The 57,472-nt window shown below is 62.3% G+C and carries 52 protein-coding genes, 1 tRNA gene and 1 riboswitch (2 of these 54 only partly in view); of the genes, 33 read left to right on the top strand and 20 right to left on the bottom strand.

The features are described from left to right. Positions 1-92: the end of a DUF4760 domain-containing protein gene (locus FEV16_RS10410; protein ID WP_138167560.1), read on the top strand. The gene continues 424 nt to the left of window position 1, outside the view; 92 of the gene's 516 nt are visible here — the last part of the coding sequence; its start codon lies beyond the left edge, outside the window; its stop codon occupies positions 90-92. A gap of 287 nt (positions 93-379) precedes the next feature. Here FEV16_RS10410 and FEV16_RS10405 read toward each other — a convergent pair whose 3' ends face one another. Continuing rightward, complete coding sequence (locus FEV16_RS10405) at positions 380-2,194, bottom strand: extracellular solute-binding protein (protein ID WP_138167682.1); 1,815 nt, start codon at positions 2,192-2,194, stop codon at positions 380-382. Between the two features lie 407 nt (positions 2,195-2,601). Here FEV16_RS10405 and FEV16_RS10400 point away from each other — a divergent pair, with 407 nt between their 5' ends. The 6 genes from FEV16_RS10400 to FEV16_RS10375 all read left to right on the top strand — a co-directional run bounded on the left by FEV16_RS10400 (position 2,602) and on the right by FEV16_RS10375 (position 8,111). Next, positions 2,602-3,318, top strand: a complete 717-nt coding sequence (locus FEV16_RS10400; RefSeq protein ID WP_138167559.1) for an invasion associated locus B family protein — start codon at positions 2,602-2,604, stop codon at positions 3,316-3,318. 236 nt (positions 3,319-3,554) lie between these two features. Beyond that, on the top strand, positions 3,555-4,382 hold the full coding sequence (locus FEV16_RS10395) for a cytochrome c oxidase subunit II (RefSeq protein ID WP_171015195.1): 828 nt from the start codon (positions 3,555-3,557) through the stop codon (positions 4,380-4,382). A gap of 115 nt (positions 4,383-4,497) precedes the next feature. Next, positions 4,498-6,264 (top strand): cbb3-type cytochrome c oxidase subunit I, encoded by a 1,767-nt coding sequence (locus tag FEV16_RS10390; RefSeq protein WP_138167558.1) that lies wholly within the window; start codon positions 4,498-4,500, stop codon positions 6,262-6,264. Beyond that, a complete protein-coding gene (locus FEV16_RS10385) occupies positions 6,261-6,971 on the top strand; it encodes a cytochrome c oxidase subunit 3 (RefSeq protein WP_138167557.1) in 711 nt (236 codons plus the stop codon). Before FEV16_RS10390 ends, FEV16_RS10385 begins: the two co-directional genes overlap by 4 nt. Before the next feature lie 13 nt (positions 6,972-6,984). After that, a complete protein-coding gene (locus FEV16_RS10380; RefSeq protein ID WP_246657269.1) occupies positions 6,985-7,713 on the top strand; it encodes a heme-copper oxidase subunit III family protein in 729 nt (242 codons plus the stop codon). A 41-nt stretch (positions 7,714-7,754) separates the two neighbouring features. Then, on the top strand, positions 7,755-8,111 hold the full coding sequence (locus FEV16_RS10375; protein ID WP_138167680.1) for a cytochrome C oxidase subunit IV family protein: 357 nt from the start codon (positions 7,755-7,757) through the stop codon (positions 8,109-8,111). 277 nt (positions 8,112-8,388) lie between these two features. Here the strand turns inward: FEV16_RS10375 and FEV16_RS10370 are convergent, their stop codons facing one another. From FEV16_RS10370 to dgcA, 6 genes are all read right to left on the bottom strand, one after another. Further along, positions 8,389-9,816, bottom strand: coding sequence for an MFS transporter (locus FEV16_RS10370; RefSeq protein WP_138167556.1), 1,428 nt, complete (start codon positions 9,814-9,816; stop codon positions 8,389-8,391). Then, entirely contained in the window at positions 9,813-10,661 is an 849-nt protein-coding gene (locus tag FEV16_RS10365) for a polyphosphate kinase 2 family protein (RefSeq protein ID WP_138167555.1), read from the bottom strand. Before FEV16_RS10365 ends, FEV16_RS10370 begins: the two co-directional genes overlap by 4 nt. A gap of 32 nt (positions 10,662-10,693) precedes the next feature. Next, positions 10,694-13,249, bottom strand: coding sequence for a plasma-membrane proton-efflux P-type ATPase (locus FEV16_RS10360; RefSeq protein ID WP_138167554.1), 2,556 nt, complete (start codon positions 13,247-13,249; stop codon positions 10,694-10,696). Between the two features lie 109 nt (positions 13,250-13,358). Then, on the bottom strand, positions 13,359-14,546 hold the full coding sequence (locus FEV16_RS10355) for an HlyD family efflux transporter periplasmic adaptor subunit (RefSeq protein ID WP_138167553.1): 1,188 nt from the start codon (positions 14,544-14,546) through the stop codon (positions 13,359-13,361). A 37-nt stretch (positions 14,547-14,583) separates the two neighbouring features. Then, positions 14,584-16,095: an efflux transporter outer membrane subunit gene (locus FEV16_RS10350; RefSeq protein WP_281404852.1), complete on the bottom strand. Its 1,512-nt coding sequence runs from the start codon at positions 16,093-16,095 to the stop codon at positions 14,584-14,586. Between the two features lie 158 nt (positions 16,096-16,253). After that, a riboswitch (Fluoride riboswitch) is annotated at positions 16,254-16,315 on the bottom strand. Positions 16,316-16,368: 53 nt separating this feature from the next. Continuing rightward, complete coding sequence (gene dgcA / locus FEV16_RS10345; RefSeq protein WP_138167552.1) at positions 16,369-17,352, bottom strand: N-acetyl-D-Glu racemase DgcA; 984 nt, start codon at positions 17,350-17,352, stop codon at positions 16,369-16,371. Between the two features lie 197 nt (positions 17,353-17,549). Between dgcA and FEV16_RS10340 the strand changes: the two genes are divergently transcribed. The 9 genes from FEV16_RS10340 (at position 17,550) to FEV16_RS10300 (ending at position 25,230) form a co-directional block, all read left to right on the top strand. Continuing rightward, complete coding sequence (locus FEV16_RS10340; protein ID WP_138167551.1) at positions 17,550-18,698, top strand: ABC transporter permease; 1,149 nt, start codon at positions 17,550-17,552, stop codon at positions 18,696-18,698. Positions 18,699-18,705: 7 nt separating this feature from the next. After that, positions 18,706-19,563 carry an ATP-binding cassette domain-containing protein gene (locus FEV16_RS10335; protein ID WP_138167550.1) on the top strand — a complete coding sequence of 286 codons (858 nt, stop codon included), beginning with the start codon at positions 18,706-18,708 and terminating at the stop codon, positions 19,561-19,563. After that, complete coding sequence (locus FEV16_RS10330; RefSeq protein ID WP_138167549.1) at positions 19,536-20,441, top strand: MlaD family protein; 906 nt, start codon at positions 19,536-19,538, stop codon at positions 20,439-20,441. Before FEV16_RS10335 ends, FEV16_RS10330 begins: the two co-directional genes overlap by 28 nt. Before the next feature lie 96 nt (positions 20,442-20,537). Beyond that, positions 20,538-21,134: an ABC-type transport auxiliary lipoprotein family protein gene (locus tag FEV16_RS10325; protein ID WP_138167548.1), complete on the top strand. Its 597-nt coding sequence runs from the start codon at positions 20,538-20,540 to the stop codon at positions 21,132-21,134. A 276-nt stretch (positions 21,135-21,410) separates the two neighbouring features. Next, positions 21,411-21,800: a 2Fe-2S iron-sulfur cluster-binding protein gene (locus FEV16_RS10320; RefSeq protein WP_246657281.1), complete on the top strand. Its 390-nt coding sequence runs from the start codon at positions 21,411-21,413 to the stop codon at positions 21,798-21,800. A 182-nt stretch (positions 21,801-21,982) separates the two neighbouring features. Next, positions 21,983-23,032, top strand: coding sequence for an NAD(P)/FAD-dependent oxidoreductase (locus FEV16_RS10315; RefSeq protein WP_138167547.1), 1,050 nt, complete (start codon positions 21,983-21,985; stop codon positions 23,030-23,032). A gap of 122 nt (positions 23,033-23,154) precedes the next feature. Beyond that, the gene (locus FEV16_RS10310; RefSeq protein WP_246657268.1) at positions 23,155-23,754 is read left to right on the top strand and encodes a 4'-phosphopantetheinyl transferase superfamily protein; all 600 of its coding nucleotides are present in this window, start codon (positions 23,155-23,157) and stop codon (positions 23,752-23,754) included. A gap of 64 nt (positions 23,755-23,818) precedes the next feature. After that, positions 23,819-24,406 carry an SRPBCC family protein gene (locus FEV16_RS10305; RefSeq protein WP_138167545.1) on the top strand — a complete coding sequence of 196 codons (588 nt, stop codon included), beginning with the start codon at positions 23,819-23,821 and terminating at the stop codon, positions 24,404-24,406. Positions 24,407-24,525: 119 nt separating this feature from the next. Next, complete coding sequence (locus FEV16_RS10300; RefSeq protein WP_138167544.1) at positions 24,526-25,230, top strand: sulfate transporter family protein; 705 nt, start codon at positions 24,526-24,528, stop codon at positions 25,228-25,230. 7 nt (positions 25,231-25,237) lie between these two features. On the opposite strand, the gene FEV16_RS10295 is transcribed toward FEV16_RS10300, so the two are convergent. After that, positions 25,238-26,263, bottom strand: a complete 1,026-nt coding sequence (locus FEV16_RS10295) for a complex I NDUFA9 subunit family protein (protein WP_138167676.1) — start codon at positions 26,261-26,263, stop codon at positions 25,238-25,240. Between the two features lie 185 nt (positions 26,264-26,448). Here FEV16_RS10295 and FEV16_RS10290 point away from each other — a divergent pair. Beyond that, a tRNA-Leu gene (locus FEV16_RS10290) sits at positions 26,449-26,533 on the top strand. A gap of 176 nt (positions 26,534-26,709) precedes the next feature. Here FEV16_RS10290 and FEV16_RS10285 read toward each other — a convergent pair. Beyond that, a complete protein-coding gene (locus FEV16_RS10285) occupies positions 26,710-26,940 on the bottom strand; it encodes a hypothetical protein (protein ID WP_138167543.1) in 231 nt (76 codons plus the stop codon). A 257-nt stretch (positions 26,941-27,197) separates the two neighbouring features. Between FEV16_RS10285 and FEV16_RS10280 the strand changes: the two genes are divergently transcribed. Then, entirely contained in the window at positions 27,198-27,833 is a 636-nt protein-coding gene (locus FEV16_RS10280) for a recombinase family protein (protein ID WP_138167542.1), read from the top strand. Between the two features lie 79 nt (positions 27,834-27,912). Here the strand turns inward: FEV16_RS10280 and FEV16_RS10275 are convergent, their stop codons facing one another. Next, positions 27,913-28,416: a Spy/CpxP family protein refolding chaperone gene (locus FEV16_RS10275; RefSeq protein WP_246657267.1), complete on the bottom strand. Its 504-nt coding sequence runs from the start codon at positions 28,414-28,416 to the stop codon at positions 27,913-27,915. Positions 28,417-28,580: 164 nt separating this feature from the next. On the opposite strand from FEV16_RS10275, the gene FEV16_RS10270 reads away from it, so the two are divergent. After that, the gene (locus tag FEV16_RS10270) at positions 28,581-29,399 is read left to right on the top strand and encodes a hypothetical protein (RefSeq protein ID WP_138167541.1); all 819 of its coding nucleotides are present in this window, start codon (positions 28,581-28,583) and stop codon (positions 29,397-29,399) included. Positions 29,400-29,418: 19 nt separating this feature from the next. On the opposite strand, the gene FEV16_RS10265 is transcribed toward FEV16_RS10270, so the two are convergent. From FEV16_RS10265 to kdpF, 6 genes are read right to left on the bottom strand one after another with little or no spacing between them, the layout of a single operon-like run. Further along, positions 29,419-30,108 carry a response regulator transcription factor gene (locus FEV16_RS10265; RefSeq protein ID WP_138167540.1) on the bottom strand — a complete coding sequence of 230 codons (690 nt, stop codon included), beginning with the start codon at positions 30,106-30,108 and terminating at the stop codon, positions 29,419-29,421. Then, on the bottom strand, positions 30,105-32,804 hold the full coding sequence (locus tag FEV16_RS10260; RefSeq protein ID WP_138167539.1) for a sensor histidine kinase KdpD: 2,700 nt from the start codon (positions 32,802-32,804) through the stop codon (positions 30,105-30,107). The genes FEV16_RS10265 and FEV16_RS10260 overlap by 4 nt, the downstream gene beginning before the upstream one ends. Before the next feature lie 26 nt (positions 32,805-32,830). Then, entirely contained in the window at positions 32,831-33,430 is a 600-nt protein-coding gene (gene kdpC / locus FEV16_RS10255; RefSeq protein ID WP_138167538.1) for a potassium-transporting ATPase subunit KdpC, read from the bottom strand. 11 nt (positions 33,431-33,441) lie between these two features. Then, positions 33,442-35,490, bottom strand: coding sequence for a potassium-transporting ATPase subunit KdpB (kdpB, locus tag FEV16_RS10250; protein ID WP_138167537.1), 2,049 nt, complete (start codon positions 35,488-35,490; stop codon positions 33,442-33,444). Positions 35,491-35,501: 11 nt separating this feature from the next. Beyond that, a complete protein-coding gene (gene kdpA, locus FEV16_RS10245) occupies positions 35,502-37,211 on the bottom strand; it encodes a potassium-transporting ATPase subunit KdpA (RefSeq protein ID WP_138167536.1) in 1,710 nt (569 codons plus the stop codon). A gap of 33 nt (positions 37,212-37,244) precedes the next feature. Further along, positions 37,245-37,367, bottom strand: coding sequence for a K(+)-transporting ATPase subunit F (gene kdpF / locus FEV16_RS10240; protein WP_210234877.1), 123 nt, complete (start codon positions 37,365-37,367; stop codon positions 37,245-37,247). Positions 37,368-37,835: 468 nt separating this feature from the next. Between kdpF and FEV16_RS17450 the strand changes: the two genes are divergently transcribed. From FEV16_RS17450 to FEV16_RS10230, 3 genes are all read left to right on the top strand, one after another. After that, positions 37,836-37,964: a hypothetical protein gene (locus FEV16_RS17450; RefSeq protein ID WP_281404850.1), complete on the top strand. Its 129-nt coding sequence runs from the start codon at positions 37,836-37,838 to the stop codon at positions 37,962-37,964. Positions 37,965-38,033: 69 nt separating this feature from the next. Continuing rightward, on the top strand, positions 38,034-39,557 hold the full coding sequence (locus FEV16_RS10235; protein WP_246657266.1) for an FAD-binding oxidoreductase: 1,524 nt from the start codon (positions 38,034-38,036) through the stop codon (positions 39,555-39,557). A gap of 96 nt (positions 39,558-39,653) precedes the next feature. Continuing rightward, positions 39,654-40,412: a nucleoside deaminase gene (locus tag FEV16_RS10230; protein ID WP_246657265.1), complete on the top strand. Its 759-nt coding sequence runs from the start codon at positions 39,654-39,656 to the stop codon at positions 40,410-40,412. Between the two features lie 17 nt (positions 40,413-40,429). Here the strand turns inward: FEV16_RS10230 and FEV16_RS16905 are convergent, their stop codons facing one another. Beyond that, positions 40,430-42,445, bottom strand: coding sequence for a hypothetical protein (locus FEV16_RS16905; protein WP_171015193.1), 2,016 nt, complete (start codon positions 42,443-42,445; stop codon positions 40,430-40,432). Between the two features lie 219 nt (positions 42,446-42,664). Between FEV16_RS16905 and rfbD the strand changes: the two genes are divergently transcribed. From rfbD to truB, 7 genes are all read left to right on the top strand, one after another. Next, complete coding sequence (gene rfbD, locus FEV16_RS10220) at positions 42,665-43,549, top strand: dTDP-4-dehydrorhamnose reductase (protein WP_138167671.1); 885 nt, start codon at positions 42,665-42,667, stop codon at positions 43,547-43,549. Between the two features lie 239 nt (positions 43,550-43,788). Then, positions 43,789-44,541, top strand: a complete 753-nt coding sequence (gene rimP, locus FEV16_RS10215; RefSeq protein ID WP_138167535.1) for a ribosome maturation factor RimP — start codon at positions 43,789-43,791, stop codon at positions 44,539-44,541. A gap of 2 nt (positions 44,542-44,543) precedes the next feature. Further along, complete coding sequence (gene nusA, locus FEV16_RS10210; protein ID WP_138167534.1) at positions 44,544-46,160, top strand: transcription termination factor NusA; 1,617 nt, start codon at positions 44,544-44,546, stop codon at positions 46,158-46,160. Positions 46,161-46,207: 47 nt separating this feature from the next. After that, the gene (locus tag FEV16_RS10205) at positions 46,208-46,831 is read left to right on the top strand and encodes an RNA-binding protein (RefSeq protein WP_348639983.1); all 624 of its coding nucleotides are present in this window, start codon (positions 46,208-46,210) and stop codon (positions 46,829-46,831) included. 31 nt (positions 46,832-46,862) lie between these two features. Continuing rightward, positions 46,863-49,478, top strand: a complete 2,616-nt coding sequence (gene infB, locus FEV16_RS10200) for a translation initiation factor IF-2 (RefSeq protein WP_138167532.1) — start codon at positions 46,863-46,865, stop codon at positions 49,476-49,478. Between the two features lie 107 nt (positions 49,479-49,585). Further along, positions 49,586-50,014, top strand: coding sequence for a 30S ribosome-binding factor RbfA (gene rbfA / locus FEV16_RS10195; RefSeq protein ID WP_138167531.1), 429 nt, complete (start codon positions 49,586-49,588; stop codon positions 50,012-50,014). Continuing rightward, positions 50,011-50,913 carry a tRNA pseudouridine(55) synthase TruB gene (truB, locus tag FEV16_RS10190; protein WP_138167530.1) on the top strand — a complete coding sequence of 301 codons (903 nt, stop codon included), beginning with the start codon at positions 50,011-50,013 and terminating at the stop codon, positions 50,911-50,913. The genes rbfA and truB overlap by 4 nt, the downstream gene beginning before the upstream one ends. Positions 50,914-51,010: 97 nt before the next feature. Here the strand turns inward: truB and FEV16_RS10185 are convergent, their stop codons facing one another. After that, positions 51,011-51,256, bottom strand: a complete 246-nt coding sequence (locus FEV16_RS10185) for a type II toxin-antitoxin system prevent-host-death family antitoxin (protein WP_138167529.1) — start codon at positions 51,254-51,256, stop codon at positions 51,011-51,013. A 104-nt stretch (positions 51,257-51,360) separates the two neighbouring features. Between FEV16_RS10185 and murI the strand changes: the two genes are divergently transcribed. Continuing rightward, positions 51,361-52,194 carry a glutamate racemase gene (murI, locus tag FEV16_RS10180; protein WP_138167528.1) on the top strand — a complete coding sequence of 278 codons (834 nt, stop codon included), beginning with the start codon at positions 51,361-51,363 and terminating at the stop codon, positions 52,192-52,194. A gap of 97 nt (positions 52,195-52,291) precedes the next feature. Here murI and FEV16_RS10175 read toward each other — a convergent pair whose 3' ends face one another. Further along, positions 52,292-53,572, bottom strand: a complete 1,281-nt coding sequence (locus tag FEV16_RS10175; RefSeq protein ID WP_138167527.1) for a cytochrome c peroxidase — start codon at positions 53,570-53,572, stop codon at positions 52,292-52,294. Positions 53,573-53,920: 348 nt separating this feature from the next. On the opposite strand from FEV16_RS10175, the gene FEV16_RS10170 reads away from it, so the two are divergent. Then, positions 53,921-54,988, top strand: coding sequence for a hypothetical protein (locus tag FEV16_RS10170; RefSeq protein WP_246657264.1), 1,068 nt, complete (start codon positions 53,921-53,923; stop codon positions 54,986-54,988). Positions 54,989-55,147: 159 nt separating this feature from the next. Next, entirely contained in the window at positions 55,148-55,720 is a 573-nt protein-coding gene (gene folE, locus FEV16_RS10165; protein WP_138167526.1) for a GTP cyclohydrolase I FolE, read from the top strand. 145 nt (positions 55,721-55,865) lie between these two features. On the opposite strand, the gene leuB is transcribed toward folE, so the two are convergent. After that, positions 55,866-56,975, bottom strand: coding sequence for a 3-isopropylmalate dehydrogenase (leuB, locus tag FEV16_RS10160; protein ID WP_138167525.1), 1,110 nt, complete (start codon positions 56,973-56,975; stop codon positions 55,866-55,868). Positions 56,976-57,221: 246 nt separating this feature from the next. Between leuB and FEV16_RS10155 the strand changes: the two genes are divergently transcribed. Continuing rightward, positions 57,222-57,472 carry the 5' portion of a hypothetical protein gene (locus tag FEV16_RS10155; protein WP_138167524.1) on the top strand. It continues 226 nt past the right edge of the window, so only the first 251 of its 477 coding nucleotides appear in the window; its start codon is at positions 57,222-57,224; its stop codon lies beyond the right edge, outside the window.

The raw sequence follows: 57,472 nt of genomic DNA, 5'->3' as shown, positions 1-57,472 counted from the left end.
ACGCCGACCTGACACGGTTGCAAAAGACGTGGAGTCGGCCGCGCCGGATTTGGCAGCGGTGGCGTTCGCGGTGCTGGCCTCTTGGGCTTTAATTTCGGGTTGCACAATGTCCTTTTGTGTGAAGTGCATGTGCAGGTTTTTTTGTTCCTCCATGTACCCCGCGACGAAGGCATCGAATTCCCTACGCGTCTTGCAAAGTGTCTTTTGACGGACGCTCGGCATCAATTCGCAAATCGGCAGATGCTCTTGTTCTCTTCGAAATCGGCGCTCGAAAATCGCTGCAGCGTCTTTTTGCCGACAATGGCGATCAACAGGTTGGCCTGCGACGATCGCCGCGGTTTCGACGAGCGACGGCCGCCAGCCGGTCCAAGCTCCGCGTTCAGCGCTGTCTCCACCAGCTTTCGAGAGTCGGGCTGAACATCGGCGATGCATAGCGCGGCAATTGCGCTGGCCGAGCGATGTCGGTCGAATGCGCGAGCCATTGTTCGGATGCGTGAAACAACGGCACGATATAAAAGCCGGAAAGCAGCACGCGATCATAGGCGCGCACGGCGGTGACGAAATCGTCATGACTCGTCGCCGCGAGCAGTGCGGCGATGAGCGAGTCGATCGCCGGCGAAGCGGCGCCGGCGAGATTGAACGAGGCTTCCTGGTTCGCACTTGCAGAACCCCAGCGCATGCGCTGCTCATTGCCGGGCGAGGCCGAAGCCACCCATTGACCGAGCATCATGTCGAAATCGAATTTCTGGCGCCGACGCTGATATTGCACTTCATCGACGAGACGCACACGAGCGTCGACGCCGATTCGTTGCAGCGACGCGGCGTAGTTGAGCGCGAGCCGTTCTTGATTACGGTCCTTGACCATGATCTCGAAGGAGACCGGCGCGCCGTCCTTCTTCAAGGCGCCGCCATCGATGCTGTAGCCGGCGCTTTCAAGCAAGGCGAGCGCGCGCTTCGCCATCTCGCGGTCGCGGCCAGATCCGTCATTGACGGGCGGACGCCAGCGCCCTTCCAGAATGTCTTCGCGCACCGCGCCGGGGAACGGCGCGAGCAAGGCGCGCTCGCCTTCGGACGCCGGGCGGCCCGAGGAAGACAATTCTGATTCGTCGAAGAAGCTTTTCGTGCGCGTATAAAGTCCGGCGTAGAGATTGGCGTTGACCCATTCGAAATCGAACATCATGCCGAGCGCTTCGCGCAGGCGGATGTCCTTGAACAGCGGGCGGCGCGTATTGAAGACGAATCCTTCCATGCCTTTGGGATTTTCGTTCTTCAGCGTCTCCTTCACCACGCGCCCCTCGGCCAGCGCGGGGAAGTCATAGCCGCTCGCCCAGCGCGTGGTGCTGGTTTCGTCGCGATAGTCGAGAAGTCCAGCCTTGAAGGCTTCAAACAGCGAATTGCCGTCGCGGAAATATTGTATGTCGACTTCGTCGAAATTGTTGAACCCGCGCTGGCTCGGCAGATCGGCGGCCCAATAGTCCTTGTTGCGGCGTAGCAAGAGGCGCTCGCCCACCTTGACGTCATCAATCACATAGGGCCCGGAGCCGATCGGCTTCGCGAGCGTGGCGTCGGAAAAGCGTTCAACGTCAGTCGCATGTTTGGGAAGCACCGGCATGATCGCGAGAATGAGCGGCAGCTCCCGGTCGCCGACGCCCGTGAGGTCGTAATGCACCGTATGTGCGTCGGGCGCGTCCACCGATTTGACGAGCCCATAGGCGATGCGCTGCTGCGGCCGGCCTTTCGTCTTCAGTAGGCTGAAAGAGAACAGCACGTCTTCGGCGGTGATCGGCTTTCCGTCGGAAAAGCGCGCGCGGGGGTCGAGATGGAAGGTCACCTGCGAGCGCGCCGGATCGATGTCGATCGATTGCGCGATCAAGCCGTAGAGCGTGAAGGGCTCGTCCTGGGAGCGGGCCATCAGGGTTTGGAAAACATTTCCAACAAGCCCCTGCGCGGCGGTTCCCGACTTGAGATTGAAGGGGTTAAGGCTGTCGAAAGTGCCGGAGAGGCCGACGCGAAGTCTGCCGCCCTTTCTGGCGCCTGGCTCCGCGTAAGGAAAATGATTGAAATCGCTCGGCAAGGCGGGCGCGCCATGCATGGCGATCCCATGCGTCGGGCAGGGGATTTCGGAAGACGACGGGGTCGGGGCCGCCTCTGCGCCGGGCAACGCCAAGAGGGCCGCGACCATGAGGGCGATCATGAGAATGAGCGGCGGCGCCAAGCTTGGCGGGCAGTGGCCCCGCATGCGCCGTTCGCCGCCGGCGGGGCGCCTCGCAGAAATCAGACGGATCTTCATGGGCGGACCATAATCCAACGTCCCGGGGCAAGAAGCCAGCCGCGCCGGAGTTTTCGGCCATTTTTTGTGAAATTTTCGCAAAAAATGCGGTCTCCTTAAGCATTGAGCGCGTCCCCCGGCTGGAATTTACTGCGCCGACCATGTAAGAGCGTTGCCGTCGTCTCGTCGGCGTCTCGCGATCGCGTTGGAACACGGCTGGTCAGGGTTCCACGGCGCTGTAGCGCGAAGGCGGCCTCCCGTTACGACGCGACCTTAAAAAAGATCCGGAGCCTGGGGGCGCCGGCCAGCAGGACAATCGAAAGGAACTTCCGATGTCGACCCATTTCTCGCGTTCTCGCGCGATAGCTCTTGCGGGAGCGTTGCTGTTCGTCAGCGGGGGCGCGTTGGCTCAGCAGGCCCCCGCGGCCGGCGCTCCGCAGCAACAGCAGCCTCAAGGACCGATCGCCGCCGATCTCGTCGCCGTGCAGCCCGACTGGACCAAGGTTTGCGGCGCGGATCAGCAGACCAAAAAGGAGGTCTGCTACACGACGCGGGACTTCGGCGTCTCGGCGAAGGAAGGGGAAGCGCCGCAGCCGCTTCTCGCGCTCGCGATCTACGATCCTAAAGGCGACGACCAGAAGATCATCCGCCTGCTGCTGCCGCCGGGCCTCATGCTGAAGCCTGGCTTCCGCTTTGCGATCGACAAAGGCCCGCAGGACGCCGGCGCGTTTGAAATCTGCTTCCCGAACGGCTGCTTCGCCGAAGCTAAGGTCAAAAAGGCGGTCGTCGACGGCATGAAGAAGGCCGAGAAGATGACGGTGATCGTCAAGAATCAGGCGAACGCCGAAGTCACTTTCTATCTGCCGCTCGCCAATTTCGGCAAAGCCTTCGACGGTCCCGCGATCGATCCGAAGGTGCTCGAGGAGCAGCAGAAGAAGCTGCAGGAAGAGCTGCAGAAGAAGGCAGAGGAAGAGCGCAAGAGGCTCGAGGCTCAGAAGGGCGCCGCGCCGACCGTGCAAAACGGCGCGCCAGCTGCGCCGAAAAAATAAGTTCTCACAGAACTTAATCCTAACCCGCGCGGGACTTTGGACCGCGCGGGTTTTTTGTCGCCTGGACGGCGTGCTGCAGCGAAAGACCTTCTCCGCGGCCTCGTCCTCTGCAACTTAATCACGGAGATTCGCCAAACTCTTGGCGCTCGCTTGGGGCGCGCGTCACTTTGACGCAAACCGAAAGCCCGGTCTATATTGACGTATCGGCCCAATTTCGCGGCGAGGACAGACAGCGCATGTACATCGCCCTCGTTATGGTCCTGGTGGTTGTCGGTTCCATTCTGTTCCATATTTTGAGTCCCTGGCGGGCGACGCCGATCGCTTCGAATTGGGGCTTCATCGACGATACGATGGGGCTCACCTTTCTGGTGACTGGCGCAGGTTTCGTCGCCGTCATTTTATTCATGGCCTATTGCCTCTACCGCTTTAGCCATCAGCCAGGCCGCCGCGCGGCCTATGAGCCCGAAAACCAGAAGCTCGAAGCCTGGCTTGGAATCGTCACGACGATCGCCGTCATCATTCTGCTGGCGCCTGGCCTGCTGGTTTGGGGCCAGTTCATCACCGTGCCCAAAGACGCGATGGAGATCGAAGCGGTGGGGGTCCAGTGGAACTGGAGCTTTCGCCTGCCGGGCGCCGACAATCAGCTCGGCTCGAGCGACGTTCGCTATATCGACTCCGCCAATGCCCTCGGTCTGAGCCCGGCCGATCCGAAGGGACAGGACGATCTGCTGGTCACGGCCGGCGAACTGCATCTTCCGCTCGGCAAGCCGGTCAAGGTCCTGTTGCGCTCGATCGACGTCCTACATGATTTTTACGTCCCGGAAATCAGGGCGAAAATGGATCTCGTGCCGGGCATCGTCACATATTTCTGGTTCACGCCGACCAAGATCGGCGAATATGAGATACTCTGCGCCGCCTATTGCGGCACGGGGCATCCGCAGATGCGCGGCAAGATGATCGTCGAGTCTGAAGCCGACTTCGAGGCCTGGCGTACGGCGCAGCAGACGTTCGAGCAATCGCGAAAGAGCGACGCAGGCCGAGACAAACGGGCTTCTGCGCAATGACGCTTACCGACGCTCGTCGCGCCGCATTGACATTCATCGCCGCCGAGAGGGCGCCGCCGCCATGGCGCTCGATCAATCGCCGCAGGCGCGACGGAGGCGAAGGGAGGAGCGTTCGATGACCGACGCCAGCGTACCGCAGAACGTCGCTCCGCCGCCGGCGGAAGTGGAAGACGTCGAGCTTTATCACGCTCACAGCTGGATCACGAAATATGTCTTCTGCCAGGACGCCAAGGTCATCGCCATTCAATATGCCGGCACAGCCATCACCGTCGGCATTCTGGCGCTCGTGCTGTCCTGGGTGATCCGCCTGCAGCTCGCTTTCCCAGGCGCGATCCCGTTCATTGACGCCCAAGTCTATTATCAGTCCGTGACCATGCACGGCATGATCATGGTCGTCTACATGCTCACCGCCATCTTTCTCGGCGGCTTCGGCAACTATCTCATTCCACTGATGGTCGGCGCGAGGGACATGGTGTTCCCTTACGTCAACATGCTCAGCTACTGGGTTTATCTGATTGCCACGCTCGTCCTTGTGGCGAGCTATTTCTTTCCTGGCGGACCGACCGGCGCCGGCTGGACTCTTTATCCGCCGCAATCGATTTTAACCGGCACGCCGGGCCATGAATGGGGCATCATTCTGATGCTCGCCTCTTTGATCCTCTTCATCATCGGCTTCACGATGGGAGGATTGAATTACGTCGTGACCGTGTTGCAGGCGCGCACCCGCGGCATGACATTGATGCGCATGCCGCTCACGGTATGGGGCATTTTCGCCGCCGCGGTGATGGCGCTTCTCGCTTTTCCCGGACTTTTCGTCGCCTGCGTCATGCTGCTTCTCGACCGCACGCTCGGCACGAGCTTCTTCGTGCCGTCGATCGTCGAACTTGGCGAACACAAGGAATATGTCGGCGGGAGTCCTATCCTGTTCCAACACCTGTTCTGGTTCTTCGGCCATCCGGAAGTCTACATCGTCGCGCTGCCGGCGTTCGGCATTGTTTCCGATCTCATCAGCGTGCACGCGCGAAAGAACATCTTCGGCTACAGGATGATGGTTTGGGCCATCATCGCGATCGGCGTGCTGAGCATGGTAGTGTGGGGCCATCACATGTATGTGAGCGGCATGGACCCGTGGTTCGGGTTCTTCTTCGCCGTCACCACGCTCGCCATCGCGGTGCCGACGGCGTTGAAGGTCTACAACTGGGTGCTGACTCTTTGGCACGCCGACATCCACTTCACGACGCCGATGCTGTTCGCGCTCGGCTTCCTCGTCACCTTCGTCAATGGCGGCATCACCGGCCTTTATCTCGGTAACGTGATCGTCGACGTGCCGCTATCAGCGACGCTCTTCGTTGTCGCGCATTTCCATATGGTGATGGGCATTGCGCCAGTGCTCGTCATTTTTGGCGCGATCTATCACTGGTATCCGAAAATCACTGGCCGCATGATGGATGAGCGGCTCGGCAAGATCCATTTCTGGATCACCTTCCTCGGCGCCTATGCGATCTTCTTTCCGATGCACTATCTCGGCGTTCTCGGCATGCCGCGACGCTTCTACGAGATGGGCGAAACCGCCTTCGTTCCGGCCTCGGCCACGACGCTCAATATTTTCATCACCATCACGGCGCTGGCGGTTGGCTTCGCTCAGTCGATCTTCTTCTACAATCTCTTCAAGAGCTTGAAATATGGCGCGCCAGCGGGCGGCAATCCGTGGCGCGCGGCCTCGCTCGAATGGCAGACGCCCGAGACGCCACCGGGCCATGGCAACTGGGGCAAACAGCTTCCGGTCGTTTATCGCTGGCCGTACGGTTACAGCGTTCCCGGCGCCCCCGAAGATTACCTGCCGCAGAACGCGCCGCCGGTCAGAGGAGAGCGTTCGCCATGAGCGTGATGGGTCTCTTCTTCATCTTCATCTTCACGGTTGCGATTCTCTGGTTGGCGCGCCAGGGCGTCATGGAGTCGCCCTGGCTCGAGGAAGGCGAGGTCGCGCATTACCGTCGCGCCGCCGGCGCTGAGCCGCCGCCCGCCACAAAAGTGGCGCTCGCAATCTTTCTTGCCGTCGCCGGCTGTCTGTTCTCGCTGCTCGCCGCCGCGTTTTTCATGCGCGGCGATGCGCCGGACTGGCAGATGCCGCCGATCCCCGGCGTTCTCTGGTTCAACACATTTCTTCTCGCGGCGAGCAGCGTCGCCTTGCAGGCTGCGCTCGTCGCCGCCCGTCGGGCTGACGTCGAGCGCGTGAAGACCGCCTTGCTCATTGGAGCTGCGACGGCCGGCTTTTTCCTGATTGGACAGATGTGGGCGTGGCGCGAACTGATCGAACTGAAATTCTTCGCCTCGAGCAACGCGGCGAACGCCTTTTTCTATTTGCTGACGGGCGTGCATGCGCTGCATCTCGTCGGCGGCCTCGTGGCGCTCGCGCGCACGACCGACAAGGTTCGCAACGCGACGCGGATCACCAAAGAGCTGACCACGAGCGTCGAGCTCTGCGCCATCTACTGGCATTTTCTGCTGTTTGTCTGGCTGCTGATGTTCGCCATGCTTATCGGCTGGGCCGATGGATTTGGCGTCATCTGCCGGCGTCTGCTTTCGTAAAAGGGAATGCGCCATGACGGCGGAACATGTTTCGACTGAGCATGTGACGATTGAGCCAACACTGCGGAGCCGTGCGCTCGGCGTCGTCGCCGACTGGTCCTCGGATCAGCGCTCGTTCAAGAGCGCCTCCTGGGGCAAGGCGATGATGTGGATCTTTCTCGTCAGCGACACCTTCGTCTTCAGCTGCTTCCTGATTTCCTACATGACCGTGCGCATGTCCACGACTGTGGAATGGCCGCACCCCAGCGAAATCTTCGCGCTCGACATCGGCGGCAAGAAAATTCCTCTCATTCTCATCGCCATCATGACCTTTGATCTCATCACGAGTTCGGGCACCATGGCGATGGCGGTCAACTTCGCCTATGCGCGACAGCGCAAGAAGGCCGCGATCCTGATGCTGGTGACGGCCTTCTTCGGCGCCGCCTTCGTTGGGATGCAGGCCTTCGAGTGGAGCAAGCTCATTCACGAGGGCGTGCGGCCTTGGGGCAATCCTTTCGGCGCCGCGCAGTTTGGGTCGAGCTTCTTCATGATCACGGGCTTTCACGGTTTCCACGTGTCGGTCGGCGTGATCTTCCTGCTCCTTATCGCGCGCGCCGTGTGGCGCGGCGATTATGACGTCGGCCGGCGCGGCTTTTTTACGAGCCGCAAGGGCCGATATGAGATCGTCGAGATCATGGGCCTATATTGGCACTTCGTGGACCTTGTCTGGGTCTTCATCTTCGCTTTCTTCTATCTGTGGTGACGTCTTCGACAGGGGGAAAAATGACGGCGACGACGGACGATATGACGCATGGCCATGTCCCTGTCGCGCAAGCGGCGCAGCCCGCGGCGCAGGCGCATGGCCAGCAGCATCCGATCAAGCTCTATCTTCTGGTGTGGGCGCTGCTCTTCGTGCTGAGCGCCTGCTCCTATCTCGTCGATTATTTCGACGTTCAGGGCTATCTGCGCTGGTTCCTGATCGTCGTCTTCATGTTGCTGAAGGCAGGGCTCATCGTGGCCGTCTTCATGCACATGGCCTGGGAGCGGCTTGCGCTGGTCGTCGCTATTCTTATGCCGCCGATGGCGGTTCTCGTGCTGATGGCGATGATGGCGTGGGAGGGCGAATACACCAAATATCTGCGCGAGTTCTTCTTCGGATGACGGCCGAGCAAACTTCGCAGGCGGTCTGCGAGATCAGTGCGGATGAGAAGAGACGATCATCGCGCCGCCAATAAGGCGATCCTCATCGTCCTTTCGGCGCTTTGCGTCGTGATGATCATTTTTCTCGGCGCCTGGATGCTCGTTGCGCGACTGTCTTAGAGCGCTTCCCGATCACATGGAATCATGTGATCGATAGGGAATCGCTCAAAATCAAAACGTTGGAGCAGGTTCTCATCGAAAAAGTCTTTCAACTTTTTCGGAACCTGCTCTAGCGGCCCTATTCCTCGAGCGCGCCTTCTTCATTCACAGCATGCGCAAAGCCGGCCGTCGCCATCAGCCCGGCGACGCTGACGGCGACCATGACCGCGACGACGCCGACGAGCCCCCATGCGTCTTGAAGTTGCGGCACCACAAAAGTGCCGACGCTTGCGCCGATCTTAGCGCAGGCGGCGGCAAAGCCGCTCGCCGAGGCGCGGATCGCCGTCGGGAACAGCGTCGGCGCAAGAGTAAAGGTCGTGGCGTTCGGTCCGGCGTTCATCATAAAATTGAACAGCACGAAGCCGCCGATGACAAAAGCGAGATGTTCTTTCGCGCCATTGTCGGTCATCGCGGCGAAGAGCAACAGCAGCATGCCGAGCGCCATGCCGCTGAAGCCTGCAACCTGCATCGTGATGCGGCCATAGCGCGGAACCGCGAAGAGGCTCGCCACAAAGCCGATGACGAGAAAGGCGTCGACCGCCGCGCTGCCTTCGGCGTCGGCGAAGTCCGCGGCGATTGGCCCGGCCTCGGCGCCGCTGAGATGCATGGCGCCGAGAATGACGGGCGTGAACAGGCCAACGCCGTAGGTCGCGACGTCCATCAACATCCAGGGCAACGAGACGAGCATCGTGCGCGCACGATAGGCCGCGCTGAACAGCGTCGAATAGCCGACGTCCTGCGCGTGCGGCGACGGGTCCGGCCTCCATGCCGCGACAGCTACTTCTTCCGCATCCGGGTCCACGGCTTTCTCGCCGAACTCCTTTGATAAGGTCTTGAGCAGCGCCGTCGCTTCGCCGATACGTCCCTCTGTCACCAGCCAGCGCACGCTTTCCGGCGCCCATAGGCGCGCGATAAGGAAAAGCAACGCAATCGCGCCGCTGGCGCCAAACAGCAGCCGCCAGTCTTCCGTCGAAGGCCGCAGCTTCAATATTGCGAGTCCGGCAAGCGCCGCCGCCGCCATGCCGACCGACTGCAAGGATATCGTCGCGACGGTCATCCTGTTGCGCGTTTTGCGCGGCATAAGCTCGGACACATAGGCGCCGCTCGTCGGGAAATCGACGCCAACACCGACGCCAAGCAGAAATTGCGAAAGCAGGATCAAGCGGGGGTTCGTCGCCGCCGCCCCGATGAAGCATGCGAGCGCGATGATCGCCATGTCGGCGATGAATGTGCGCTTGCGGCCGAACCTGTCCGCGCCAATCCCGCCGAGCGCTGAGCCCGCAACTGCGCCGAGGACAAGAGCCGAGCCAATAAGCCCGACGAAAAACGGACTGATCGGAAAGTCGCGTTTGAGCAGCGGCAGCGCGACGCCGAGTCCAGATACCGAGAAACCATCCAGAAATGCGCCGCCGCTCGCCGCAAGCCAATAGGCGTAATGGCGCCAGGTCATCGGCGCTTTATCGAGCGCCGAAAAGAGCGAGTCGGCGTGCGATGGCGACGCCGTCAATGGCCCTTGTCCTCTTTGTCTTTCGCTTCGTGATAGAGCTTGCGAATCTCGTCGATGTCGACGGTAGGCTTCGGCAGCTTCAGGTCGAGATTGTCGAGCGTATCGGCGATGATGCTGGAAACCGCCAGATTACGAAACCATTTGTGATTCGATGGAATGACGAACCATGGCGCATGTTCGGTTGAACAGCGCGACAAGGCGGCCTCAAAGGCCTTGATGTAATCATCCCATTTCTCGCGCTCGGTGTAATCGCTCGCGCTGATCTTCCATTGGTGCGCCGGATCGTCGAGACGCGCCTTGAAGCGCTTCAGCTGCTCGTCCTTGGAGATATAAAGGAAGAATTTTAGAATCGTCGTCTTGTTCTCGACGGCGAGCATCTTTTCCCATTCATTGATGAAGTCATAGCGCGGCTTCCACACCTCTTTCGGCGCGAGCTTATGCACGCGCACGACGAGCACGTCTTCATAATGCGAGCGATTGAAGATCGACGCGTAGCCGCGCCGCGGCGCATGTGGATGAACGCGCCACAGAAAATCATGCTCCTGTTCCTCAGGAGTCGGCTGCTTGAACCCGGTCACTTCGACGCCTTGCGGGTCCATGGCGCTGATGACGTGCCAGCAGGTGCCGTCCTTGCCGGCGCTGTCGATGCCCTGCAGGACAATCAGCAGGGAGTGCGTGCGGTCGGCGTAGAGCTTGCGTTGCAGCTCGGTGATGCGCGCCAGATGGCGCTGCAAGTCCTGCGCCGCTTCGGCGTCGTTTGCGTAGTGGCCGTGGAACGCTGGATCGATCGATCCGAGATCGACATTCGAGCCTGGCTCGACGCGGAACTTTTTGAGCAAATTCATTTGCGCCGTCCCCTTCGTCCCGTCGTTTTGGCTCAACCGGCGAGCGTGACGCGGTTGGCCGTCAGGTTCCTGTCACGCCGCCCGGCCAGACGCCAGGATATGATCTTCACGATTTCCGCCACGACGACCCAGAGAAGGCAGTAAAGCCAAACGCCGACGATCGCCGCGCCCGGCACGGCGTCGACGCCGATTCCATAGAGGCAGAGCAGTATGGCGACGACTTGAGTCGCCACAATCGCCCAGAACAGTCTGGCGCTCGGGTAGGGCGGCGCAAAGATCGCTTTCTTCGTGCGCACGCTGAAGAGCAACAGATGGCCGCCGACGGCGAGCTGCAAAAAGAGAAGCGTCTGCAACTGGCCGGGGTCGATCGGAATCATGGCCTGCAGTGAGTCGTCAAGCGTCCAGCGCATGCCGATCAGTAAAAACCCGAACGTCTCCGCGACTGCGACCAGTCCCATCAGCGATGCGAAAAAGAAGATGCGCTGCATGTCCCATCTCACCGGCCGCGGCGCGACGGGAACATTATCGTAGGCGATGGTCATGATCGGAATGTCATCAAGGAGCGCGAGCGCGACGATCATGATGGCGGTGAGCGGCTGAAACTCGAACAAGACGATTGACGCGACGACGACGATCATAATGTCGAGCGTCATGGCGATCCGGTAATGAATGTAGCTTTCGATGCGCTGGAAAATCTGTCGCGACACGCGGATCGCGTTGATGATGGTGGAAAGTCCCGGCGCCGTCAGGATGAGCGCGGCGGCGCTGCGCGCAGCGTCGGTCGCGCCGCTGACGGCGATGCCGCAATCCGCCTGTTTGAGCGCTGGCGCGTCGTTCACGCCGTCGCCAGTCATCGCGACAATATGGCCGACCGACTGGAGCGCCTTGACGATTTCATATTTGTGCTCGGGAAACACCCTGCCGAAGCCGTCGGCGCGCTCCACCGCTTCGACGACGCTGCGCGACAGAGCGCCATCCTTTGCGCCCTCTTTGAAGATGTCGCTTGCGACGAGAAGATGCGAGCCCATGCCGAGTTGTTCGGCGATATCGTCGCCAATGGCGACATCATCGCCGGTCACCATTTTGACGTTGAGACCGAGCGCGCGCGCCTCGGCAATGGTCGCCTTGGCGTCGGCGCGGGGCGGGTCCATCATTGAGATTAGTCCAACGAGCTGCCACCTCGCGCCGTCCTCCGACATCGCCACGCCCAGCGCGCGCTGGCCCTTTGCGGCGAGCGCGGCCACGTCATTCTGATAGCGTTGCAGAGTTTGCGAATCGGGCCGGACAAGCGCGGTAATCGCCTGCGGCGCGCCCTTGGCGTAATGGCGGACGCCGCCAGAGCTATCTGCGACCGTCGAGATCGTGCGTTTGCTTACCGGGTCGAACGGGGTGAAGGCCTTCTGCTTAAAACCGTCGAGCGAATCGTGAGCTGGCAGCGCCGCCATCACCGCGAGGTCAATCGCGTCTTCGCTGCTCCTTTGCGTCGCCAGCGCGGCGAAAAGCAGCACGTCGTCGCTCTTGAAAGCGCCGTAAGGAGTGGCGCTTTGCACCGTGAGCTTATTCATCGTCAGCGTGCCGGTCTTGTCGCTGCACAACACGTCGACTCCGGCAAGCTCTTCGATCGCGCTCAAGCGTGAAACAATGGCTTTCTGCAAGGAGAGCGCATAAGCGCCGATCGCCATGGTCACCGACATCACCGCCGGCAGCGCCACCGGAATCGACGCGATTAGCAGCACCAGAACATATTGTGTAATGGAGCCGACGCGGTTCCAGCTCCAATCATCGGGCGCGATGACTTCCCGGTAAAGCTGCGCGCCGACGAGGATCAGCGCCAAAAAAAACGCGAGCAACAGAAGAAAATCGCCGACCTGCGTCACGGCGCGCTGCGAATGCGAAACGGCCCCGGCGGCTCCAACGAGCTTCGCGGTGCGGCCGAAGAAGGTGCGCCCGCCCGTCGCCGTTACGACGCCTGTCATCGCGCCTTGTTTGGCGATTGCGCCGGAATAGGCGTCGTCGCCGATCTTCTTGGAGACCGGCAGGGATTCGCCGGTGAGCGCCGCCTGATCGCAGCTTAAGTAGTCCCCTTCGATGAGCAAGAGATCGGCGGGAATAATCTGGCCAGCGGCGACGCTGACGATATCCCCCGGCGTCAGTTCGGCGGCTGGGATCGTCGTCCAGGCGCCGTCGCGCAACACGCGCGCCCGCGGCGCGAGGTTTTTCTTTAAGGCGGCGAGGGCGTTCGCCGCCTTGTTGTCCTGCCAGAAGCCGACGATGGCGTTATAGAGAAGAAGACCAGTGACCACGCCAAAGTCCGGCCAGTCCCGCCGCACGGCGGAAATGACCGCCGCGGCTTCAATGAGGAATGGCAGCGGCCCCCAGAAATAGCGGAGCAGACGGCGCCATTTGCTTTCCGTCTTATCCTCAAGCGCGTTGGGGCCATATTCGGCGAGGCGTTGCGCCGCTTCACCGGCGGTCAGGCCGTCCTTCGTCGCTTTCAGCGACTCGAGTCGCTGCGCGATCTTCGCCTGTATCGGATCTTGGGACGGCGAAGATTGGGCCGCCGGAGATTTGGCGCTGACGTCCGGCATGATCTCTCTCTGCATGCGATAGATCAAAAATATCCGGATGGATGTTAGGGCGCGATCGGGGTCCCGCCAATAGCGTCGCCGAAGCGCAAGTCGAATTAACCTTGGAAATCTATTCTGTGGCTGTGCAGCCGACGTCGTCCGACGCCCCCGCGACGTTATCCTTCACGATCTTGTCAGCGCGCGATTTCGCCTCGGCGAGATCCTTATCGTAGATGTTCGTCAGATATTCGTCGGTCGTCGTTTTCACGATGGATTTATTCGGCGATTGCAGCGGGCCGGACACATCAATCGACGCGACTGTCGACAAGCCGGGACGCAAGGGTTGCTTTTCGAGCTCGTCCGCCCGCAAGTCGATGCGCACCGGAATGCGCTGAACGATGCGAATGAAGTTGCCGGTCGCATTGTCTGGGGGAAGAGTCGCAAAGACTGCTCCAGAGCCAGGAACAAGTCCCGCCACTTCTCCGTGGTAGATCTGGTCCGATCCATAGAGATCGACCCTGATGATCGCCGGTTGCCCGGGACGAATGCGGGCCATTCTGTTTTCCCAGAGATTCGCCTCAATCCAAAGGTGGTCGAGCGGAACGATGTTGAGAATCCCATCGCCGGGACGCACGCGTTGGCCGACCTGGACGCGGCGCTTGGCGACGTAGCCGGTCGCCGGCGTGCGGATGTTCTGGCGCACGAATTCGAGGTAAGCGTCGTTGTAGCGCGCCTTGGCGGCTTCAATGTCGGGATGATTCATGCGCGTCACGCCGACCACGCGCGCCTCGACGGCTTGATATTCGGCCCGCGTCTCGCGCAGATCGGCTTCTTGCGCGGCGAGCTGATCCTCGGTGTTTTGCAACACTTGATGCGACGCGGCGCCGCTAGAAGCCGCCTGTCTGTATCTCGCGAGATCGTGGCGAGTCCTGTCGCGAAGCGCAGCGCGGGAAATGATCTTTTGACAGACTTGAGCGCGCAGAGCGAAAAGCGCGCCGACGGCGCGAACCGCGCGACCAAGCTCGGCCTCCGCCTGCGCCAGCGCCGCTCGTGCGCGCTGCCCGTCGAGTCGAACGAGCACGTCGCCTTTCTTCACGAGCTGCGTTTCTTCGGCCAGCACGGCGGCGACGACTCCGGTGGCGTCGGCTTGCACCGGAATGATGTTTCCGGTGACGAAGGCGTTGTCGGTCGTCACCCAGTTGCGGTCATAAAAATACCATCGCGACAAAGCCATCAGCGCCCCGACAAGGACCGCCGCGATGACGATCTTGAGCAGGAGTTCTCTGCGGGAGCGGATGCTTTTGCGGGAGAGCGCCATCGACGAGTTCGCGTTCTTCTATAAGTCTTTGGTACGCTCAGCCGCCGCCAAGCGCCTGGATCGCCTCGACGGCCGGCGTCAGAGGGTCGTTTTCCGGCGCAGGTTTTGGCGCGGCGGGTGAGGGGCCGTCTGCATAGCCGCCGCCGAGCGCCTGATAAAGGTCTACGGCGGCGATGAGCCGGTCGCCTTCGAGCGCGCGCTGCACGAAGCCCGACTCGAGAAGATCGACGCGTTCGGCGACCATTTCTCGCCGATCCTTAAGCCCGTCGCGCAGGCGCGATTGCGCGAGGTCGTATTGCGCGCGAGCTGAGCGCGTATAGCGGCTCTGCGCCTCATATTCCGTGCACGCGCGTTTGAGATTGACGATGGAGTCGGCGACTTGCTGCGCCGCCTGCAGTAGCGTCTCGTTATAGACGTCGACCGCCTGATCGTAATCGGCGCGCTGCCCCTCGAGATTTCCGCTGAGTCTGCCGCCTTGAAAAATTGGCAGGCGCAGTCCGGGCGAAACGGCGTAGCCGATTGCGGAGGGCGTGAAGAGAAAACCTGCGAGCTTGCTGATCTTCGTCGAGGTCACGGAGGCTTCAAAACCGCCGGTGATCGCAAGATCGATTGAGGGAAGAAAAAGCGCCTTCGCCGCATGGATACGCGCCGCCGCCGCCTCGGCGCGGCGCAGCGCCGCGGCTAGATCGGGACGATGGACGAGCAGTTCGATGGGCAGGCTTCGCGGCAGCGGCGGCAATGCGGGCTCTGGCGCGCCTCGGCTAGCGTAGAGGTTTCGTGCGGCGTCGGGTCCTTCGCCCATCAGCCGGGCGAGCGCATCCTGTTGCAAAGTCAGGAACGCCTGCGCGGCGGCTTCGCGCCGGACGGCGTTCTCAAATTCGGCGCGGGCGATCTGCACCCCGTCTAATGAGTCGAGCCCGGTCCGATAGCGGGTCTCGGCAAGCGCCACCAGATCGCGGCGCAGGCGCGTCAGGGCTCTTGCGACCTGGAGCTGTCGCGCCGCGGCGTAGCCGCGCAAATATGCGCGGGCGACTGCCGTAGTCAGTAATAGGCGCGCCTGTTCGAGTTCGGCTTCTTGCGCCGCCGACTCGCCGATCGCCGCGTCGAGCAGGGCGCGGTTCTTCTCCCAAAAATCAAACTCCCAAGTCAGCGCCAGCGGATTCATGAAGGCCATGGTCTTCTCCAATCCGCCCTGCGCCGGATTGTAGGAGGCCACGACGCCGTGCAGAGGGTTGCGGGATTGCCGCATGCCGAAGGTCGCCTGAACTTCCGGCAGGAGTCTTGCGCCGGCGACCTGCACGAGAGCGTCCGCGCCGCGCAGCGTATCTTCCGCCTTTCTCAAGCTCTGATTGTCGCGCAGCGCCTTGTCGATGACGCCGTCGAGTTCGGGGCTGCGGAAGGCGCGCCACCATTCTTCGCGCGGCCAGCCTGTGTCGTCGGAGACCGCGAGCCCGGATCGCGCCAGCGTCCGCTCCATGGCCGGCGCGCCGAGAAATTGCGCGCGCTCCAGCTGGGCGGTTGGCGTGCAGCCGGCGAGAAGAAGCGCGATCGGGATTCCGCGGAATAGCCGACGGCGACGCGCGCACAGCCCAGTCGGGCCTACCCGCAGAGACCCGCGGCCGGGGCGTAGGCGCGCACGACGTGCTGCGGGCTCTCGATCCAAGAGGATACTCCTACACTGCACCAACGATCGAAGAACGCGGCGGCGAGTTCGTAGGAGTCATCAGCCTTTTCGGCGGTTGTCGGGGAACTCCATCCCCATCCGTTAAAACTTAGTTTATGACAGAGCTACCGGTCAATAAGTCCAATTTGAGGCGTCCCGCTATCCCCAGAGCTCCGGCGCTGGCGGCAGGAGCGTCGAACCCTCGTAGGACAGTCCTGGCGAGCGATCGCGCGCAAGAAGCAGCGGTCCGTCGAGATCGACATAGGCCGCCATCTGCCCCACGAGAACGGCGGGCGCCATGGCGAGAGAAGTTCCCACCATGCAGCCGGCCATGATCGAAAAGCCCATATCTTGCGCCGCGCGCGCAAGGGCCAGCGCTTCGGTGAGGCCGCCGGTCTTATCGAGCTTGATGTTGATGGCGTCGTAGCGGCTTTTCAGCGGCGCGAGCGATGCGCGGTCATGCACGCTTTCGTCGGCGCAGATTGGCACGGAATGCGCAAAGCTCGCGAGCGCTTCGTCTCGGCCGGCCGGCAGCGGCTGCTCAACGAGCGCGACGCCGCAATCGGCGCAGGCGGCAAGGCGGCGGGCAATGGTTTCCGCGTCCCATGATTCATTGGCGTCGACGATAAGGGTCGAAGTCGGCGCGCCGGCGCGTACGGCGGCGAGGCGCGCGTCGTCGCCCTCTCCGGCGAGCTTGATTTTCAACAGCGGCCGACCGGCGGCCTTTTCAGCTGCGGCGCGCATCTCGTCAGCCGCGCCGACCGAGATCGTATAGGCCGTGACGAGCGGCGAGAGCGCGTCAAAACCCGCGGATAGATGGGCAGGAACGCCCGAAAGCTTGGCCTCGAGGTCCCAGAGCGCGCAGTCCAGCGCATTGCGCGCCGCGCCCGCCGGCAACAGACGCTGCAAGGCGGCGCGATTGGCGCCGGCTTCGAGGGCTTCGCGCACGCTTTCAATGGTCGCGACAACGCTTTCGACGCTTTCGCCATAACGGGCGTAGGGCACGCATTCGCCCCGTCCGAGGGCGCCGCTTTCGGCCAAAGTCGCGGTCACGACCACGGCTTCAGTCTTGGCGCCGCGGGCGATCACGAAGCGGCCGGCGATCGGGTAAGTCTCGACAGCGATGGATAATTTCCGCTTCAAATCTCTCTCCGAGGCCCGCAATCCGCGCAGCGCAAGGGCGCGGTGATGTGCGCCGACGCGCTTGCTGACGCCAATTCACGGAGTTATCACGTTTTTGCAAGCGGCCGCGCCTGTGGCGTCGGCGGCGCGCCATAATCGGCGGATAGGATGACGCCATCGATGAGCCGGTTGTTGACGCGAGCGCAGAGCGAATCCCGATGACCGTCGCCGCGGTGCAGCGTCCCCCAAAGGTCATGCGTCAAGCCTCAGCCGAAGGCGTCCGCCTGTCGCTTTCGGGAGACTGGACTCTTGTCGCCTCCCAGCATCTGGAGAACGAGGGGCGCCGCATCGTCGATGAGGCGCGACGAGACCGAATGGTGGCCATCGATCTTTCGGCGGTCTCACAACTGGACACCGCCGGCGCCTGGCTGATCAATCGCGCGCGGCATGACCTCGCACGCCGCGACATCGCTGTCGCGCTCGAACATGTGCGCCCGGAATATTTGACGTTGCTCGAGGAAACGCACTATCGCGCCTTCGAGGCGCCTGCGCGGCCGAGACTTAATTTGGTCTTCGCCCTACTTTCGGACCTTGGCGAATCGGCTGTCGATGCGCTGCGCGAATTTTACCGCGGCGTTTCGTTCCTCGGGGAATTCATGGCCTCGATGATCTATGTGGCGACGCATCCACAGCGATTCAGGTTCACATCGCTCGTTGCGCAGATCGAACTCATCGGCTTTCGTAGCGTGCCGATCATCGTGCTGATCAATGTGTTGGTCGGCGGCATTGTGGCGCAACAGGGCATCTTTCAGCTCCTGAAGTTCGGCGCCTCCAGCTACACGGTCAGCCTGATCGGCATCCTCGTTTTGCGCGAACTCGGCGTTTTGCTCACTTCGATCATGATCGCCGGCCGTTCGGGCTCGGCGATCACCGCCGAACTCGGCTCCATGAAGATGCGCGAGGAGATCGACGCGCTGCTTGTGATGGGTCTATCTCCCATCGAGGTGCTGATCGCGCCGCGCGTGTTGGGTCTCATCATCTCCCTGCCGATTCTGACCTTCATCGCCGACATGGCGGCGCTCTTTGGCGGCATGGTCGTGTCCTGGTGGTACGGGGGAATAAGCCCCGTCGCTTTCGCGTCGTTGCTCAAGGACGCGATCGCGTTGCATACGTTTATGGTCGGCATCATCAAGGCGCCCTTCATGGCCCTGGTGATTGGCCTCATCGCCTCGATGGACGGGCTCGCGACGAAGGGTTCCGCCGAGTCGCTGGGGCGGCAGGTCACATCCTCGGTGGTGAAATCCATCTTCATGGTCATCGTGATGGATGGGTTGTTCGCCGTGTTTTTCGCGTCGATCGACTATTGAGCGGGCGATGACCAACTCCTCCACCACTCTCAACGGCGCGCTTCAACCGCGGCCTAACCGCGACATCATCATCAGCGTGCGCGATCTCGTCGTCGGCTTTGGCGACAAAACGATCATGAAAGGGCTCAATCTCGACGTTTACCGCGGCGAGGTGCTCGGATTCGTCGGAGGGTCCGGGCAGGGCAAGTCGGTGCTGACGCGCGCGATCCTCGGCCTCGTGCCGACGCGCGGCGGCGCTATTCGCATTTTTGGGCAGGATCGGGATGCGCTGGGGCCGATCGAACGCCGCGCCCTCGAACAGCGCTGGGGCGTGCTGTTTCAGAACGGCGCGCTGTTCTCCGGCCTCACGGTCAAGCAGAATATTCAGATGCCGATGCGGGAAACCCGCGAACTCTCGCAGCCTCTGATGGACGAGCTGGCCATGCTCAAGCTTGAGCTTGTAGGGCTTGGATCCGACGCGGCGGACAAATTTCCGTCAGAATTGTCGGGCGGCATGGTGAAGCGCGCGGCCCTGGCGCGCGCCTTGGCGCTTGATCCCGAGCTTGTGTTCCTGGACGAGCCGACTTCGGGGCTCGATCCGATCAGCGCCGCCGAATTTGACGAGTTGATCGGCACGCTGCAGCAGACCCTCGGGCTGACCGTGTTCATGGTGACACACGATCTCGACAGCCTGTATTCGATCTGCGACAGGGTGGCGGCGCTCGCCGAAGGTCGGGTCATCGCCTCAGGGCCGTTGGAAACCTTGCTCGCGTCCGACCATCCCTGGCTGAGAGCCTATTTCCACGGCGTGCGCGGCGGCCGTCTGAGCGCGGCGCGCGTCGAGCAGAAGGACGAAGAATGGAAACCCGCGCCAACTACGCCCTGATCGGCGCTTTTACGCTGGCGGCCGCCTTCGCCGCCTTCCTCTTCGTCTATTGGTTTTCCGGACCCAGTCAGATCGGCCGGCAGGAAACCTATCAAATTATTTTTCCGGGGTCTGTGTCAGGACTGACTCGCGGGGCGTCGGTGCTGTTCAATGGCGTAAAGGTCGGCGAAGTCACGCATCTTGGCATTTCCGAACAAGATCCGAGCAGAGTCGACGTTCTTGTCAAGATCGACAATCGGACGCCGGTGAAGACCGACACGCGCGCGCGCTTGGAGTTTCGCGGATTTACCGGCGTCGCCGACGTTCTGCTTATCGGCGGCACGCCGGGCGCGCCGGATCTCACGGCTCAAAAAGATCAAAAATATCCTCAGATTCAGGCCCACCCTTCCGAGTTCCAGAACTTGCTCGTCAATGTTCAGAACCTGTCGACGAAGGCCGCCGAACTCATCACCAAACTCGACAAGCTCGTCGACGAAGGCGGTCCGGCGCTGACGGCGACGCTCAAAAACGCAGAGACGGTCAGCAAGTCGCTCTCGGACAATTCCGCTTCGATCGTAAGGTTCATTCGCGACGCGTCCGATGTCGCGCAGTCAATGAAGCCAGTGGCGGCGCGGCTCGACAAGGTGCTTGCGGCCGCCGATCAGACGATCAAGGCGGTCGACCCAAAGCAGATCAAGGCGATCACCGGCAACATCGCCGGCGCTTCGGAACGTATCAACCGTTTCGCCGGGACAGGGCTTCGCGAGTATGAGCAGCTTGCGGTGGATGGGCGCAAGGCGATCGGCACATTCGACCGCACGCTGCGTTCAGTCGAGAAAAATCCATCACAATTTATCTTTGGACCGTCCCAGTCGGTGCCCGAATATCAAGGTCAGTAGAACGGCCTGAGCGTGGCTTTATGGCGATGCGCGGATCGGTTAGAAGGACGAAAGCCCGACTCGGCGCGCGGGCGAGATTGGGGCTGCGGGTCGGCGATGAAACTGAAAGCGTCCATGGCGACGCGACGCAAGGCCGCGCGGATGGCGGCGATCGCGTTACTTGCGCTTGTCGTGGGCGCCTGCGCGCAGGCGACGCGCGAGACGTTTGATCTGACGAGCGACATGGCCGGGTTGCGCGGCATCGCTTTGCGCGGCGGCCCCCCGGTCTTTGTCAGCGAACCGGCGGCTGTCGCCCCAACCTCGTCAGATCGCATCGTCGTTCGCGCAGCCGATGATAGTGTCGCCGTACTTCCCGGCGTGCAATGGTCGGAGCCTTTGCCGCTTCTTTTTCAGCGACGCCTGATCGAAAGCTTGCAGCGCTGCGGGCTTTCGGCTTCCGCCGGCATGGGCGCGCAAACCAGACTGCAGACAGACCTGCGTCGCTTCGAGATCGACATCGCCCGCGATCTTGCGGTCATCGAAGTTTCCGTCGAACTGATCGACGTGAACAACGGCCGGGCGCGGGCGGCGCGGATCTTTATCGAAGAAACGCCGGCGCCTGACCATATCGGGGCGCAGGCCGCGCGGGCGCTGAGCGACGCAGCGGCGCAAGTCGCGCTGCGTATCGGCCAATGGACGCGCGCTCGGTTGTAGCGGCGCGAACGCGCGCGCATTGTTCAATAAAAACGCCTTCCTAACGCGAAACTAGGGATTTTGCGGCGCGCCTCTCTGGGCGCTGCGCCATCGAATCACATTGAATGTGGCCTAGGGTCGCGCGCATCCGAGAGGGGCTAGCGCAGCAAACAGGCGGGTGCTAACTGAACGGCGACTTGGGCGCGCCGCGTAAGAACAATGGCCTGCGGCGTTCGGCTCGATCACAATCGGGAAAGCGCGGCAAGAACCAGCATGGATGAGGAAGAGACAGGCGTCATGGCGAAGATGAGCTTTGAGGATGCTGCGACCCGCTATGGCGCCGAACCGGGTGGCGGCGCGCCGACAAAGGTCAAGATCACCTTCGTGGATTCGCAGGGCCAGGCCCGCACCGTTGAAGGCGAGGTCGGCTCGACGGTGATGGAGACCGCGCGTCGTAACGACATTCCGGAGATCGCCGCGGAGTGCGGCGGCGCCTGCGCCTGCGCCACCTGTCACGTCTATGTCGATGAAAACTGGACTGAAAAGACCGGCAAAGCGTCGCAGATGGAAGAGGATATGCTCGACTTCGCCTTTGACGTGAAACCGAATTCGCGGCTTTGCTGTCAGATCACCGTCAGGCCGGAGCTCGAAGGGCTCGTCGTGACGACCCCCGCCCAGCAGGGGTGACGCGTAAGTCTTCTAAACTGCGCGGGTTTGAATCTCTCGACAAATGCGATAGACGACAGGGACGGCGCTGAATTTTGAAGAGCGGCGGGCGCAAGAAGCGTCCAAGCGGGAGCGCCGGCTCGCGACGCCAGAGCATAGGCGTCTTTCCTCTTCAAGGCTTTGAGGCTTACCGGGAATTGACCATGAACCAACTTAAAGAAGCCGCGATCGAAACCGATGTCGTCATCGTCGGCGCCGGTCCGGCGGGTCTTTTCTCGGTGTTCGAACTCGGCCTCCTGGACATTAAGGCGCATGTCATCGACATTCTGCCGCGCGCCGGCGGCCAATGTTCCGAGCTCTATCCCGAAAAGCCGATCTACGACATTCCCGGTCTCCCGGTTTGCACCGGCCAGGAGCTGACCGACAATCTCTTAAAGCAGATCGAGCCCTTTCGTCCGACCTTTCACTTCAATGAAATGGTCGAGACGCTCACGCCGCTTGGAACGGCAGAAAAACCTGAATTCCGTCTGAGCACCGACTCGGGGAAGATCTTCCACGCCAAAGTCGTCTTCGTCGCCGCGGGCGGCGGATCGTTTCAGCCCAAAAAGCCGCCGATCCCGAAGATCGAATCTTATGAAGGCAAGTCGGTGTTTTACGCCGTGCGCCGTATGGAAGACTTTCGCGACAAGAACGTCGTGATCGTTGGCGGCGGCGACTCGGCGCTCGACTGGACGCTCAATTTGCAGCCGGTGGCGAAAAAGCTGACGCTCGTTCATCGTCGCGACCAGTTCCGCGCCGCGCCGCATTCCGTCACGGCGATGCAGGAGCTTGTGGCGGCGGGCAAGATCGACTTCAGGCTCGGCCAGATCGCTACCGTCGAAGGCGAAGACGGCGAGATGGTCAGCGCGACTCTCAAGGGCAATGACGGCGTCGAAGAAAAGCTCGCCTGCGAACGGTTGATGCCGTTCTTCGGCCTCACCATGAAGCTTGGTCCCGTCGCCGATTGGGGACTTCAGCTCAATGAAAATCTCATTCCCGTCGACACCGAGAAATTCGAGACGAGTCATCCCGGCATTTTCGCCGTCGGCGATATCAATTATTACCCCGGAAAGTTGAAGCTCATTCTTTCGGGCTTCCACGAGGCCGCGCTTGCTGCGCAGAAGGCCCATCGTTACGTCTATCCCGACAAGAAGCTCCTGTTCCAATACACGACGTCCTCGACCAATCTTCAAAAGAAGCTCGGGGTCTCCTGACGCCGGCCGACGCCACTGAAAAAAGTTTCACCGCCTTCGTCGATGTTTCATTCATCGACCTCGCGGCGATCGGCGACGATGAATGGCCAAGGCTTGCGGCGCTCCTCGACGAAGCTGAAACAGTGCGGGCTGCGCGTTTTGCGTTTGAGGCCGATCGACGCGCCTATGTCGCCGCGCATGCTCTGCTGCGCGCGCGCCTCTCTGACCGCGCTAAGGGAATCGCGCCCGCCGAATGGCGTTTCGGCGCGACGTCTCACGGCAAGCCCTTTCTGTTTTCGCCGCCCGTCGGCCTCGACTTCAGCCTCTCGCATACGCGCGGCATGGTCGCTGTGGCGATCGCGCAAGGGTACGACGTTGGCGTCGACGTCGAGTCATTTGCGAAGCCCCGAGACGCCTTGAAAGTGGCGGAGCGATTTTTTGCGCCAGAAGAAGCGGCGCTCGTGCGCTCCAAGTTTGATCCGGCGTCGCAGAGCGAAGTTTTCTTCGCGATCTGGACCCTCAAGGAAGCCGTGCTAAAGGCCGATGGGCGGGGATTGGCGCGCGGACTCGACAGCTTTGTCGTCAGCCTGTCGCCGCTCGCCGTTAGCAGCGAATCAGAGGAGACTTACGCCCTGGCGCAATGGCGTCGCGGCGGTTTCTTCATCGCCGCGGCGGCGCGCGGCGGCGAAGCAAATTTTCGTGTCGAGGAAGCGCGTCCGTCTGAGCTGATTCAGGTCGTTTGAAGCTCGAGCCCGGCGCGCTAGTTTCATCGCGAGTTCTTAATCGCACAGGCATTGGAGGAGATTTATGGCCGGAATGCTATTTATCGTCATTTGCTACGCTGCGGCTTTGCTTGCATTGGCCATATTTCTCCAGCCCAATAGCTTCATCGTGCGGCGAGAGGCTGTCATCAATGCGCCGCCGCGCCAAGTCTTCGCGGCGATCAACAATCTGCGCAATTGGGAGTCATGGTCGCCTTGGGCGAAGCTCGATCCAAATGCTGAAACCCATTACGAAGGGCCCACAACGGGTCCCGGCGCGGCTTTCGAATGGTCCGGCGACAAGAAGGTCGGCGCGGGGCGTTTGACGATCGTGGACAGCCTGCCAAGCGAGCGCGTCGACCTGAAGCTCGATATGCGCAAGCCTTTTGCGGCGGCGAACGACGTGACCTTTTTTCTGGCGCCTGACGGCGAATTCACCGAAGGTCGATGGCTGGCGCGCGCGCTTGGTTTTGGCGGCGAGTCAGCAGCCCGTAAAACTCATGTCGTGTGGAGCATGTCCGGCGACGCCAGCTTCATGAGCAGGGCCATGAACATCTTCATGAGCCGCGATAAGATGATTGGCGATCAATTCGAGAAAGGTCTCGAAAATCTCGGCGCGTATTTAAGCAAATAACGCCGGCCGATATGGGTGAGCGGCGCTTGCGTCGCTCGACGCAAGACGCCATCTGCACGGTGAGCGCAACGCGCCCGGCGTGCGCGATCCCATGATCCACTCGCGATGATCGAATCCCAATGACCGAAATGTTCAACGCCGCTTTGGCGGCTCTGCGTCAGATCGTGACGCCGCCGTTCCGCGCGGTCCTCGTCAAAAGTCTGGGAATGACCTTCCTGTTGCTTGCGTTGGCCTGGGTCGGCCTCGACAAGCTCGCCATGTCCTTTGTGATGGTCGATCATCCCTGGCTGCAGACGGCTTTGGCCTATGCGACGGGCGCGGGACTGTTCTTCCTGATGGCGTTTCTCATCGCCCCGGTCTCCGTGCTGGTTTCAGGACTGTTCCTTGACGATCTCGCCGACCATGTCGAAGCGGACCTCTATCCGCCGGGGCGGCGCGGCCGCGCCATTCCTGCGACTCAGGCGATGTTCATGGCGCTGCGCTTCGCCGGCGTATCGGCGATCGTCAATTTCTTCGCGCTGCTGCTGCTCTTCGTGCCGGGAATAAACGCGGCGGCGTTTCTTATCGCCAACGCCTATCTCTTCGGCCGCGAATATTTTCTTTTCGCCTCGACGCGTTTTCGATCGCTGCAAGAATCAGAGGAAATGCGCCGCCGCCATGCGCCATGGCTGTTCGTGGCCGGACTGTTCATCGCCGTTTTTGTGGCGACGCCGGGACTGAACGTGCTGACGCCGCTCTTTGCCGTCGCCTTCATGACGCGCATCCATCGGATGCTATCGCCAGGGCTTCGCGAGGGAACGGCGCAGTTTGGCGATCGGCGCTAGCTCAACGCTAGACGGATTCGCCCATTCGCTGCGTCTGATACTGTCCGACCTTGCGATAGCGGTAGAGATAGGTCGGCACGATCGATTCGATCGATTGCGGATCACAGACGCCGAGGCTTTGAAGCGTGCGCCCTTCAACCTTCGCCGCCTCGCTGACGACATTGTCGTGCTTCAGCAGCTCGACTTGATCTCGCGTCATGCGCAAGAGTTTCGGGAAGAGGCCCAAGGAAAGTTTCGTCAGCATTTGCGTCACGACGGCCATGAGTTTGCCGAAGCCGAAGGAAAGTTTCAGGACTCGGCGCTCGCGCTGCGCGACCTTAAGGGCATAGTCGATGATGTCCGCGAAGCTTTTAACCTCGGGGCCGCCGAGCTCATAAACGGCGCCAGCCTTAGCGCGCCCCGCAAGCGCGGTCGCGACGGCGTGAGCGACGTCGCCCACATAGACCGGTTGGAATTTGGTATTGGCGCCGACGATCGGCACGACGGGAAAGTAGCGCGCCATCGTCGCGAAGCGGTTGAAGAAATCATCTTCCGGTCCGAAGATGATCGATGGACGCAGGATGACCGCGGAAGGAATCTCCGCGAGCATGGCCGCTTCGCCTTCCGCCTTGCTGCGGCCATAGGCCGAGCGAGATTCCGGGTCGGCGCCGATTGCGGAAATATGCACGACATTGTCGATGCCGGCCTCTTTCGCCGCTTCGGCGATGACGTGCGCGCCGCCTGCCTGCACGGTCGCAAATTTCTGCGCGCCGGTTTCGGCGAGAATACCGACAAGATTGACGACGGCGGATGCGCCGCGCAGAGCCGCCTTGATCGACTCCGGATGGCGCACATTGGCCTGCACCGCCATCACCTGGCCGACGCGGCCGAGCGGCTGGAGATAGAAGGCGAGGTCAGGCCGCCGGCAGGCGACGCGCACGCGCCAGCCATCGCGCGCTAAGGCGCGCACGACATGACGGCCGACGAAGCCAGAGCCGCCGAATACCGTCACCACGCGTCCCGCGCCAATGGTCAGGTTATTGTCGCCGATCATCGAGATGTGCTCCGCTTGCGCCGCGCCGGCTCCCGCCGGTGAAATGGTCGCCAACGCTCTAGCGAAATTTGACGACGAAGGAAATGCGCGAGGAAGCGCGGCGTTCCGCGCAGGCCGGTCCGGCGTTTTTGGTCAAGGCGCGCATTGACAGGGAGCGTCCGCCGCCCCTATGAGACGGGCGCGATGCCCAGGTGGCGGAATTGGTAGACGCGCTGGTTTCAGGTACCAGTGGTGAAAGCCGTGGAGGTTCGAGTCCTCTCCTGGGCACCAAACAATGTGATAGCCGTTTGCTATCTGCGCTTCCTGAATTGATTTGGCTTTCTGCGTTCCCGCCGCAACACAAGACTGGCGAAGGCGCGACGCTCTTGATCGCTAGCCGATGGCCGCGCCGTCGACCGGCTCACAGAGATGTAACGTTTGTCTCTGGATTATGGCGCAGCGCGTCCCTAGTTTCTCGACGCGCCTTCAATCGAGCGCAGTTCGGCCGCGGCAGGCGCCCGCATGCTGGAATTGAGTTTGCGCAGCATCGTCACGCAGAGTTCCTTGACGGTCTCATCCTGAACGCTATCGGCCAGCTTAGCCAAATGGCAAAACGCCATCGTACGCTGAGAGACCGCGTCGGCGTATTCCGCCGGATCGGTCAAATTAAGAATGTCGTCGTGACTGTCGTCAGACATGACGCAGAAACTCCAGGCTACTCGTTACGGATGGCGCGGGAAGAGGCTTAGCCGAGGCGTGGATTTTATCAGCCGGGCGGATGGGAAGCCAAGCAACTCTTGCGGAATAATCGGCCTAAATGATGGAAGGTGTCCGTAAGGGTATATCTAAACAGACATTGCGAAACGGCAAATTTCAATGTGTCCGTAAGGTTTGACATAGGCTAACGGACATATGAATGTGCGGACGCTATCCTAACGGACAAGGAGTCGCATGCTTGAGCACGATCCTATACGCCCGCGCCTCAACCTTGAGCCAGACAATTGCGGACCAAGAGGCGCAGGCCAGCGCGGCCGGGTTCGCCATCGACCAGGTTGTTTGGGATGAGGGCGTCTCCGGCGTCCGCGTTCGCCTTGCAGAGCGAGCGCAAGGTCGTCGCCTGTTCGATATGTTGCGCTCAGGCGATACGCTGGTGGTCCGTTGGGTTGATCGATTAGGGCGCAGCTACGCCGACGCAACGGACGCCATTCGAGAGTTCATGCGCCGGGGCGTCATCGTTCGGACAGTCATCAATGGACTGACCTTTGACGGCGCGACCGCGGACCCCGTGCAGCAAGCCGTGCGGGACGCGCTGATTGCGTTCATGGCGGCGACGGACCAAGCCCAAGCGGAAGCCACGAAGGAGGCGCAGCGGGCGGGGATCGAACACGCGAAGGCGAATAACGCGAACAAATATCGAGGTCGGAAACCGAGCTACTCGCGAGAGCAGTTCAACGCGGTCCGCGACATGCTCGCTCAGGGGACACGCATCGGCATGATAGCTGTCGCGAGCGGCCTGACGCGGCAAACAATTTACAGGATAAGAAACGATGTAGGGGTGGCCGAGAGGGCCCTTGTGGAGTGGGGAATGTAACGCCGCTTGGCGCTATCCGGAGATTCGGCGGGCGCGCGCAAGATCGATGTTTCCTGCCCGCGCCCAGCCATCGCCTCTATCAATGATCGCCGTGCATTGCCCAGTGGCCATGTCCATGCGGCTTCAAGACATGGAAGAGAAGAACGCCGAAACGATGCTTTTGCGCTTCGTCGAGACTGTCGAAGAGCGGTTTTGCTGCGTCCGCGAGCTTGCCGAGCTCTGCGCCGCGTGTCGCAAGTCCCTGGGAACGCAGCCGCAGGCCTTCAATAACATTGTGATGCTCGCGAATGTCTTCCCATTTTTCGCGCCAGTCGGCCGCGCGATCCGCGCGCGCCTTACCGACGTCGCGCAAAGCGGCTTCGAGCGCGGGCCACGCTTTTTCCTGGGCCGGAGTGAGCTTCAGGCCAGCTTTTAACGCCGCGATCCGGGCGTCTAGGAACGCGGCGCGGTCTTCTGGAGAGAAACCGTGATCCTCAGCCTTAGCAGGCTGATCGGTTGCAGGCGGTTCGGCAAGGGCGGTCCCTGAGAGACCGGCCGCAGCGAACATCGCTACGGACATCATGGTGAGAAGTTGTTTACGCACGACGGGCCTCGATGGGGTGGACGGTTAGGCCCCATGTATGTCCGCGCCCGCAAACGCCAAATTAAGCTTTTGTAAGGAACGATTTATCGCTTCGACTCCATTTCGCCGCGATTCAGGCGCATCGGTAAAGGCTTCGCGTCGGTCCAAAATTAGGATTTCTACGCATGAACGAGCTGATTATTCCGCCGGAGCCTTCGCAGCCGACAAAGAAGGCCGCGCCGTCAAGCCTGCCGATAGAGATCGTGATCGATCGGAGTGGGCGTCGGCGGCTCCGCTATGGTCTGATCGTCGCGATCGTTGGTCTCGCCGCGGTCGCGGGCGCGCGCTTTTATGGGTCCGACCATCCAAAAGAAGCGATCGCGCAAAAAACCTCTGCCGAGTCGCCAAAACAGGTGACCACGGCGGCGCCGGACGAAGCGACGAAGCGTCGAGTCGCCGCTCTTCAAGACGAAGTGCGCGAGTTGCGCACAAAACTGGATGCCGTGGAGAAGCGGCAAGAAGCTGAAAAGGTCAGCGCGCAAGCTGTCGCCCCGCAGCCCTCATCCATCGAAAGCAAGCCTGCCGCAAGCGCAACGCAAGCTGCCCTCGCGCCGTCTCCCTCCGAAAAAGCCGAGACCAAAGTGCCTCGCGCAGCCAAGAATGAAACCGCCAAAGTTGGCGTGACGCCCAGCGAAATGGCCCCGCCGACGTCAAAGGTCTTGAGCGGCTACAGGGTGCGCGACGTCTATCATGGCGCGGCGCTCGTCGAATATGACGGCGGAATGATCGGGGTCGAGCCGGGCGAAATCGTGCCGGGCGCTGGCCGGGTGGTGGCGCTCCGCGAGCGCGCAGGTCGGTGGGTTGTGGTCACGGAAAAGGGTGAAATTTTGGGCGATGTTCGCGAGCGCCCATACGCCGAGCCGCCGCCCAGACGCCGCTTCGGTCGGGAGCTTTTCGGGTTTATTCCGCGCGCATTCGCGCCGCCGTTTTTCTCGCCCTATTGAGGCGCCAGGCGAGAGATCGTCACTCAGACGTTATAAATCGATAGCCGACGCCCGGTTCCGTCGTAATGATTTTGGGCGTCGCGGCGTTGTCTTCTATTTTCGCCCGCAGCTGGCCGATGAACACGCGCAGATATTGACTGTCGTTCTGATGCGCCGGACCCCAAACTGTTTTCAGGATTTCGCGATGCGTCAGCGGCCGGCCGGCGTGTCGCGCGAGATAGGCCAGAAGATCAAATTCCTTGGGCGTCAATTTCACCGGCGCGCCGCTTTTTGTGACCATGCGCTTTTGAACATTCACGGCGAGACCGTTGGCGACGACGTGGTCTGACTCCAAAGACGCACTCTGTGAGTGACGTAACGCTGTGCGCATGCGCGCCAGCAATTCTCCCATGGCGAATGGCTTTTCGACATAGTCATCCGCGCCGAGGTCGAGCGCCGCAATCTTTTCCGATTCACGGTCGCGCGCCGAGAGAACGATCACCGGCGTTCGCGTGAGGATTCGCAGCTTTCGCAAAACTTCCTTGCCGTCCATATCGGGAAGACCAAGGTCGAGGATGACGAGATCGGGAGAATTCGCGGATACAGCCGCGAGCGCCTCGCGGCCTGTCGCCGCTTCGAGAACCTCATAGCCGCTCGCCGTCAAGGAAGGCCGCAAGACGCGCTGTATTTGCGGTTCATCGTCGACGACGAGAATGCTCGCGCCGCTCATGCCGCCACGCCCTGCTTCGACTCGCTCGGGGCGGGGAAACGCATGACAATCCTCGTTCCTCTGCGGCGGACGGCGGGGCTTTGCGCGACAATGGTTCCACCCATGGCCTTAACGAGTCCGCGGCAGATCGAGAGGCCGAGCCCGGTTCCGGCCTTACGGCCGTCAATGCGCCCGCTGCGATAAAATTTCTCGAAGATGCGCTCGAGGTCCGCGGATTTCACGCCGGGCCCCTCATCAGTTATGGTGATGACGACGTCGCCGCCTTCGCGCCGGGCATGAATGATCGCGCCGGTCGGTCCGCCATATTTATGCGCATTGTCGATCAGATTGAAGAGGACCTGGCCGAGGAGATTGGCGTCGCCACGAATAGACGGCAAGTCAGGAGCGATGCTGATTGAGGTATCCTTGCCGGGAAAAGTTTTTTTGGATCTCTCGAGGACATTGCGGATCACCTCGGCCACATTGACGAGATCGCTCCCTGGCGAGATCGCGCCCGATTCAATGCGAGACATATCGAGCATATTGGCGATGAAACGAGAGAGGCGCCCGGTCTCTTCTTCGATCGACAGGAGTAGGTCCTTGCGATCCTCGGGCGAAAGCTTCTCGCCGAGCTCGCGCAGGCTCGTGACCGCGCCGGTGATCGAGGTTAGCGGCGTGCGCAGATCATGCGACAGGGCGGACAAAAGAATGGTCCGCAGTTTTTCATTCTCTTCCAAAGCCGCCGCCTTGACGGATTCTCCGACAAGCATCGATCGGTCGATCGCGATCGCCGTCTGTTCAATGAGCGATGAGATCGTGCTTTCCGACGCGGCGGAGAGCGGCTCGTCAGGCGTCTTGGGTTCGATTCCGCAAACGGCGACGACGCCTCGCGCCGTCGCGAGAGGTCTGAACTGAAAGCGTACATTGGGCAGCGTATCGGTCCGCCATCCGGCGGGCTCGTTTTTTTCGAGTGCCCATCGGGCGGCGGCGAGTTCGCCGGCGTCCATTTCATCGACCGGCGGCCAGGCGGCCGCGACTCTCAGCCCGATATCTTCCGGCATCAGCATCACGACACAGGATGCTTCGCCGGCTTTCTGAATTTGCAGGGCAGAAACCCAGAGAATGTCCTCAAGCGTCGTTATCGTCGACAGCTTGCGAGAAAATTCGAACAGCGACTGCACGGCTTGGGACCGCTGCCGCATGTTTTGCGCATAATCGCGCATTTTGCTTGCGAGCATTCCTGTGATCACGGCGACGACCAGGGCAACGAGCAGCGAAAGGAATTCCTGCGGTTCCGAGATTGTGAGCTGATAACGCGGATCGAAAAAGAAGAAGTCGCAGGCAAGAAAGGAGAGAACGGCCGCGACGATCGCAGACCACATCCCAAAGCGCGCAGCGCAAAGCACGACGGGAAGCAGGAAGATGACCGACGGATTGGCTAGGCCGAGCCAGCGGTCGAGCGCATAGCCGATGAAAACCGTAATCGTGACCGCGAGGACGGCGCCGCCGACGCCAAGCCACGCCTGCGACAAGGTCGGCAATTTGGGACGACGCCTGGTTTCAAGCGCGCCATCCTCTTGGACGACGACATGAACGGCGATATCCGTCGATTGCCGAAGAATTTCGTCGGTGAGCGAACGCCGGAATAATCGGGAGAAAGGACGAGCCTGCGAGCGGCCGAGCACAATCTGCGTAATATTTTCGCGTCGCGCAAAACGCAGCACTTCGTCTACAAGATCGTCTCCCGAGATGCGCGCGACTTCGGCGCCAAGCCGCTCCGCGAGGCGTAACGCCCGGTCGACGTTTCTCACGACCTCCGCAGATTGTTCTTCCTGGCCGGCGCGTTCGACATAAAGTGCGATCCATGTGGCGTTGAGGGCCGTTGCGAGTCGCGCGCCGGCGCGAACCACGGCTTCGGATGTTGCATCGCGGCCAACGCAAACCAGCAGGCGTTCCGCCGTCGCCCATGGTCCTTCGATCGCTCCTTGACGAAGGAAGTCGACCATCTGGTCGTCGACGCGCTCGGCCGTACGCCGCAGCGCAAGTTCGCGTAAGGCGGTGAGATTGCGTGGCGTGAAGAAATTTTGAATCGCACGCTTCGCGGTCTCAGGAACGTAGACCTTGCCCTCCTTCAGCCTCTGGAGCAGTTCGTCCGGCGTAATGTCGACAAGGATGACGTCGGTGGCGTTCTGCAGGACGCGATCCGGCACGGTTTCTCGCACGGCGACGCCGGTGACGCGCGATACGACGTCGGCGAGACTTTCAAGATGCTGGACATTGAGCGTCGTCCAGACGTCGATGCCGGCTTCAAGCAGCTCTTCGACATCCTGCCATCGTTTGGGGTGACGGCTATCTGGCGCGTTGGTATGCGCCAGCTCGTCGACGAGGATGAGCTGAGGCTTTCGAGCGAGCGCCGCGTCGATGTCGAATTCTTCGATGATGCGACCGCGATATTCGCATTTGCGGCGGGGGAGCGTTTCGAGACCATTGACGAGCGCCTGCGTCTCAACGCGCCCATGGGTTTCCGCCACGCCTATGACAACATCGACGCCCTCAGCCTTTGCGGCTTGCGCGCGCGCCAGCATCGCATAGGTCTTGCCGACCCCCGGCGCGGCGCCAAGGAAAACGCGTAGCTTTCCTTTGCTCTCCTTGTCGCTCAGGGCAAGGAGAGCATCGGGGTCAGGCCGGCGGTCGAAATCTCCGTCGTCGCGTGCCAAAGACGTCCACCCTCTGGGGCTTCATCTCATTTTAGCCGATCAAGGGCCATGTTGAGCAAGAGCACATTTACGCGCGGCTCGCCGATCACGCCAAGAACGCGCCCTTCGGTATTCGCCTCGACAAGGGCGCGCACTTGCATCTCGCTGAGATTGCGCGCCTTGGCGACGGCTGACGCCTGGGCAAGCGCGAACTGGGGTGAAATATGTGGATCGAGGCCGGAGGCGGAAGTCGTCACGGCGTCAGCCGCGACGACATCGATGCGACCGGCGGCGAACTCCGCTTCGATCGCAGCATTCACGCGATCGACGAGCTTTTTCGAGGTCGGTCCGAGATTGGAGCCCATCGAGTTCGATGCGTTATAGGGCGCGTCGGTCGTTTTTGAAGGATCAGCAGGATCGGGGGCGGTCGTCGCCGAAGGCCGACCATGGAAGTAGCGATCGGACACGAAGTTCTGCCCGATCAGCGTCGAGCCGATGACCGTTCCATCGCCTTCGATCAGGCTTCCATTCGCTTGCGTCGGCATCGCGAGTTGAGCGACGCCGGTGATCGCGAGCGGATAGACCAATCCGGTGAGCGCGGTGAAGAGACCGATCATGACGATCGCCGGGCGAATTTGGGAGAGCATCTAGAAGCTCCTTATGCGAGATGAATGGCCGAAACGGCGAGATCGATGATCTTGATGCCAACGAAGGGCGCAATCAGACCTCCTAGCCCGTAAATCAGCAGATTCCGCCGCAACAAGGCGGCGGCGCCGACAGGCCGGTAAGGAACGCCCTTCAGCGCCAGCGGTATGAGCGCGATAATGATGAGCGCATTGAAGATCACCGCCGAGAGGATGGCGGACTGCGGCGAGGCGAGCTTCATGACGTTGATCGCCTCGAGCTCCGGATAGGCGACGACAAAGAGCGCTGGAATGATCGCGAAATATTTTGCGACGTCATTGGCGATCGAGAAGGTCGTCAGCGATCCGCGCGTCATCAGCAACTGTTTGCCGATCGCGACGATCTCGATGAGTTTTGTCGGATCGCTATCGAGGTCAACCATATTGCCGGCTTCGCGCGCCGCTTGCGTGCCGGTCTGCATGGCGACGCCGACATCCGCTTGAGCGAGCGCCGGCGCATCATTGGTGCCGTCGCCGCACATGGCGATAAGGCGTCCGCCCTGCTGTTCCCTGCGAATATAGGCGAGCTTGTCCTCGGGCTTGGCTTGCGCGATGAAGTCGTCGACACCAGCTTCGCCGGCGATCGCCGCGGCGGTAATCGGATTGTCGCCCGTAACCATCACCGTCTTGATGCCCATGGCGCGCAAGGCGGCGAAGCGCGATTTGATGTCGGGCTTGATAATGTCTTTGAGATGAATCACGCCCAACAGCCTGCCGTTTTCCGACACGGCGAGAGGCGTGCCGCCTGCGCGCGAAATCCGCTCCACGGCGCGTTCGAAATCGACAGGAACAGACTTGACTTGCGCGGTGACTGCATCGACCGCGCCTTTGCGCAGCGTCTGGCCGGGAAGATCGACGCCGGAAATCCGCGTGTGCGCGGAAAACGGAACGATCTGCGCCTCCGGGCCGAGGGTCGGCGTCGAAGAGCCGAGAACGCTCTTGGCCAGAGCGACGATCGACCTGCCCTCGGGCGTTTCATCCGCGAGCGACGCCAGCAGCGCGGCGTCGACGAAGGCGCGCTCCGAAACGCCCTGGACAGGAATGAACTCGTCGGCCATGCGGTTGCCGAAGGTCACGGTGCCCGTCTTGTCGAGAAGCAGCGTATCCACGTCGCCAGCGGCCTCAACCGCGCGACCGGAGGTCGCTATGACATTGAATCGGATCAGCCGATCCATGCCGGCGATGCCGATCGCGGACAGGAGGCCGCCGATGGTCGTCGGGATCAGACAGACGAGCAGCGCGATCAACACAGTGATTGAAAGCGTTGTGCCCGAGTAGATCGCGAGCGGCCACAGTGTCACGCAGACGATGAGGAAAATGATTGTCAGCCCCGACAACAGGATCGACAGCGCGATCTCATTCGGCGTTTTCTGGCGCTGCGCGCCCTCGACGAGCGCGATCATGCGATCGATGAAGGTCGAACCTGGCGCGGCGGTGATCTTCACCTTGACCCAGTCGGAGAGAACCGTGGTGCCGCCGGTGACAGCCGAACGATCGCCGCCCGCCTCGCGAATGACAGGCGCGGATTCGCCTGTGATCGCGGATTCGTTGATCGAGGCGACGCCTTCGATCACCTCGCCGTCGCCAGGAATGAGGTCGCCCGCTTCGACCAGCACAACATCGCCGAGCCTGAGATCGAGCGCCGACACGCCTTCATAGACGTCCGTCATCCCGCTTCTGTTTTGCCGGTCGATCAACCGCTTGGCGTGCGTGTCGGTGCGGGTCTTGCGCAAAGCGTCCGCCTGCGCCTTTCCACGCCCTTCTGCGACAGCCTCGGCAAAATTGGCGAAAAGCACCGTGAACCAGAGCCAGGCGGCGATCTGGCCAGAGAAATAGGCGACGCCGTTCTGCGCAACGAGATCGCGCACGAAGAAGACCGTGACGACCGCCGACACGATTTCCGTGACGAAAATCACCGGATTGCGCGCAAGCCGTCGCGGATCAAGCTTCTTGAAGGCGTCGACGGCGGCGCGCTTGATGATCCCGGCGTCGAACAAGCCGGGAGCGGCGACCTTATGCGACATGGACATGCTCCTTAGAAGGTCTTTCCAGCAAACAGCGCGAAATGCTCCACGATGGGGCCGAGCGCGAGCGCCGGAAAATATTGCAGCAGATAGAGGATGATGATGACGCCGATCAGCAGGCCGATGAAGAGCGGCCCATGCGTCGGGAAGGTGCCGACTGACGCGGCGGTTTTCTTTTTCGCCGCGAACGAGCCGGCGATCGCCAAGACGGGAATGACGTAGGCGAAGCGTCCAAGCAGCATGGCGACGCCGAGCGTCGTGTTGTACCACAACGTATTGCCTGTCAGCCCCGCGAACGCCGACCCGTTATTGTCGGTGGTCGAGGCGAATGCGTAGAGGATCTCGGAGAGCCCGTGCGGGCCGGCGTTGTTCAGACTGGCAAGGCCCGTCTCGAGCATCACCGAGATGGCGGTGAAGCCAAGAACGGTGAGCGGATAGATCAGCACCGCCAGCATCGCGAGCTTCATCTCGCGCGCCTCGATCTTCTTGCCGAGATATTCCGGCGTGCGGCCGACCATGAGACCAGCCACAAAGACGGCGATGATCGCTAGCACCAGAAACCCGTAGAGACCGGCGCCGACGCCGCCCGGCGCGATGCTGCCCATCAGCATGTTGAACAAGGGCACGAGCCCGCCGAGCGGCATGAAGGAGTCATGCATGGAATTGACCGCGCCGCAGCTTGTGCCTGTCGTCGCTGTGGCGAACAGCGCAGAGGTCGCGACGCCGAAGCGCACTTCCTTGCCCTCCATATTGCCCGGCGACGGATCGACGCCGATCGCGGTCAGCAAGGGATTTCCGTTTGCCTCGGCCCAGTAAGCGACGAGTGCGCCCGCAACGAGCACAATCATCATGGTGATGGCGATCGCGCGGCCTTGTCGATGGTCTAAGACGGCGCGCCCAAAGGCGAAAGCCAGCGCCAAGGGGACGACGAGCAGAGCCCAAATCTCCAGCATGTTGGAAAAAGCATTCGGGCTTTCGAAAGGATGCGCCGAATTGGCGTTGAAGAAGCCGCCGCCATTGGTGCCGAGTTCTTTGATCGCCTCCTGGCTCGCCATAGGGCCGATAGCGATGGCCTGCTTGGCGCCTTCCAGCGTCGTCGCTTCAATAGAGCCCTGGAGCGTCTGCGGAACGCCCAGCGCGATGAGGACGAGCGCGACGACGACGGACATGGGCAGCAGCACATAGAGCGTCGCGCGCGTCAGATCGACCCAGAAATTGCCGACCGTCGGCGACTCCGCACGCGAAAAGCCGCGCACCAGCGCAAAAGCCATCGCAAGGCCAGTCGCCGCCGAGACGAAATTATGCACGGTGAGGCCGAGCATCTGCGTGAGATGACTCATTGTCGTCTCGCCGCCGTAGTTCTGCCAATTGGTGTTGGTGACGAAGCTGATCGAGGTGTTGAAGGCGAGGTCGGCGGGAACGCCGCCGAAGCCTTGAGGGTTGAGCGGCAGATAGGCTTGGAGCCGTTGCAGGGCGTAGAGCGATATAAATCCGATAACGCTGAAGGCGAGCATCGCCATCGTATATGTCAGCCAGCTTTGCTCCCGCGCGGGATCGACGCCGGAGAATTTGTAGAAGGCGCGTTCGACAGGCGAGAACGCGGGAGAGAGCAGGGTGCGCTCGCCTGCCAGAACTCTGGCGATGTAGCCGCCGAGCGGAATCGCAGCGACGACGACGGCTATGAGGACAATAGCGATTTGCGCCAGCCCAATGGAAGTCATTGGCGAAACGCCCGGTTTTTCGCCGGGCCTCCTTTAGAATTTTTCGGGGTGAAGCAACGTGTAGACGAGGTAGGCGCCGAGCAGAATGGCGACGATCAGTCCAATGACGGGTTCGGACATGCCGGCTCTCCTAAAGGCGTCCGCAGACCCGCGCATAGGCGGTGATGATCGCGAAAAGCAGGAGCCCGAGGCCGATATACAGAATGTCGAGCATTATGCTCCTCCGATTATGGGCGTCGCGAGCCGTCACGCGCGCGACGCGCGCGAACTTCGGCGACGAGATTGTTTGCGATCAGAAAGACCAAGGCTGCGACGCCGAGGCCAATGAGAGAGTCAGGCATGGCTGCGTCTCACTTTAATGTCGCGTTCGCGCTTTGGCGGTCGCCAAAGAGGACGGCGCGACGCGGTATGTGCTCGCACTTGGCATAAAGAGGCTATTAGGATTTCAGCTTCGCCAGGCGAGTCTCTTCATAGCCGCTTCTGCGGGACGAGCGCTCCATCGGATTTCCCCAGCTCGAGATCGGACTTGGCAACGAATTCGTCGCCTGGCGCCGCGTGTGTCGCGGCGCACAGCGCCATGGCGCGCCTCTCCTTAGGTTCTGAGCAACGCAAAAGGAGAAAGTCATGAAACCAGTGATCGCTACGGGAATTTTCGGAGTTGTCGCCATCGCTTTGGCGGCCGAAGTCCTCAATGTCGTCATGGCTTTCGGCGAGTTCAGCCACGTCGCCGTCTACAATGCGGGGCTCTTCTAGCTTACGGGCTCCCCAGCCCATGGTAGAAAAGCTATGCTCATCGCTTAGAGTTCTCTCAGAGGGGCTTGCGTGGGAAACGCGCGGGATGGGGATTTTAGCCGCCGTGCGCTGATGGTGGGCGGCGCGCTTGTCGGCGGATCAGTCTGTGCGGAGGCAATGGCCGGCGTGGCGCGCGAACAGTGCCGGGCGATCAAGGCAGATGCGCTTCGTCACAAGATCAGGGGCAAAATCGTCACGCCTGAGAGCGCTGATTTCGATGAGCTGCTGTTCGAGGGGCTATGGAACGAGCTTCATCCTACGGATAGATTACCGCAAATCATCGCAAGGGTCGAAGACGAGCAGGACGTTTGCGCAGCGGTCCGATTTGCGCGCCATAACGGATTGAAAGTTGTCGTGCGCGGCGGCGGGCACAATTGGTGCAACCCATCGCTGCGTCATGGCGGAATGCTCATCGACCTCAGCAATCTCAACAAAATCATTTCGATTGACGCAGAGTCTCGCGTCGCCACGCTTCAACCCATTATCAGTAATCGAGACGTGCAGCGGCATCTGAACGCGCACGGTTTGTCATATCCGAGCGGCCACTGTCCGCAGGTGAAACTCAGCGGCTATCTCTTGAGCGGCGGCATGTCCTGGAATCAGGGCGTCTGGGGTCCCGGCGCGGGCAGCGTGGAAGCCGTCGACGTCGTCACCGCAGAGGGCGATCTGATCACGGCCAGCAAAGATCAGAACGTCGATTATTTCTGGGCCGCGCGTGGCGCGGGCTACGGCTTTTTCGGCGTCGCCGTCCGCTACCATCTGAAACTCTATCCGTTGCCGAAACATATCGCCGCCAGTTCTTATTACTATAACCTCGATAAGGTCGGCGTCGTCGCTGAATGGCTAGGCGACATAGCAGGCAAGCTGCAGGCGAATGTGGAGCTAAGCCTGTTTCTCGTCTCCGCCCCGCCGGAGCTCGCCGAAAAATGTAAAGGCCAATCCGGTAAAGTTTCTTTGGTGACGGCGACAACCTTCGCCGACTCGGAAGAAGAGGCGAGACGCGCCACCGCGCTTCTGGAGCAAAGTCCGCTCATCGGGGAATGCCTTTCGAAGACAGTAAATGAGCATGTCAATTTCGATCGCCTCTTCGACAAGTCCGGCGCGATGTGGCCAGCGAACCGCCGAAATCAAGTCGAGGCGATGTTTTCGAATTCGAGTCCAAAGGAGTTATTGGAGGCTCTTAGGGAGCATTTTATGAGGGCGCCTTCGCCCGAGTCGCTCATACTCTATGCATTCTTTACCGGACCCAATGTGCCGCCGGCGGCGCCAAATGACGCGGCTTTTTCAATGCGCGCGCGACTCTACGGCGGACCTTGGTCGATGTGGAAAGACGCGCGAGACGACGAAAAGAATCTAAGCTGGCATAAGAAATATCAGGAAATTTTGAAGCCCCTCACAATGGGTCACTACATCGGCGAGAGCGATACCGTCAGCTATCCCGATCATGTGAGACACGCCTTTGCGAGTCGCGCTGACTTTCAGCGCATTGAGGAGCTGCGGAAGAAGCATGATCCGACGGGCGTGTTTTTCAACTATTTCGACGGGCTGCGATAAGAGGGTCGCATGAACGCAAGGTAAGTCTTGCGGCGCGCATCTCTCCGTAGAACAATGCTCACGCTTCTGTTCTCAAAGCTTGTAAAGGAACGTTTCATGGCCGGCTTCGACTGCAAGCATTCTCACATGCCAGAATTCGGACGACGCAGCTTCATCACATGCACCGCAGTCGCTGCAGGCGTCGCCGCCACGGGCGGATTTGCCGACGCTCGCGCAAAATCGCCGAAGGACAATGCCCCCGCTCCAACGCAGCCGGTGGCGGATACGGCGGTCCCCATCCAGGCTTTGGAAGAGAAGCGCAAATTCATGGAAGAGGCCGCGGCGCTCGCGACGGAGTCCGTCGAAAAAGGATGGGGCGGGCCCTTCGGCGCGGTGATCGTCAAGGACGGAAAAGTCATCGGACGCGGACAGAATCGCGTCCTTTTGACAGGCTGTCCCGTCTATCACGCCGAGATCACCGCGATCATGGACGCTTCGCAACGCTTAAATCCCAAGGCGCTGCTCGGCAGCGATTACGGCGCCGGCACGATACTCGAAATGATTCCGCGCGAAGCCGGCTCTCCGGATCTTGTCCCCGAGCGCGCCAAGATGCTGAAGGGCTGTGAAATTTACATCAATGGGGCGCCGTGTCCGATGTGCATGAGCGCAATATATTGGTCGCGCATCAGCCACGTATATTTCGCAGCGAGCCTTGAAGATACGAGCCACATCGGATTTGACGACGCTTTCCAATACGCTGATTTCAAGAAGCCGTGGGACCAGCGGAGCATCGCAGTGACGCCGAATTTTGAGCGCGACGTCGGACTAACGGCGTACAAGGCATGGGAAGACAAGAAGGACCGGCATCCCTATTGAGGCGTTTTTCAAGTCCGCTAACCTCCGAAGAAGCCGCGCATCGCCGCGAATAATCCCTTGGGTTTTTGCTGAGCGAGCGGCGTCTGTGCGAGGTTTTCGGCTTCGAGCCGCGCAGCGTCGAGTTCGGCGCCGGCGCGCGCGACGAGCGCGGCGAGAGTCGGCGCTTCATCTGGCGGCGTCCAGCCGCCGGCGCGGCGCAACTCGAGATAGGCGCCGAGCATGTCGGCGGCGTCGGTCTCGTCCGCCTCCTCGAAGTGCGCTTGCACCTTCTCGACGGCTGCAATGTCAGCGAGCAGATGCGACGCATTCGCAGCTTCGCGCCTTGCGCTCTCGCCGATCGCCAGTGCGATGCGGGCTTCGCGCAAAGCCGCGATTTCCGGCTCCTTAAGAAGCGCGCGCACGAGCCGCGCTTCCTGAATGGCGTCGAGACCCTCCGACGCCATGCCTTGTGCCTCGCAGGCCTCAAGATAACGCGTAAGGAGAGACGGCGCGCCGCGCGCGATGGCGAACTCGGCGAAGGGACGCGCGGATTGCGCAAATTCGCCGCCTTGCGCGACGGCCGCCGCGAGCGACGGATCGGCGCAAAAAGCGCTGTAGCCGCCAAATTGCTGAAGACGCGCCCGGATCGACGTTGGCGCGCTGACGACGAGCGCGGCGAAACTTGCTTGCGCCAAAGGCTCGAGCGCATCCCATAAGCCCGGCGGCTCGAAGCGCGCAGCGACTTCCGCGCGGGCGAGCGCCCCGTTCAGAGACGCCACGAGCTTGTCGCGCCTGCCTTTCAGTCCGGCGGCGCGTTCGGCGACGGTGCGGGCGGCGGCGCCTGTCGCGGCGCGCGCCGCGTCGGCGGCGCGGCGCATCAGCTCGTCGAGCACGCCCTCGTCATCTGTCGCGCGTCGAGGCGCGAGCCCATCGCCTTCGACGCGAAAGAGCCGCGCGAAAGGCGGCCCGCCTGGGTCGATCGGCGCGACGCCGAGATCACCCGGTCCCGCCGCAGGGCAGACGACCCCAACGTCGTCGCCGAGCGCCGCCGCATAAAATTCGATGTCGATGGTCTCACCCGTGCCGGGCGCCGTTTTCTCGCGACTGCGACGCAGCGCAATTCCGTCGGCCGCCGCCTCATCAGGATCGACGAGCATCGCCAGAAGATTGCCGACGACGACCGGCTCCGATGTTTCCGCGGCGTCAGGATGCTCGAGCGGGTCGCCGGTCGCCTGTCGCAGGTCGTCGAACGTCAGCGGATCGACGGCGGCCTCGCCCGCCCCACGCTGTTCGAGCGTCCAGCCTTTGAGCCTTCGGCGCTGGTTCATCGCCAGCGCGACGCTGCATCGGCCGAGCAGCGCAGCGCTTTCTTCGATCGAATCGGGAATGCGAAGGCGAAGAATGACGCGCGGCGCGCCGGATTCGCGTAGCCAATGCTCCATGATGGCGAGGGGCGCTTCGCGCGCGTCGCCTGCAACCGAGGATTCGACAGGCGCCGCCTCGAGAACGATCCGGTTTTGATGGGAAGGAAAGACGCGCCGGGCCGGCCCAATTCGCATGACGACCACGCCGTTGGAACGCTCGACGACGCGGCGCTGGCCGATCGCCCAGACAAGCCGCGCGCCGGCCGCGGCGGTCTGTTCGCGCGAAAGCCGCTCGACATCCCCACGCGCCGGAAAGGCGGCCAGCCGAAAGGCGACGGGGTCAGCGCCGCCGGCGTCCGGCAGCATCGTTAAGAGCAAACGCCAGTCGCCGCCTTGCGGCAGGTCGCGCTCTGCGGCGAGAACCAGGACAAGTTCGGCGCCGTCGGCGGCGGTCAGCCGGACGAATCGATGCTCAGGCGGCAGATCGATAAGAATGATGCGCGCGCGCCAGCGGGTCGCATCGATAACGTCTGCGAGCGTGGGCGCGCTCGCAAAGCCTTCGTCCAGCGCCGAGACGACCGTGAGTTCGGGCCGCGCCGCGGCGGCGGGGACGCGCTCGGCGCCATCGAACCAACCGATAGCCAACCGGCGCCTGCCGTCCCAGAAATAGTCGAACTGCTCTCTCCACATGGCGGCCGGGCCCGAGGGTGAGCATGGCCGCCGGCCGCCATGCGAAGCTGAAGTCGGCGCAAGCATATCCGCGGCTGGAGCGGTCGCGCAATGCAGGCGAGAAGATGGCGAAAAGCGCGGCTTTTCATTGCCACAGGATTCACGCATGTTCTCGTCGGTCGCGGCCGAAGCGGCGGACGGCGAAGCGATCTGCTAGAGGGTCTCGCGTAATTGGGCAAGATGAAGCGCATCGCCGTCACCGGCCTCACCGGCCAAGTTGTCAGCTCGCTCATCGAGCGTGCGCCGAGAGGCGTCGAAATGCTCGCGCTCGGCCGACCCCGCTTCGATCTCTCCTCGCGCGACATGGTTCTGGCGTCGCTGCGCAACATCCGCTGCGACGCCATCATCAACGCCGCCGCCTACACCCAGGTCGACAAGGCCGAAAGCGAGCCTGAGGTGGCGATGCGCATCAATGGCGTGGGCGCGGGCTTCGTCGCCGAAACCGCGGCCGAACTGAAGACGCCGCTTCTGCATCTGTCGAGTGACTACGTCTTCGATGGGACGCTTGATCGCCCCTATCGGGAAGATGACGCGCCAAGCCCGGCCTGCGCCTATGGACGGTCGAAACTCGAGGGGGAAAGGCAGATCGCGGCGCGCTGCGAGAATTGCGTCATCTTGCGCACGGGGTGGGTGTACAGTCCGTTCGGGACGAATTTCGTCAAGACGATGCTCAATCTCGGCGAGACGCGCGACGAAATCGGCGTCGTCGCCGATCAGATTGGCAATCCGACGAGCGCGCTCGATATCGCCGATGCGCTGCTCGCCATCGCCGAAAGATTGGTCGACGATTCCGATCCGCGCCTGCGCGGCGTCTTCCATTTGACGGGGCAGGGCGAAGCGAGCTGGGCCGACATGGCGGAAGCGGTCTTTGCTTCTGCTGAGGCGCGGGGCCGCAAGCCCGTGCGCATCAAGCGCATCGCGTCCGCCGACTATCCCACGCCGGCGCGCCGACCGCTCAATTCGCGGCTGGACAACGCCAAGCTTCAAGCGAGCTACGGGATTATGCTGCCGCAATGGCGGCAGTCTCTCGATCCCTGCGTCCGGCGCTTGATCGAAGCGAAATAGCGGCGGCCGAAGGTCTGTCGAAAGCTTTGGAAATCAGACTGCTGCGGGAGCGGACGCGTCGGTCGTCGGCGGGAATGAAGCGTATCAACTGTTTTTCTTGATTTTTCGCGCTTCTCCTGCCATATAGGGCCTAACTTCATCTCATAACGATCATTCTCGGGTGATCGCCGATTGAGAGTGGGGCCCCCCGGGGACCCGCTCTTTTTGTTTTGATCGGCCGAGAGCTTCAAGGACAAAGCTTGACGCAAAACGCCGCCGCCATCGCGACCCTCGACGAACCGCGTCTCGTCACGGACACGGGCGTCGCCGCACGCGTTGCGCATCTTATAGAGCCGGTGCTGGCGCAATTGGGCTATCGCATCGTGCGCGTGCGGCTTTTGCAGCAGAACGGGCAGACTTTGCAGATCATGGCGGAGCGTCCGGACGGCGCGATGACCATCGACGATTGCGAAGCGGCGAGCCAGGCGCTGTCGCCCGAACTCGACGTCGCCGATCTCATCGTCAACGAATATCGCCTGGAGATTTCGTCGCCGGGCGTCGACCGTCCACTGGTGCGCCTGTCTGATTTTCTTCGCGCCGTGGGCCACGAGGCGAAGATCGAATTGACGCATCCGCTCGCAAGCGGACGCAAGCGTTTTCGCGGCATCATTCGCGGCGTCGAAGGCGAAGGCCATGGGGCGCTGCTTACGCTCGAGCGCACCGACGCGCGTTCAGACGAAGAAAAGACCGTGTCGCTGCCGCTCGCCGATCTCGACGAAGGCCGTTTGGTGCTCACCGAAGCGCTGATCCGCGAGTCGCTTCGCGCCGGCAAGCTCCAGCAGGCTGAAGAGAAGCAAGATGAAGCCGAGGCGGAGGACCGCCCGCGCCGCGGACCGGGACGCTTTCGCGGCCCCGCGCCGAAACCCAAACCGCTGGCTCCGGCCGGCGTTCAAACTCAGTTCAAGAAGGCCGGCGGTAAACCGAAGCCCGCAGGCCGTTCGAGGGGAGAGTGACGATGGCCGTCAGCGCCAACCGACTTGAGATTTTGCAGATCGCCGAGGCCGTCGCGCGCGAAAAGTCGATCGATCGTTCGATCGTCATCGCGTCGATGGAGGACGCGCTGCAGAAGGCGGCGCGCTCGCGCTACGGCCAGGAGACCGAGGTGCGCGCCGAGATCAATTCCAAGACCGGCGAAGTCCGCTTCTCGCGGCTGCTGCTCGTCGTCGAGGAGGTCGAAAACGACGCGACGCAGATTTCGCTCGCCGACGCGCGCAAGCGCAACCCTGCGGCGCAGGCCGGCGACTGGATTTCGGAAACGCTGCCGCCTTTCGACTTCGGCCGCATCGCGGCGCAATCGGCGAAGCAGATCATCGTGCAGAAGGTACGCGAGGCCGAGCGCGACCGCCAATATGAAGAATACAAGGATCGCATCGGCGAGATCGTCAATGGCGTGGTCAAGCGAGTCGAATATGGCAATGTGATCATCGATCTTGGCCGCGGCGAGGCCATCATCCGCCGCGACGAGATGATCCCGCGCGAAATGTTCCGTCCGGGCGATCGCGTGCGCGCCTATGTCTATGACGTGCGTCGCGAGCAGCGCGGCCCGCAGATTTTCCTGTCGCGCACCCATCCGCAATTCATGGCGAAGCTCTTCAAGCAGGAAGTGCCGGAGATCTATGACGGCGTCATTGAGGTGAAGTCGGTCGCGCGCGATCCCGGCTCCCGCGCCAAGATCGCTGTCGTCTCGCGCGACTCTTCGATCGATCCGGTGGGCGCCTGCGTCGGCATGCGCGGCTCCCGCGTTCAGGCGGTCGTCGGCGAGTTGCAGGGCGAGCGCATCGACATCATTCCCTGGTCGGCGGACGCCGCGACCTTCATCGTTAATGCGTTGCAGCCAGCGGAAGTCGTCAAGGTCGTTCTCGATGAGGACAGTTCGCGCATCGAGGTGGTCGTTCCCGACGATCAGCTTTCGCTCGCGATCGGCCGTCGCGGCCAGAATGTGCGTCTCGCATCGCAGCTCACCGGCTGGGACATCGACATTCTCACCGAGGCGGAAGAGTCGGAACGCCGTCAGAAGGAATTCATCGAGCGCACGAAAGTGTTCATGGGCGCGATCGACGTCGACGAAGTCGTTGGCCGGCTACTGGCTTCCGAGGGTTTCCGTTCGGTGGAGGAACTCGCCTATGTCGATCTTCCCGAACTCGCGTCGATCGAAGGCTTCGACGAGGAGACGGCGGGCGAAATTCAGAATCGCGCCAAGAACTATCTGGAACGCATCGAGGCGGAGAATGAAGCGCGCCGCAAGGAGCTCGGCGTCGTCGACGAATTGCGCGAGATCGAGGGCCTCACGACCGCGATGATGGTGAAGCTCGGCGAAAACGATGTGAAGACGATGGAGGATTTCGCCGGCTGCGTGCCGGACGATCTTGTCGGCTGGACCGAGAAGAAGGAAGGCGAGACGGTCAAGCACGAGGGCTTCTTCGAGGGCATCGACCTTTCGCGCGAAGAGGCAGAAGCGATGATCATGGCCGCGCGCGTGCGCGCCGGCTGGATCGAGGAGCCCGTTGCGGCGGCCCAAATCGAAACTGAGGTCGAGGCTGAAGCTCAGGCGCAAGACGAACAGCGGATTTGATCGAAGGCATGACGCGCGACCCGCACGTTTCGGAGAGGACCTGCATCGTGACGCGCCAGCGCGGCGCGCCCGAGGCGATGATCCGATTCGTGTGCGGACCGGATGGCGCGCTTGCGCCAGACATCAAGTCGCGTCTGCCTGGTCGCGGGGTCTGGGTGACGGCGCGCGCCGACCTTGTCGCGCAGGCGGCGCGCAAGCGGCTGTTCACGCGTTCCCTAAAAACGCAGGTCGATGCGGCGCCGCAACTCGCCGACGACGTCGATCGATTGCTTGAAGCCGATTGTCTTCAGATGCTGTCTCTCGCCAACAAGGCCGGCGCCGTCATGGCGGGCTTCGGCAAGGTCGCAGACTCCCTCGCACAAGGTTCCGTCGGCGCGCTTATCGAAGCGAACGATGGCGGCGAAGACGGCAAGCGCAAGCTTGCCCAAGCGGCCCGCCGCGCAGGATCGACGGCGCCCGTCATCGGCTTATTTTCGTCGCTGCAATTGGATTTGGCGTTGGGCCGCACAAATGTGATACATGCTGCCCTCGCCGAGGGCGGGCCCACGACGACTTTTGTTGCGCGATGCCGTCGACTCGCCGCTTATCGAGGCGTAAGCCTCGACGGCGAGACGGCGACGACGGACGATGAAATCGAAGCGCAGCCGAATGGCGGCGCAAAAAAAGGTTAACGGGTCTTAGCGACCCAGGATTGGGAACTGGATGAGCGAAGGCGAGAACAGCGGCGACAAAACTCTGACCGTCGCGCCGTCGAAGACGTTGCACTTGAAGCAGCGACCGGTCGAGCACGGCATGGTCCGCCAGAGCTTCTCCCACGGCCGTTCGAAAGTGGTCGTGGTCGAGAAGGTGAAGCGCCGCGCCCCCGGACACGTGGAGCCCGCAAAACCGGTCGGCGCGCCGGCGCCGAGCGCCGCGCCCGCCGATGCGCCGTCAGTGGCGCCGAAAGCCGCGCCGAAAGCGGAGGCTCCGCGTCCTGCCGCGCGATCCGGCTCAGGCGTCGTGCTGCGGGCGTTGACCGACGAGGAGCGCGAAGCGCGCGCCCGTGCGCTGGTCGACGCGAAGTCGCGCGAAGAGGAAGATCGCCGCCGCGCCGAAATCGACTCGAAAGCGCGCGCGGAGCGCGATGAACGTGAGCGCTCTGAACGCGCCGCCGCCGACACGCGTAAGCGCGAAGAAGAAGAGCGTCTCGCGCGCGAAGCGGAATCAAAACGCAAATCCGAGGAAGAGGCGCGCCGCCGTCTGCCGCCGGAGGCCTCGGGACTTACGCCGCCGCGCGCTGCGCCCGGCGTCGCCCCGGCGCCGCGTCCAGCCGCTGCGCGTGTCGCAGGAGAGGCCGAACAGCCGCGCCGCGCGCCCGTGCGTCAGATCGGCGGCTTCGCGCCCCCGACCCCGCCGCGCCCGACGCCGTCTCGTGGCGGCGCTATGAAGGATCGCGGCCGGCTGACGGTCGCGACCGCCACAGCCGGAACCGACGAAGAGCGCACGCGCTCCGTCGCCTCCTTCAAGCGACGTCAGCAGCGTCTGTTCCGCGGTCAGGTGGAGCAGAAGGAAAAGCTCTCGCGCGAAGTGACGCTGCCCGAAACGATTACGATTCAGGAACTCGCGAACCGCATGTCGGAGCGTGCGGTCGACGTCATCCGCCTGCTGATGAAGCAGGGCGAGATGCACAAGATCAACGATGTGATCGACGCCGATACCGCCCAGCTCGTCGCAGAGGAGATGGGCCACACCGTCAAGCGCGTCGCCGAGTCCGACGTCGAGGAAGGCTTGTTCGATACGCCTGACGTCGAGGCTGACCTTGAGCCGAGGCCGCCCGTCGTCACCATCATGGGCCATGTCGACCACGGCAAGACGTCGCTGCTCGACGCCATCCGTCAGGCCAATGTCGTCGCCGGAGAGGCGGGCGGCATCACCCAGCACATCGGCGCCTATCAGGTCACGTCGCCGGGCGGCCAGCCGGTCACCTTCATCGACACGCCCGGTCACGCCGCCTTCACGGCGATGCGCGCGCGCGGCGCCAAGGTCACCGACATTGTCGTGCTGGTCGTGGCGGCCGACGACGGCGTCATGCCGCAGACGATCGAGGCGATCAATCACGCGCGCGCCGCTCATGTGCCGCTGATCGTCGCCATCAACAAGATTGACAAGCCGGACGCGAAGCCCGAGCGCGTGCGCACAGAGCTGCTGCAGCATGAGGTGCAGGTCGAAAGCATGGGCGGCGAGACGCTTGAAGTGGAAGTTTCCGCCAAGCAGAAGACCAACCTCGACAAGCTGCTCGAAGCGATTTCGCTGCAGGCCGAGGTGCTTGATCTCCATGCCAACCCGAGCCGCGCCGCGGAAGGCTCGGTCATCGAGGCGCGTCTCGACAGGGGACGCGGTCCCGTTGCGACCATGCTCGTCCAGCGCGGCACGCTGCACGTCGGCGACATCGTCGTCGCGGGAACCCAATGGGGACGCGTGCGCGCCCTGCTCGACGATCAGGGCGGTTCGCGTCAGGAGGCGGGACCAAGCTTCCCCGTCGAGATTCTCGGCTTCAACGGAACGCCGGAGGCCGGCGACCGCGTCGCTGTCGTTGAGTCGGAAGCCCGTGCCCGCGAGATCACGGAATATCGCGAGCGCCAGAGGCGCGATAAGCTCGCAGCGCGCGGCGGCTCCGCGCGCGGTTCGCTCTCCGACATGATGAGCCAGCTCAAGACGGCGGGCCGCAAGGAATTTCCGCTCGTCATCAAGGGCGACGTGCAGGGCTCGGTCGAAGCCATCGCCGCGGCGCTTGAAAAGCTTGGCACCGAAGAGGTCGGCGCGCGCGTCGTGCACGCCGGCGTCGGCGGCATTTCGGAATCGGATATCTCGCTCGCCGAAGCCTCCAACGCCGCGGTCATCGGCTTCAACGTGCGCGCGCACAAAGAGGCGCGCGAGGCGGCGGAACGCGCCGGCATCGAGATCCGCTACTACAACATCATCTACAATCTCGTGGATGACGTGAAGGCGGCGATGTCCGGCCTGCTCGCGCCGACGTTGCGCGAAACGTTGCTCGGCAACGCGACGATCCTCGAAGTCTTCGACATTTCCAAGGTCGGCAAAGTCGCGGGCTGCCGCGTCACCGACGGCAATGTCGAGCGCGGCGCCAATGTGCGGCTCATCCGCGACAATGTCGTCGTGCATGAAGGCAAGCTCTCGACGCTCAAGCGCTTCAAGGACGAGGTCAAGGAAGTCACCGCGGGACAGGAATGCGGCATGGCGTTCGAGAACTACCAGGACATGCGTCCCGGCGATGTGATCGAGTGTTACCGCGTCGAGGAAATCAAGCGAACGCTGTAGGCGGCGCGGCCGCGCCGCGAAACGTCATGGCCGGGCTTGTCCCGGCCATCCACGTCGGTCGAGCTGCGCCACAAGCGCGGCATGCGTCGCGATCATCGGGTCCGAATATGTCCAGAGCCCATCACTCACATTCCGGCGCGCCGTCGCAGCGCATGTTGCGCGTCGGCGAACTCGTCCGTCACGCTCTGGCGCAGATGCTCTCACGCGGCGAGATCAGCGACCCCGTGCTCGAACATCATGTCGTGACGGTTTCGCGCGTAAAGATGAGCCCCGATCTCAAGCTTGCGACGATTTACGTCATGCCGCTCGGCGGCCAGGACGAGCCGGAGGTGCTCGCCGCGCTCGATCGTCACAAGCGATTTCTGCGTGGCGAGATCGCGCATGAGGTGAATTTGAAGTTCGCGCCCGAGATCAGGTTCCGTATCGACGACACATTCGACAACGTATCGAAGATCGACGCGCTGCTTGGCTCCGAACATGTGAAGCGCGATCTCGCCGGCGGCGACAACGCCGAAGAGGATGGCGTCAAGGAATGAGCAAGAAGAGATCGGGCCGCGCCGTCGTCGACGGCTGGGTGGCGCTGGATAAGCCTGTCGGCCTCACGTCGACGCAGGCGGTGTCGCGCCTCAAGCGCATTTACAACGCCCAAAAAGCCGGTCATGCGGGGACGCTCGATCCGCTCGCCTCCGGCATTCTTCCCGTCGCTTTCGGCGAAGCGACCAAGACCGTGCCTTTCGTGCAGGATGGCGAGAAGGCCTACCGCTTCACCGTGCGTTGGGGCATTGAGACCGATACGGACGATTCCGATGGATGCATGACGCGCGAGTGCGCGGCGCGGCCGGAGCGCGCCGCCATCGAAGCCTTGCTGCCTCAGTTTACCGGCGAGATTTTGCAGACGCCGCCGCAATTCTCGGCGATCAAGATCGCCGGCGAACGCGCCTATGACATCGCGCGCGAAGGCGAACAGGTCGAATTGAAGCCGCGCGCCGTCAGGATCCATTCGTTGACGTTGATCGAGTCGTCTGCCGACGAGGCGACATTGGTCATGGAATGCGGCAAGGGCGCCTATGTGCGCGCGCTCGCGCGCGACTTTGGCCGGGTTCTCGGCTGTTTCGGCCATGTCACGGCGCTAAGACGCACGCGCGTTGGGCCCTTTGTCGAGGAAGACGCTTATACGCTCGACGAAATCGAAAATCAGAACATGGCTGGAGAGGCGCTGCTTTCGGTCGAGGCCGGATTGGCCGAACTGCCTTGCGTCATCGTCGATCGTGATGCTGCGGCGCGGCTGCGGCGCGGCGGCTCGGTGATTTTGCGTGGCCGCGACGCGCCGCATGAGGGCGTCGTCTACGCTGCTTGCGGCGGCGTGCCGGTCGCCTTCGGCGAGATCGTCCAGGGCGCGCTCGCGCCGGCGCGCGTCTTCAATCTGCCGTTCTGATCCTATTCGACAAGCGCTACACAGCCGCCACCGCGCGGGACGCACGCGCCTCGGCACGCTCGGAACCCGCAAGATCGACCCGTCGATGACGAAGCGGTCAATATTTGCGGCCATCACGGAGCCCGCCAACAAGCTCGGCCAAGGGCGCCTTTTTCACGTTTTCGCGAAATCGCGACAAATCTTCTATCGCGCGATCGATCTCCGCCTGTTTGAGACCAGTTTCTGGCGCCAGTCGCGCGATGCGTCGCCCATAACGGGTAATGATGATCGTTTCGCCGCGTTCGACGTCCGTCAGAAGCTCCGCCAGGTGGGCCTTTACATCGGAGGCTTGCACTACTCGCATGGCGCTTGGTTTCGGTTGGTTGAAACGATTGGTCAGTATAGCGCCAAAAATGCGGTAATCTTCCTTAGTAAGCCTGTGCTATGGGTTCCGAAGGTTCGCGCAGCATGACCCATCGGCCCAAAGTCCTCATCTTCGACTCCGGCCTCGGCGGCCTCACGGTCTTTGCCGAGATCGTCAAGCTGCGGCCGCATGCGGAATATCTTTATTGCGCCGATGATGCAGGCTTCCCCTACGGCTCCTGGAAAGAGCCGGAGCTCATAGAGCGCGTAATGAAGCTCATGGAGGAGCTGATCGCCGATCATGCGCCGGATATGATCGTGATCGCTTGCAATACCGCCTCGACGATCGTTCTGCCCTATCTGCGTGTGCATTGGCCGACCTTGCCCTTTGTTGGAACGGTGCCGGCGATCAAGCCGGCGGCTGAGCGCACAAGGTCAAAGATGATCTCGGTGCTCGGCACGCCGGGCACGGTGGCGCGCGACTATACGCAGAATCTCATTGCGCAATTTGCGGCTCATTGCTCTGTGACGCTTGTCGGGTCCAAGCGTCTGGCGGGTTTCGCCGAAAGCTACATGCATGGCGAAAGGGTGAGCGACGCCGACATCGTCGCCGAAATTGCGCCCTGCTTCAAAGAAGAAGGCGGCAGGCGCACTGACGCGGTCGTCCTCGCCTGCACGCATTACCCGCTGCTTGTCGACGAGTTCAAACGCCTTGCGGCGTGGCCGGTGGAGTGGATCGACCCAGCGCCGGCGATCGCGCGGCGCGCGGATCACTTGCTTGACGAGCGCTTCGGCGTTGATGCTGCGGGAGGCGCGCCGGCCTCCCGCGTCGCCATCTTCACGAGCGGCGCCTGTCCTTCGGCGCCACTCGCCGCAACGCTCGCACGTTACGGTCTTGTATGTGAGTTCGACTCGACGCCGGCGTCGGAGCGCGCGTGAATATTAGTGCGGGGCGTGGTCGAGTTTCGCTAGAGCTTGCTTGGCGTGTTTCGTTCCGCCCTTGGCGTCGCCCTGGCGGCGGTCGCATGCAAGAGCGTCAACGCAACCGCGACTCGCTGTCCTGTTTCTTTTCTCGATCGGTCAATGTTTTGAGGAAGGCGACGATGGCGTCGATGTCCTGTTCGGACAACCGCGGCTTTTGGCCGGGCTTGCGATCGTACGGAACTTCCTTGACGTTCACATTTTCGTGCGCGGCGGCGGGCAGGTCGTTGAATTTCTCGGGCTTGCCGCGCCGGTCTTTCGGATACCAGTGGCCGGGATCAGTGTCGCGCGTCGCATAAAAGGCGACGACGTCGCGCAGCTTGTCGAAAACGCCATTGTGCAGGTAGGGCTCGGTGACGGCAATATTGCGCAACGTCGGCACCTTGAAGGCGCCGCAGACGCTTTCGACCTTGAAACCTGGGGGAGCGACTTCTGCGAGCCCCTTCCGAGCGCAGAGACCGAGATCAGGAGACGAGTCAGGCTTCGCCGTGCTCGGGATCGCTATATTCTTCGGCCCGCCGAGCGCGTCATAGGTGAAATCGGTGAAAAGCCAATCCTCGGGGTTTCGCGAATCCTCCTTGCCGGCGTGGCAGGCGAGGCAATTGCCCTTCTTTGGATCCTTGAAGAGTTCGAAGCCTTTCTTCTCCAGCGCCGTCAACTGCGCTTCGCCGCGCAGATAATCGTCGAATTTGGAGGCGAAGGGATGGAAGCGCGCGCTCGCCTCGAAGGCGACGACCGCTTGCGCGAGCTTTTCAAAAGCTGCGTCGAGATCGGCGAAAACTTTTTCGCCGTAAACCTGGCGGACAAGGTCGGCGTATGAGCCGTCGCGCACCGCCTCGACGATGAAGCGTTTCGAGGGCGCATTCATTTCGAGCGGATCGAGCATCGGGCCCTCGACCTGCGCAAGGAGATCGCGTGCGCGGCCATCCAGGAACTGTCCGCCAGCCGGAATCTTCTCGATCTCGCCGGTCTCTTCGTCCTTGTCGTCGATGAAGCCGAAGGGCGGCGCGAACGACGCGTACATGATCGAGGGCGTGTTGCGTTTGCCCAAGGACGTCGGCAGCGAACCTCGCGCCACGGCGGGGACAGCAGAGCCGTTATTGCCTTGAAAGGCTTTCGCCGCATCATGGCAGGACGCGCAGGAGACGCCCGCCGGACGCGATAGATTCGTGTCTTCAAAGACGCGCTTTCCCAGCGTCTCCAGCGGCGTGAGATCACGCTCATCTGGCGCGCGCCCGCCAGATGGCGCCGCCTGTGCGCAGAGCGCGAAGCCGAGCCATGCGAAGAGTGCGCAAAGCGTCGCTCGGCGCGCCTTGCGAAAGCAGGAAAGGGTCACTCGAAGCAGGCCCCGACGGAAGAAAAAATCGCGTCTATCGCGCGCGCAAAAATTTTAGAAATTTCAGGGCTCAAAGGTCAATTTCGTTAACTTGGATTCCTTCCAGCAAGGGTGCGAGTTTACGCCGCATCCGCGTCCAGACGATCCGTAACGCGGCGCGCTGTCGCCAGTAACTCATTGAACATAAGTTGATTTCTCGTCAGCAAAGCCTCCCGGCCCAGTACAGCCACATTTTAACGCTTTGCTGCCTGCGAATGGTGTGACTGCGCGCGACTCGTCAGGGAGTTCCTGGCGCGCGGCCAATGAAAGGGTTCAGGCATGGTGGATATCGGCGACGATAAGGAGCTGATGGCTGAATTTGCCGAGTTTAAAGAGTTGTTGCGTCGCGATCTCAACCCGACGACCGCGTCAGCGGCGCCGCCGGTTAAAGGGCTGGAGCGCGCGCCCAAGACAGCTGCGGTCAATGAGGGGCCCTCTCCCCAGGCGCCGCGCGCGGAGGAATCCTGGAGCGCGCTCCACGCAACCGAGGAAGAGTTTTTGAGCGAGCCGGAGGACGCGCGCGAGGGTGGCCGTCGCGCCTTGTTTTTCGCCGCGGCCGCCATCGTCATCACCGGCCTCGCCGCCCTGACATGGGTTTTGGGCCCTTGGGGCGGCGTCGGTCCTAGTGAGGATCCGGCGCTCGCCACCGCGCCGCCTCTAGCCGCTCCGGAGGTTCTCGACGCGGCGGCGACGCAATCGCAAGACGCCACGCCGGTGGAGGATGCCGTCAAAGTTCCTGCGTTAGAGGAGCGCGCGAAAGCGCCGGCGCTCGCCGAGCCGGCGGCTGAGTCTGCGGCGGCCGCAGCTATCGACTCCACGCCGACGCCAGAAGCTCAAGTCCAGGCCGCGCCGGCCGACGCGCCGCGGCCGACCGCGACTGCTCCGGCCGTGGCGCCGCTCGGCGCTTCCATCCCGGTTCCCGCCGGCGCCGCCGCTGCGCCGCAACTCGCGCCCTTGCCGACGGCTCCGGCCGCGTCAGCCTCGACGCCCGCGCAAATTGAGTCGGCGCCGCCGCCGGTGGCGGCCGCTCCGGCGAAGGCGATCGAGCCGCCGCAAACCGACGCGCCCGCCAAGCCCGCTCCGGCGTCTCGGCATGCGGCTGCGCCCGCCGCGCCGGTTTCAGAGCCGCCGACCGCCGTCGCTGAGCCGGTTGAGGCGCCAAAGCCAGCGCCGCGCGCTAAAGTCGCCAAGCCGAAGAAGCCCGCGAAGCCGATCGCGAGCCGTTCGAAGCCTGCTCCAGCAGAGCCAGTCGCCGTCGCGTCGCCGGAGCCGGTAGCGCCGCCTCCGCCTCCGGCGCCCGCAAGCGATGGGCCGCTCGGCTTCGTCAAGAAGTCGGTGAACGCGGTCGGATCGGCGATCGGCGGCTTCGTCCGCTAATCCGATCAATAAAGCTATGAAAAACGCCGGCGCCTTTCGCGTCGGCGTTTTCTTTTGGCGAATGGCGCGATAGTGGCCTTTGCCAAATGGCTTAGCCTGTGACTTTATCCAGACGATTGGGCGGCGCAACTCGCTCGATGACCTTGGAGAGCTGAAGGCATGGCCAAACCCACCCAAGCTGACGCGGAAGCGGCCGTGCGGGTTCTCATTGAATGGGCGGGAGACGACCCCCATCGCGAAGGGCTGATCGACACGCCGGAGCGGGTGGCGCGTTCCTACCGCGAGCTATTCTCAGGCTATGAAGTCGATCCGCGCGACTATCTCAAGCGCACCTTCGACGAGGTCGGCGGCTATGACGAACTCGTGGTCTTAAAGGACATCCGCGTCGTCAGCTTTTGCGAGCATCATCTGCTGCCCGTGACGGGACGCGCCCATGTCGGCTATCTGCCGAACAAGCGCGTGGTCGGCATCTCAAAGCTCGCACGCGTCGTCCATGGCTTTGCGCGCCGGCTGCAGATTCAGGAGAAGTTGACCGCCGAGATCGCTGAAGCCATCCAGGACATTCTGGAGCCTGCGGGCGTCGGCGTCGTCATCGAGGCGGAGCACAGCTGCATGACGCTACGCGGGGTCAACACCACGGGTTCGCTATTGACGACCAGCCGCTTGCTCGGCGTCATCCGCGACGACCCGCGCACCCGCGAGGAATTTCTCGGCATGGTGCACGGGAAGTAAGCGTTGGAACAGGAGCCTCTCAGGCTCGCCCGGTCGCAAGCCTCTTCACAGCCGTCATTGCGAGCAGAGCGAAGCAATCCAGGCTGGGGGCGCGGCCACTGGATTGCTTCGTCGCTACGCTCCTCGCAATGACGGCAAGGCGTCGTTACCCGAGCGTCTTCTTCAGCTCTCCGACGATCGCGTCGCCCATCTCTTTCGTTGAGACGGTCGACGGCGCGTCGCCCTTGATGTCCGCCGTGCGCAGGCCTTTCGCCAGAACATTGGCGATCGCCGCGTCGATGGCGTCGGCCGCTTTCGGCAGATCGAAGCTATAGCGCAGGGCCATGCCGAGCGAGCCGATCATGGCGATCGGATTGGCGATCCCCTTGCCGGCGATGTCGGGCGCCGAGCCGTGGCAGGGCTCATACATGGCGTGGCGCTTGCCCGCCTCATTAGCGGCGCCGAGCGAGGCCGAGGGCAACATGCCGAGCGAGCCGGTGAGCATGGCGGCTTCGTCCGACAGCATGTCGCCGAAGAGATTGTCGGTGACGACGACGTCGAACTGCTTGGGCCAGCGCACGAGCTGCATGGCGAGCGCGTCGGCGAGCATATGTTCGAGCTTCACGTCCGAATATTCGCGCTTGTGCAGCGCCGTGATGACCTCGCGCCACAGATAGCCCGACTTCATCACATTCGATTTCTCGGAGGAGGTCACCTTGTTGCTGCGTTTGCGCGCGAGTTCGAAGGCGACGCGGCCGATGCGCTCGATCTCGTAAGTCTCGTAAACCTGGGTGTCGACGGCGCGCGTCTGGCCGTTGCCGAGATCGATGATTTCCTTCGGCTCGCCGAAATAGACGCCGCCCGTCAATTCGCGCACGATCATGATGTCGAGGCCGTCGACGACCTCGCGCTTCAAGGAGGAGGCGTCGGCGAGCGCCGGATAGCAGATCGCGGGGCGCAGATTGGCGAAAAGGCCCAGATCCTTGCGCAAGCGCAGGAGGCCGGATTCAGGACGCAGGTCGTAAGGCACGCCGTCCCATTTCGGCCCGCCGACGGCGGCGAGCAGCACGGCGTCCGCCTCATGCGCGCGCTTCATATCCGCTTCGCTGATTGCGACCTTATGCGCGTCATAGGCCGCGCCGCCGACCAGCCCCCGCTCGACTTCGAAGCTGGCGACGCCCGCCTCGTTCAAAAGGGCGAGAACCTTCTCGGCTTCGGCGGAAATTTCCGGACCGATGCCGTCGCCAGGCAGGAGCAGGAGCTTGTAAGCGGCCATGAATAACCTCTTCGGCGGCGTTTGAAACTTGCGCCGTCATTAGATCGCGGCGCCGGGCGATGCAACCGCGCCAATGTTTGTTTCGTCGTGCGACAATTCGCGCGACGCGCCGCCCTTGCGAGCGTCCGTGAAGCCGTGCAGCTTGAAAAATGTCAAACGCAAGGGGGCTTCGCGCGCGACGCGCCAATCAACGAGCGACGTCCGCGGGAAGCGTTGCGCAGCGCTGCGCAGTTGGGAGACGCAAAGATGAAGAGCTACAAAACTATCGGGCAAATCATGGCGCTTGGCCTGATCGGCGCTCTCGCCGCCGCCACGCCCGCCAAAGCCTTCTGCCTCGTCAATTGCGAGCCCAAGCCCGAGGACGCGAAGAAGGTTTTCGAAAATCTCGTCAAGAAGAAATTCGACAAGGACGCGGTGATCGAAAAATTCGAGATCACGCGCTTCTGGCCGCTCGACGTCGAAGGGGCCGGCCACGCCGGCTATGAGTTCTATTACAC

It is taken from the genome of Methylocystis sp. B8 (genome assembly GCF_005771425.1).
GTDB lineage: Bacteria > Pseudomonadota > Alphaproteobacteria > Rhizobiales > Beijerinckiaceae > Methylocystis.
Note: the sequence above shows the minus strand (reverse complement) of the source record. Positions and strands in the feature narration are given on the sequence as shown.

Coding starts and splice junctions, on each gene's coding strand:
- FEV16_RS10405 (WP_138167682.1), bottom strand. CDS start 2,194: ATGATCGCCCTCATGGTCGCGGCCCTCTTGGCGTTGCCCGGCGCAGAG.
- FEV16_RS10400 (WP_138167559.1), top strand. CDS start 2,602: ATGTCGACCCATTTCTCGCGTTCTCGCGCGATAGCTCTTGCGGGAGCG.
- FEV16_RS10395 (WP_171015195.1), top strand. CDS start 3,555: ATGTACATCGCCCTCGTTATGGTCCTGGTGGTTGTCGGTTCCATTCTG.
- FEV16_RS10390 (WP_138167558.1), top strand. CDS start 4,498: ATGACCGACGCCAGCGTACCGCAGAACGTCGCTCCGCCGCCGGCGGAA.
- FEV16_RS10385 (WP_138167557.1), top strand. CDS start 6,261: ATGAGCGTGATGGGTCTCTTCTTCATCTTCATCTTCACGGTTGCGATT.
- FEV16_RS10380 (WP_246657269.1), top strand. CDS start 6,985: ATGACGGCGGAACATGTTTCGACTGAGCATGTGACGATTGAGCCAACA.
- FEV16_RS10375 (WP_138167680.1), top strand. CDS start 7,755: ATGACGCATGGCCATGTCCCTGTCGCGCAAGCGGCGCAGCCCGCGGCG.
- FEV16_RS10365 (WP_138167555.1), bottom strand. CDS start 10,661: ATGAATTTGCTCAAAAAGTTCCGCGTCGAGCCAGGCTCGAATGTCGAT.
- FEV16_RS10360 (WP_138167554.1), bottom strand. CDS start 13,249: ATGCCGGACGTCAGCGCCAAATCTCCGGCGGCCCAATCTTCGCCGTCC.
- FEV16_RS10355 (WP_138167553.1), bottom strand. CDS start 14,546: ATGGCGCTCTCCCGCAAAAGCATCCGCTCCCGCAGAGAACTCCTGCTC.
- FEV16_RS10340 (WP_138167551.1), top strand. CDS start 17,550: ATGACCGTCGCCGCGGTGCAGCGTCCCCCAAAGGTCATGCGTCAAGCC.
- FEV16_RS10335 (WP_138167550.1), top strand. CDS start 18,706: ATGACCAACTCCTCCACCACTCTCAACGGCGCGCTTCAACCGCGGCCT.
- FEV16_RS10330 (WP_138167549.1), top strand. CDS start 19,536: ATGGAAACCCGCGCCAACTACGCCCTGATCGGCGCTTTTACGCTGGCG.
- FEV16_RS10325 (WP_138167548.1), top strand. CDS start 20,538: ATGAAACTGAAAGCGTCCATGGCGACGCGACGCAAGGCCGCGCGGATG.
- FEV16_RS10320 (WP_246657281.1), top strand. CDS start 21,411: ATGGCGAAGATGAGCTTTGAGGATGCTGCGACCCGCTATGGCGCCGAA.
- FEV16_RS10315 (WP_138167547.1), top strand. CDS start 21,983: ATGAACCAACTTAAAGAAGCCGCGATCGAAACCGATGTCGTCATCGTC.
- FEV16_RS10305 (WP_138167545.1), top strand. CDS start 23,819: ATGGCCGGAATGCTATTTATCGTCATTTGCTACGCTGCGGCTTTGCTT.
- FEV16_RS10300 (WP_138167544.1), top strand. CDS start 24,526: ATGACCGAAATGTTCAACGCCGCTTTGGCGGCTCTGCGTCAGATCGTG.
- FEV16_RS10295 (WP_138167676.1), bottom strand. CDS start 26,263: ATGATCGGCGACAATAACCTGACCATTGGCGCGGGACGCGTGGTGACG.
- FEV16_RS10285 (WP_138167543.1), bottom strand. CDS start 26,940: ATGTCTGACGACAGTCACGACGACATTCTTAATTTGACCGATCCGGCG.
- FEV16_RS10270 (WP_138167541.1), top strand. CDS start 28,581: ATGAACGAGCTGATTATTCCGCCGGAGCCTTCGCAGCCGACAAAGAAG.
- FEV16_RS10265 (WP_138167540.1), bottom strand. CDS start 30,108: ATGAGCGGCGCGAGCATTCTCGTCGTCGACGATGAACCGCAAATACAG.
- kdpC (WP_138167538.1), bottom strand. CDS start 33,430: ATGCTCTCCCAAATTCGCCCGGCGATCGTCATGATCGGTCTCTTCACC.
- kdpB (WP_138167537.1), bottom strand. CDS start 35,490: ATGTCGCATAAGGTCGCCGCTCCCGGCTTGTTCGACGCCGGGATCATC.
- kdpA (WP_138167536.1), bottom strand. CDS start 37,211: ATGACTTCCATTGGGCTGGCGCAAATCGCTATTGTCCTCATAGCCGTC.
- kdpF (WP_210234877.1), bottom strand. CDS start 37,367: ATGCGCGGGTCTGCGGACGCCTTTAGGAGAGCCGGCATGTCCGAACCC.
- FEV16_RS17450 (WP_281404850.1), top strand. CDS start 37,836: ATGAAACCAGTGATCGCTACGGGAATTTTCGGAGTTGTCGCCATCGCT.
- FEV16_RS10230 (WP_246657265.1), top strand. CDS start 39,654: ATGGCCGGCTTCGACTGCAAGCATTCTCACATGCCAGAATTCGGACGA.
- FEV16_RS16905 (WP_171015193.1), bottom strand. CDS start 42,445: ATGTGGAGAGAGCAGTTCGACTATTTCTGGGACGGCAGGCGCCGGTTG.
- rfbD (WP_138167671.1), top strand. CDS start 42,665: ATGAAGCGCATCGCCGTCACCGGCCTCACCGGCCAAGTTGTCAGCTCG.
- nusA (WP_138167534.1), top strand. CDS start 44,544: ATGGCCGTCAGCGCCAACCGACTTGAGATTTTGCAGATCGCCGAGGCC.
- infB (WP_138167532.1), top strand. CDS start 46,863: ATGAGCGAAGGCGAGAACAGCGGCGACAAAACTCTGACCGTCGCGCCG.
- rbfA (WP_138167531.1), top strand. CDS start 49,586: ATGTCCAGAGCCCATCACTCACATTCCGGCGCGCCGTCGCAGCGCATG.
- truB (WP_138167530.1), top strand. CDS start 50,011: ATGAGCAAGAAGAGATCGGGCCGCGCCGTCGTCGACGGCTGGGTGGCG.
- FEV16_RS10185 (WP_138167529.1), bottom strand. CDS start 51,256: ATGCGAGTAGTGCAAGCCTCCGATGTAAAGGCCCACCTGGCGGAGCTT.
- murI (WP_138167528.1), top strand. CDS start 51,361: ATGACCCATCGGCCCAAAGTCCTCATCTTCGACTCCGGCCTCGGCGGC.
- FEV16_RS10170 (WP_246657264.1), top strand. CDS start 53,921: ATGGCTGAATTTGCCGAGTTTAAAGAGTTGTTGCGTCGCGATCTCAAC.
- folE (WP_138167526.1), top strand. CDS start 55,148: ATGGCCAAACCCACCCAAGCTGACGCGGAAGCGGCCGTGCGGGTTCTC.
- leuB (WP_138167525.1), bottom strand. CDS start 56,975: ATGGCCGCTTACAAGCTCCTGCTCCTGCCTGGCGACGGCATCGGTCCG.